52 protein-coding genes, 1 tRNA gene and 2 riboswitches (2 of these 55 cut by a window edge) are annotated in these 56146 nt (G+C 72.9%); of the genes, 27 read left to right on the top strand and 26 right to left on the bottom strand.

Translation table 11 applies throughout. The annotated features are described in order from the left end of the window. The 4 genes from BS80_RS26765 to BS80_RS26750 all read right to left on the bottom strand — a co-directional run. Positions 1 to 1638, bottom strand: partial view of a methylmalonyl-CoA mutase subunit beta gene (locus tag BS80_RS26765; RefSeq protein ID WP_035802980.1) — the 5' portion only. Its footprint begins 270 nt before the window's first position; the window shows 1638 of its 1908 coding nt (coding positions 1–1638); its start codon is at positions 1636 to 1638; its stop codon lies beyond the left edge, outside the window. Positions 1639 to 1774: 136 nt separating this feature from the next. Further along, complete coding sequence (locus BS80_RS26760; RefSeq protein WP_035802978.1) at positions 1775 to 2545, bottom strand: thioesterase II family protein; 771 nt, start codon at positions 2543 to 2545, stop codon at positions 1775 to 1777. Between the two features lie 214 nt (positions 2546 to 2759). After that, positions 2760 to 4442, bottom strand: a complete 1683-nt coding sequence (locus BS80_RS26755; protein WP_051967234.1) for an NRAMP family divalent metal transporter — start codon at positions 4440 to 4442, stop codon at positions 2760 to 2762. A 302-nt stretch (positions 4443 to 4744) separates the two neighbouring features. After that, positions 4745 to 4934, bottom strand: a riboswitch (M-box (ykoK) riboswitch). Between the two features lie 141 nt (positions 4935 to 5075). Continuing rightward, positions 5076 to 5540, bottom strand: coding sequence for a GNAT family N-acetyltransferase (locus tag BS80_RS26750; protein WP_035802975.1), 465 nt, complete (start codon positions 5538 to 5540; stop codon positions 5076 to 5078). A gap of 289 nt (positions 5541 to 5829) precedes the next feature. Here BS80_RS26750 and BS80_RS26745 point away from each other — a divergent pair, with 289 nt between their 5' ends. Next, positions 5830 to 6621: a maleylpyruvate isomerase family mycothiol-dependent enzyme gene (locus BS80_RS26745; RefSeq protein WP_035802973.1), complete on the top strand. Its 792-nt coding sequence runs from the start codon at positions 5830 to 5832 to the stop codon at positions 6619 to 6621. Between the two features lie 58 nt (positions 6622 to 6679). On the opposite strand, the gene BS80_RS26740 is transcribed toward BS80_RS26745, so the two are convergent. Then, a complete protein-coding gene (locus BS80_RS26740; RefSeq protein WP_035802971.1) occupies positions 6680 to 7519 on the bottom strand; it encodes an SDR family NAD(P)-dependent oxidoreductase in 840 nt (279 codons plus the stop codon). 118 nt (positions 7520 to 7637) lie between these two features. On the opposite strand from BS80_RS26740, the gene BS80_RS43625 reads away from it, so the two are divergent. Further along, entirely contained in the window at positions 7638 to 8090 is a 453-nt protein-coding gene (locus BS80_RS43625; protein ID WP_035802969.1) for a MarR family winged helix-turn-helix transcriptional regulator, read from the top strand. 53 nt (positions 8091 to 8143) lie between these two features. On the opposite strand, the gene lepB is transcribed toward BS80_RS43625, so the two are convergent. Then, positions 8144 to 9064, bottom strand: a complete 921-nt coding sequence (gene lepB, locus BS80_RS26730; RefSeq protein ID WP_083975410.1) for a signal peptidase I — start codon at positions 9062 to 9064, stop codon at positions 8144 to 8146. Positions 9065 to 9266: 202 nt separating this feature from the next. On the opposite strand from lepB, the gene BS80_RS26725 reads away from it, so the two are divergent. Continuing rightward, positions 9267 to 9929 carry a lysophospholipid acyltransferase family protein gene (locus BS80_RS26725; RefSeq protein WP_035802967.1) on the top strand — a complete coding sequence of 221 codons (663 nt, stop codon included), beginning with the start codon at positions 9267 to 9269 and terminating at the stop codon, positions 9927 to 9929. 338 nt (positions 9930 to 10267) lie between these two features. Beyond that, complete coding sequence (locus BS80_RS26720; protein ID WP_035802965.1) at positions 10268 to 12280, top strand: S53 family peptidase; 2013 nt, start codon at positions 10268 to 10270, stop codon at positions 12278 to 12280. Positions 12281 to 12321: 41 nt separating this feature from the next. Here BS80_RS26720 and BS80_RS26715 read toward each other — a convergent pair whose 3' ends face one another. Then, on the bottom strand, positions 12322 to 12747 hold the full coding sequence (locus BS80_RS26715) for a DUF6299 family protein (protein WP_035802963.1): 426 nt from the start codon (positions 12745 to 12747) through the stop codon (positions 12322 to 12324). Positions 12748 to 12929: 182 nt separating this feature from the next. On the opposite strand from BS80_RS26715, the gene BS80_RS26710 reads away from it, so the two are divergent. Further along, positions 12930 to 13112 (top strand): hypothetical protein, encoded by a 183-nt coding sequence (locus BS80_RS26710; protein ID WP_035802962.1) that lies wholly within the window; start codon positions 12930 to 12932, stop codon positions 13110 to 13112. Between the two features lie 78 nt (positions 13113 to 13190). Here BS80_RS26710 and BS80_RS26705 read toward each other — a convergent pair whose 3' ends face one another. Both BS80_RS26705 and BS80_RS26700 read right to left on the bottom strand, forming a co-directional pair. Then, positions 13191 to 14075, bottom strand: coding sequence for an MBL fold metallo-hydrolase (locus BS80_RS26705; protein WP_035802961.1), 885 nt, complete (start codon positions 14073 to 14075; stop codon positions 13191 to 13193). A gap of 95 nt (positions 14076 to 14170) precedes the next feature. Further along, entirely contained in the window at positions 14171 to 14689 is a 519-nt protein-coding gene (locus BS80_RS26700; RefSeq protein ID WP_198045634.1) for a flavin reductase family protein, read from the bottom strand. Positions 14690 to 15280: 591 nt separating this feature from the next. On the opposite strand from BS80_RS26700, the gene BS80_RS26695 reads away from it, so the two are divergent. Next, positions 15281 to 16987 (top strand): MFS transporter, encoded by a 1707-nt coding sequence (locus BS80_RS26695; RefSeq protein ID WP_051967393.1) that lies wholly within the window; start codon positions 15281 to 15283, stop codon positions 16985 to 16987. A gap of 45 nt (positions 16988 to 17032) precedes the next feature. Further along, a complete protein-coding gene (locus BS80_RS26690) occupies positions 17033 to 17509 on the top strand; it encodes a MarR family winged helix-turn-helix transcriptional regulator (protein WP_083975404.1) in 477 nt (158 codons plus the stop codon). Between the two features lie 49 nt (positions 17510 to 17558). Here BS80_RS26690 and BS80_RS26685 read toward each other — a convergent pair whose 3' ends face one another. The 3 genes from BS80_RS26685 to BS80_RS43895 form a co-directional block, all read right to left on the bottom strand. Further along, the gene (locus BS80_RS26685) at positions 17559 to 20468 is read right to left on the bottom strand and encodes an AfsR/SARP family transcriptional regulator (protein ID WP_051967233.1); all 2910 of its coding nucleotides are present in this window, start codon (positions 20466 to 20468) and stop codon (positions 17559 to 17561) included. A gap of 129 nt (positions 20469 to 20597) precedes the next feature. Continuing rightward, entirely contained in the window at positions 20598 to 21290 is a 693-nt protein-coding gene (locus BS80_RS38080) for a DUF4232 domain-containing protein (protein ID WP_051967232.1), read from the bottom strand. Between the two features lie 493 nt (positions 21291 to 21783). Further along, positions 21784 to 21927, bottom strand: coding sequence for a hypothetical protein (locus BS80_RS43895; protein WP_332262197.1), 144 nt, complete (start codon positions 21925 to 21927; stop codon positions 21784 to 21786). A 481-nt stretch (positions 21928 to 22408) separates the two neighbouring features. On the opposite strand from BS80_RS43895, the gene BS80_RS26675 reads away from it, so the two are divergent. From BS80_RS26675 to BS80_RS43890, 6 genes are all read left to right on the top strand, one after another. Then, entirely contained in the window at positions 22409 to 22612 is a 204-nt protein-coding gene (locus tag BS80_RS26675) for a cold-shock protein (protein ID WP_035802959.1), read from the top strand. 270 nt (positions 22613 to 22882) lie between these two features. Next, on the top strand, positions 22883 to 24259 hold the full coding sequence (locus tag BS80_RS26670; RefSeq protein ID WP_035802958.1) for a serine hydrolase domain-containing protein: 1377 nt from the start codon (positions 22883 to 22885) through the stop codon (positions 24257 to 24259). A 187-nt stretch (positions 24260 to 24446) separates the two neighbouring features. Then, complete coding sequence (locus tag BS80_RS26665; protein WP_051967231.1) at positions 24447 to 25445, top strand: heavy metal-binding domain-containing protein; 999 nt, start codon at positions 24447 to 24449, stop codon at positions 25443 to 25445. 14 nt (positions 25446 to 25459) lie between these two features. Beyond that, positions 25460 to 26290, top strand: a complete 831-nt coding sequence (locus BS80_RS26660) for a heavy metal-binding domain-containing protein (RefSeq protein WP_157536624.1) — start codon at positions 25460 to 25462, stop codon at positions 26288 to 26290. 70 nt (positions 26291 to 26360) lie between these two features. After that, positions 26361 to 26795: a hypothetical protein gene (locus BS80_RS26655; RefSeq protein WP_051967230.1), complete on the top strand. Its 435-nt coding sequence runs from the start codon at positions 26361 to 26363 to the stop codon at positions 26793 to 26795. Between the two features lie 212 nt (positions 26796 to 27007). After that, a riboswitch (cyclic di-AMP (ydaO/yuaA leader) is annotated at positions 27008 to 27131 on the top strand. Between the two features lie 289 nt (positions 27132 to 27420). Then, a complete protein-coding gene (locus BS80_RS43890) occupies positions 27421 to 27960 on the top strand; it encodes an aggregation-promoting factor C-terminal-like domain-containing protein (RefSeq protein WP_332262204.1) in 540 nt (179 codons plus the stop codon). Between the two features lie 176 nt (positions 27961 to 28136). Here the strand turns inward: BS80_RS43890 and BS80_RS26645 are convergent, their stop codons facing one another. Both BS80_RS26645 and BS80_RS26640 read right to left on the bottom strand, forming a co-directional pair. Continuing rightward, positions 28137 to 28649: a methylated-DNA--[protein]-cysteine S-methyltransferase gene (locus tag BS80_RS26645; RefSeq protein ID WP_035802957.1), complete on the bottom strand. Its 513-nt coding sequence runs from the start codon at positions 28647 to 28649 to the stop codon at positions 28137 to 28139. A 125-nt stretch (positions 28650 to 28774) separates the two neighbouring features. Next, complete coding sequence (locus BS80_RS26640; protein WP_035802956.1) at positions 28775 to 29758, bottom strand: adenosine deaminase; 984 nt, start codon at positions 29756 to 29758, stop codon at positions 28775 to 28777. Between the two features lie 1172 nt (positions 29759 to 30930). Here BS80_RS26640 and BS80_RS26635 point away from each other — a divergent pair. The 10 genes from BS80_RS26635 to BS80_RS26590 are packed head-to-tail and all read left to right on the top strand — an operon-like array spanning position 30931 to position 42651. Continuing rightward, a complete protein-coding gene (locus tag BS80_RS26635) occupies positions 30931 to 31827 on the top strand; it encodes a glycosyltransferase family 2 protein (protein WP_063772087.1) in 897 nt (298 codons plus the stop codon). Then, complete coding sequence (locus tag BS80_RS26630; RefSeq protein WP_035802952.1) at positions 31827 to 33098, top strand: GNAT family N-acetyltransferase; 1272 nt, start codon at positions 31827 to 31829, stop codon at positions 33096 to 33098. Before BS80_RS26635 ends, BS80_RS26630 begins: the two co-directional genes overlap by 1 nt. Further along, positions 33095 to 34267 carry a glycosyltransferase gene (locus BS80_RS26625; protein ID WP_051967229.1) on the top strand — a complete coding sequence of 391 codons (1173 nt, stop codon included), beginning with the start codon at positions 33095 to 33097 and terminating at the stop codon, positions 34265 to 34267. Before BS80_RS26630 ends, BS80_RS26625 begins: the two co-directional genes overlap by 4 nt. Further along, positions 34264 to 35385 carry a glycosyltransferase family 4 protein gene (locus tag BS80_RS26620; protein ID WP_051967228.1) on the top strand — a complete coding sequence of 374 codons (1122 nt, stop codon included), beginning with the start codon at positions 34264 to 34266 and terminating at the stop codon, positions 35383 to 35385. Before BS80_RS26625 ends, BS80_RS26620 begins: the two co-directional genes overlap by 4 nt. Then, the gene (locus tag BS80_RS26615) at positions 35382 to 37343 is read left to right on the top strand and encodes a hypothetical protein (RefSeq protein WP_051967227.1); all 1962 of its coding nucleotides are present in this window, start codon (positions 35382 to 35384) and stop codon (positions 37341 to 37343) included. Before BS80_RS26620 ends, BS80_RS26615 begins: the two co-directional genes overlap by 4 nt. Further along, positions 37340 to 38176, top strand: coding sequence for a hypothetical protein (locus BS80_RS26610; protein WP_035802951.1), 837 nt, complete (start codon positions 37340 to 37342; stop codon positions 38174 to 38176). Before BS80_RS26615 ends, BS80_RS26610 begins: the two co-directional genes overlap by 4 nt. Continuing rightward, positions 38163 to 39485, top strand: coding sequence for a lipopolysaccharide biosynthesis protein (locus BS80_RS26605; protein WP_051967226.1), 1323 nt, complete (start codon positions 38163 to 38165; stop codon positions 39483 to 39485). Before BS80_RS26610 ends, BS80_RS26605 begins: the two co-directional genes overlap by 14 nt. 13 nt (positions 39486 to 39498) lie before the next feature. Continuing rightward, the gene (locus BS80_RS26600) at positions 39499 to 40740 is read left to right on the top strand and encodes a glycosyltransferase family 4 protein (protein ID WP_035802950.1); all 1242 of its coding nucleotides are present in this window, start codon (positions 39499 to 39501) and stop codon (positions 40738 to 40740) included. 9 nt (positions 40741 to 40749) lie between these two features. Continuing rightward, a complete protein-coding gene (locus tag BS80_RS26595) occupies positions 40750 to 42303 on the top strand; it encodes a glycoside hydrolase 5 family protein (protein WP_157536622.1) in 1554 nt (517 codons plus the stop codon). 33 nt (positions 42304 to 42336) lie between these two features. Then, positions 42337 to 42651 carry a hypothetical protein gene (locus BS80_RS26590; RefSeq protein ID WP_035802948.1) on the top strand — a complete coding sequence of 105 codons (315 nt, stop codon included), beginning with the start codon at positions 42337 to 42339 and terminating at the stop codon, positions 42649 to 42651. 16 nt (positions 42652 to 42667) lie between these two features. Here the strand turns inward: BS80_RS26590 and BS80_RS26585 are convergent, their stop codons facing one another. The 5 genes from BS80_RS26585 to BS80_RS26565 form a co-directional block, all read right to left on the bottom strand. Further along, positions 42668 to 43090 carry a pyridoxamine 5'-phosphate oxidase family protein gene (locus tag BS80_RS26585; protein WP_051967224.1) on the bottom strand — a complete coding sequence of 141 codons (423 nt, stop codon included), beginning with the start codon at positions 43088 to 43090 and terminating at the stop codon, positions 42668 to 42670. Next, the gene (locus BS80_RS26580; protein ID WP_051967223.1) at positions 43087 to 44430 is read right to left on the bottom strand and encodes an MFS transporter; all 1344 of its coding nucleotides are present in this window, start codon (positions 44428 to 44430) and stop codon (positions 43087 to 43089) included. Before BS80_RS26580 ends, BS80_RS26585 begins: the two co-directional genes overlap by 4 nt. Beyond that, complete coding sequence (locus tag BS80_RS26575; protein ID WP_035802947.1) at positions 44427 to 45098, bottom strand: winged helix-turn-helix domain-containing protein; 672 nt, start codon at positions 45096 to 45098, stop codon at positions 44427 to 44429. The genes BS80_RS26580 and BS80_RS26575 overlap by 4 nt, the downstream gene beginning before the upstream one ends. 89 nt (positions 45099 to 45187) lie before the next feature. After that, positions 45188 to 46111, bottom strand: a complete 924-nt coding sequence (locus BS80_RS26570) for an LLM class F420-dependent oxidoreductase (RefSeq protein ID WP_035802945.1) — start codon at positions 46109 to 46111, stop codon at positions 45188 to 45190. A gap of 46 nt (positions 46112 to 46157) precedes the next feature. Next, positions 46158 to 47042, bottom strand: coding sequence for an amidohydrolase family protein (locus tag BS80_RS26565; protein ID WP_035802943.1), 885 nt, complete (start codon positions 47040 to 47042; stop codon positions 46158 to 46160). Positions 47043 to 47166: 124 nt separating this feature from the next. On the opposite strand from BS80_RS26565, the gene BS80_RS26560 reads away from it, so the two are divergent. Continuing rightward, positions 47167 to 48201 (top strand): hypothetical protein, encoded by a 1035-nt coding sequence (locus BS80_RS26560; RefSeq protein WP_035802942.1) that lies wholly within the window; start codon positions 47167 to 47169, stop codon positions 48199 to 48201. A gap of 108 nt (positions 48202 to 48309) precedes the next feature. After that, positions 48310 to 48453, top strand: a complete 144-nt coding sequence (locus BS80_RS41130; protein ID WP_157536621.1) for a hypothetical protein — start codon at positions 48310 to 48312, stop codon at positions 48451 to 48453. Positions 48454 to 48497: 44 nt separating this feature from the next. Here BS80_RS41130 and BS80_RS26555 read toward each other — a convergent pair whose 3' ends face one another. Continuing rightward, the gene (locus BS80_RS26555) at positions 48498 to 49016 is read right to left on the bottom strand and encodes an FBP domain-containing protein (RefSeq protein ID WP_035802941.1); all 519 of its coding nucleotides are present in this window, start codon (positions 49014 to 49016) and stop codon (positions 48498 to 48500) included. A gap of 198 nt (positions 49017 to 49214) precedes the next feature. On the opposite strand from BS80_RS26555, the gene BS80_RS26550 reads away from it, so the two are divergent. Beyond that, entirely contained in the window at positions 49215 to 50291 is a 1077-nt protein-coding gene (locus tag BS80_RS26550; RefSeq protein WP_232246661.1) for a glycoside hydrolase family 16 protein, read from the top strand. Between the two features lie 47 nt (positions 50292 to 50338). Beyond that, positions 50339 to 50803, top strand: a complete 465-nt coding sequence (locus tag BS80_RS26545; RefSeq protein ID WP_035802940.1) for a MarR family winged helix-turn-helix transcriptional regulator — start codon at positions 50339 to 50341, stop codon at positions 50801 to 50803. Positions 50804 to 50848: 45 nt separating this feature from the next. On the opposite strand, the gene BS80_RS26540 is transcribed toward BS80_RS26545, so the two are convergent. From BS80_RS26540 to BS80_RS26515, 6 genes are all read right to left on the bottom strand, one after another. Then, positions 50849 to 51544 carry a type 1 glutamine amidotransferase domain-containing protein gene (locus tag BS80_RS26540; RefSeq protein WP_035802939.1) on the bottom strand — a complete coding sequence of 232 codons (696 nt, stop codon included), beginning with the start codon at positions 51542 to 51544 and terminating at the stop codon, positions 50849 to 50851. A 63-nt stretch (positions 51545 to 51607) separates the two neighbouring features. Next, positions 51608 to 51678, bottom strand: a tRNA-Cys gene (locus BS80_RS26535). Positions 51679 to 51838: 160 nt separating this feature from the next. Continuing rightward, positions 51839 to 53545, bottom strand: coding sequence for an urease subunit alpha (locus BS80_RS26530; protein ID WP_035802937.1), 1707 nt, complete (start codon positions 53543 to 53545; stop codon positions 51839 to 51841). Further along, complete coding sequence (ureA, locus tag BS80_RS26525) at positions 53542 to 54285, bottom strand: urease subunit gamma (RefSeq protein WP_051967222.1); 744 nt, start codon at positions 54283 to 54285, stop codon at positions 53542 to 53544. Before ureA ends, BS80_RS26530 begins: the two co-directional genes overlap by 4 nt. Before the next feature lie 48 nt (positions 54286 to 54333). After that, positions 54334 to 55485 carry an agmatine deiminase family protein gene (locus BS80_RS26520; RefSeq protein WP_035802935.1) on the bottom strand — a complete coding sequence of 384 codons (1152 nt, stop codon included), beginning with the start codon at positions 55483 to 55485 and terminating at the stop codon, positions 54334 to 54336. A 93-nt stretch (positions 55486 to 55578) separates the two neighbouring features. Next, positions 55579 to 56146 carry the 3' portion of an agmatine deiminase family protein gene (locus BS80_RS26515; RefSeq protein ID WP_035802933.1) on the bottom strand. The gene runs 590 nt beyond the window's last position, so 568 of the gene's 1158 nt are visible here — the last part of the coding sequence; the start codon falls outside the window, past its right edge; it ends in the stop codon at positions 55579 to 55581.

The following is a 56146-nucleotide window of genomic DNA, read 5'->3' as shown; positions in this document are numbered from 1 at the left end:
CGGGTCGGTCGCCTGGCCGACGACGGTCTCCAGACCGCCGGCCTGGAAGAGGTTGGCGGCGAAGGAGGACCGGCCGGTGTGCACGGCGGCCGGTCCGAGTGCGGCCAGGAAGACCCGGGGGCGCTCACCCGTCGCGTTCAGCCGGGCGTCGGAGCGGCTGCGCAGTGCCTCGAAGGCCTGCGAGCGGCGCACCCGCGGCAGGCCGCCGCCGGGCGGCGCGGGCGCGGGGTCGCGGACCACGGGCAGCTCGGCGAGGTTCGGGAACTCGCTGACGCCGGTGATCGGCTCACGGCGGTGCGCGAGGTCGTCCGAGCGCTGCGCCCAGGTGGCGGCGATCCGCTCGCCGACCAGGCCCGAGCCGAGCGCGGCCTGCTGGCCGCCGGCCCGCTCGATCTCCTGGAACCAGGCCCAGGCGGACTGCGCGAGCTCGTCGGTGAGCTGCTCGACGTACCAGGAGCCGCCGGCCGGGTCGATCACCCGGGCCAGGTGCGACTCCTCCAGCAGGATCGACTGGGTGTTGCGGGCGACCCGCCGGGCGAAGGCGTCCGGCAGCCCGAAGGCGGTGTCGAACGGGAGGACGGTGACCGCGTCCGCGCCTCCGAGACCGGCCGCCAGGCAGGCGACCGTGGTGCGCAGCATGTTCACCCACGGGTCGCGCTCGGTCATCATCACCGAGGAGGTGACCGCGTGCTGGCGCTGGGCCGCGGCGCCCGGCGTCACGCCGCTGACCTGGGCCACCCGGGCCCAGAGCCGACGGGCGGCGCGTAGCTTGGCGATGGTGAGGAACTGGTCGGCGGTGGCCGCGTAGCGGAACTCCAGCTGACCGGCGGCCGCGTCGACGCTCAGGCCCGCCGCCGTCAGTTCGCGCAGGTAGGCGACGCCGGTGGCGAGCGAGCAGCCGAGCTCCTCGGCGGTCGAGGCGCCGGCGTCGTGGTAGGCGAGGGCGTCCACGGTCAGCGCGCGCACCGCGGGGAAGTCGCGGTGGCAGCGGGCGGCCAGCGCGGCCGCGTCGGCGAGCTGCGCGGCGGTGTCCTGCGCCCGTCCGGTGCGGGCGAGCAGGCCCAGCGGGTCGGCGCCGAGGTTGCCCGCGGCTGCCTCGGCCGGCACCTGCCGCTCGGCGTACACGGCGAACAGCTGCTCGGCGGCGGCGGCGAACTGCGGCCCGGCGTCCAGCACGACGGCGGCCAGGTCGAGGTAGACCCCGCGCAGCTCCTGCGGCAGGGCGGCGATCGGCAGTCCGGCCTCACCGACGGTCAGCCAGAGCGAGGAGACGCCGTTCTCCAGGTCGGCCAGGACCGCCTCGTTGGCGCGCTGGGGGTCCGGTGCGGCGTGCTGCTGGCGCACGTCCCAGCCGGCGACCGCGGAGCCCTGCGGGCGGCTGCCGCGCAGGAACGGCGGGAAGCCCGGATATCCGGAATCGATGGCCGAGTCCTCGGCGGTGTACAGCGGGCGGACGCGCAGTCCGTCCTCTACCTCGGTGGCGAGTGCGTCCTCGGCCTCCTGGCCGGAGGGGACGGGTGCGGCGGGGTTGGCCGCACCTGCCTTGCGCAGAACGCCTTCGACAAGCCGCTGCCATTGCTCACGGGTCGCATCCGGGAACTCGGCGGCCAGGGGGAGCCCTTCGGGCGGGACCGTCATGAGGGAAGGTTAGAGGTGACGGGCCCGTGACAGCAGATCAAACCGGTGTGACCTTTCCCTCTCTGCACTCCAGGGCGTGTGGAGTGCAGAGAGGGTGCGCCATGTGCCCACCCGTTCGGCCGAACGCGGGCAGCGCTCAGCCGACCTCGGCCAGCTCGGCGCAGACGGCCTCCAGGACGGCCGGCGCCGAGTCGGCGGTCAGGAAGAAGTGCCCACCGGGGAACATCCGCAGCGAGCTGTCACCGCGCGTGGTGTCGGCCCAGCGCTCCAGGGACGCCGGCGACATGCTGTCCTCGGTCCCGCCGAAGACCGCGACCGGGCACGCCAACTGCTCGTCCCGGGGGTGGCTGAAGGAGGCACAGATCCGGTAGTCCGCGCGCAGGGTGGGCAGCACCATCTCGACCAGAGCGGGTATCGCCAGTACCTCGGGCGGCGTGCCGCCCATCGTGCGCAGCTCCTCGACGAGGCGCTCGTCGTCCCACTCCAGGCGGTCGGGGCGGTCGGTCATGTGGCCCGGCGCGGCACAGCCGCTGACGAGCAGCCGGGCCGGCGCGCGGCGGCCCGCGCGCTGGGCGGCCAGGGCGACGCCGTAGGCGATCATCGCGCCCATGCTGTGGCCGAACAGCACGTACGGCCGGTCCAGGAAGGGCTGGATCGCGGCGTGCGCCTGTTCCACGGCGTCCTGGTAGTTCGTCAGGTGCGGTTCGGCGATCCGGGTCTCACGCCCCGGCAGCTGGACCGCCAGCACCTCGACGTCCAGCGGCAGGCTCTGCGGCCAGGTCCGGTACATCGCCGGGCCGCCGCCGGCCGGGTGGAAGCAGATCAGACGCAGCCTGGCCGCCGGCCTGGGCGCCGGGCGGCGGACCCAGGGGGTGGTGGTGGAGGCGTCGAGGTACTGAGAAAACATCGGAACAGCCCTTCGTGCGGCGGCACCGGTCGGCGACCGGAGCGGGCTCGGGGTCGAGCTGCACAGAATCTACGCGAGCCCGCGCCGCCGCACCCAGTGATCATCGGCTGACCGTCGGGGATTCGCGGGACGATCCGGGGCGGGTTGTCGGTGTACGGACGGGGTCGGCGGCGGCGGGGTCGCGCCGCCGCCCGGTCCGGGGTGGGCTCTGGGGTCAGCTGGTGAGGGCGACCTGGATGAGTTTGATGATGACCAGGATCATCGCGAGGAGGAGGTAGCTGCGCAGCGCGCCCATGCCGATCTTGTGGCCGGTGGCCAGGACGGGCTTGGTGAGGGTCTCCAGCGGGGGCATCCGCCAGGTGTCGCGCCCGGTGCGGTCCAGGGGGTCTTCGTTGGTGGCGGTGCGGCGGCGGGTGAAGGCGTAGCCGGCTGCCAGGACTCCGGTGACGCCGCAGACGGCCATGATCTGCAGGATGGCGTCGGCGGTGATGTGGGGGTAGAGGACGGAGGCGGTCAGGATGACGGAGAGGGTCACCAGGACGCCGACGACGGCGGCGGTGAAGGCGTTGGTGCGGGGGCCGTTGGCCCAGGGGCCCAGGACCTGCTTGTCGTTGCAGAGCAAGAGGAGGAAGACCGAGGCGGAGGGGAGCAGCACGCCGGCGAGGGTCTGGACGCCTTCGGTGAGCAGGCCCAGCGGGGAGCCGGGGATGAGGACGATGGTGGCGGCCAGGGCGACGAGTGCGGCGTAGAGGGCGTAGAAGCCCTTGGCGCCGCCGACGCCCCGGTGCAGCGAGTGCTTGATGCCGAAGACGTCGCCGATGGCGTAGGCGGTGGAGAGCGAGACGGCGAAGGCGCCGATGATGGAGGCGTCCAGCAGGGCGATGGCGAACAGGACCCCGGCGAGCTTCCCGGCGTGTGCCTCCAGGCCCTTGGCGACGCCGGCGGCGTCCGTGAACTGGCCGGCCTGGCCGGTGTGCGCGAAGGCCGCGGCGGAGGCGCCCATCAGGGCGGCGGCGCCCAGGACGACGATGCCGATGCCGATCCAGAGGTCGACCTTCTCGTACTTCATGAAGCGCGGGGTGATGCGCTTGTCGATGACGTAGGACTGCTGGAAGAAGAGCTGCCAGGGGGCGACGGTGGTGCCGACGATGCCGATGATCAGCAGCATGACGGTGGCGAGTTCACCGTGGCCGCCGGGCATGGTGGGGATGGCGAAGTCGTGGGCCATCTGGGAGGTGTGGGGGTGGGAGAGGAAGTAGATGGGGACGAGCAGCAGGGAGCCCGCGCACAGGGTGATGGCGATCCGCTCGAAGCGCTGGAAGGAGCCGGTGAAGGCGGAGGCGATGATGATCGCCGCGGCCAGCACGACGGAGGCGGTCCTGGGCAGGCCGAGGTAGCCGGCGGCCAGGGTGATGCCGATGAACTCGGTGACCAGCGTCAGCGCGTTGAGCAGGAAGAGGTCGATGACGCTGAAGGCGCCCCAGAACTTGCCGAAGCGCTCCAGGATGAGGCGGGCGTGGCCGACACCGGTGACCGCGCCCAGGCGCAGCACCATCTCCTGGTTGACGTAGAGGACGGGGATCAGCAACAGGAGGGTCCACAGCAGGTGGGTCCCGTAGTTCTGGCCGGCCTGGCCGTAGGTGGCGAAGGCGCCCGCGTCGTTGTCGCCGACCATCACGATCAGGCCCGGGCCCATGATCGCCAGCAGGGTCTTCAGCTTCGCGGACAATCCGGTCCGCGGCGCGGTGTCGTCCAGCCTGATGCTGCCCAACGCCCCCCGGATGTCGCCCACATGGGCGTCGTCGAGGACGGCGGCGCGAGGCGCGGCGGTGACGACGTCGACGTCGATGTCGGTCGAGGTGGCGTTGGAGCCGGTGGTCACGATGGTGTCGGTCATGGTGTGCCTCCCTGCGCCCCGGTTCGGGGACGGTCGGGGACGCGCGTCAGCCGTCCGGCCTGCGAGCGCGCAGTCGCCAGCGCCACGGCGGCCGTCATCGGCCGAGTGGTGCTGACAATGCGTCAGAAGCTTGAGCAGGAAGGGTGGTTACCGCGCGCCAAAAGAAAACGAGGACAGGCGGGTGGGGGGCCGTTTGTGGCCCGGACTACTGCAACTCGCATCCATGTCTCTCGCCTCCTTCCGGTCGGGGCGCACAGTTGTGCGCCGAATCGACACGGCAAGGAGCGGACCGGCCCGTGGCCGGTTCACCCCAACTCGTCAGAGCTTTGGCACTCCACGGCGTGATCCCGCTGCCGCGCCAGTGCGGCCGATCGGGAAGCCACTTGGGATCAACCCTTAGGTCGGGAAGATCTGTCCTGATCCGGAGCGTCTCTCGACGGGTGGGATCAGTGGCCTGTGTCCGTGAAGACGCCTCACCGAACGAGGTGCCTTTCTAAACCTCGACAAGCTTAGACCCTGCATGGAGAGACGGTTGCCATATTTACAGAACCTTGACCTGGTGACGCATCGTCAGCCCGGTGGGAGGGTCCGTCAACGTCCCACTCCCAGTCGCCGAGTGCCGCTCAGTGCCGCTCAGTGCCGCTCGAAGATGAGTTCCCGGCCGTCCTCCTCGTCCCACTGCTCTCCGGCCTCGACGAAGCCGAAGCCCGAAATCGTGGCCAGCGACGCGACGTTGTCGGGGCTGATCGACGCCCGCACGGTCCGCACCCCGGATTCGGCGCCCGCCCAGCGCAGCAACTCGGCCAGGATCGCCCGGGCATAGCCCCGCCGGCGGCGGTCGGGCGCGACGGAGTAGCCGACCTCCACCATGCCCGCGGCGTCCGGCGGTCCGTGGAATCCGGCGTAGCCGACCACCACGCCCTCCGGCTCGGCCACCGCCGCCCGGGCGACCCAGCGCGCGCTGCCGGGGTCGGCGGCTATCTGATCGAGCCGCAGGCGCCAGAGCCGGCGGGCCTCGTCGGCGACGAGGAAGTCGGTGAGCGCGACGCCGGCCTTGGCGCTCGCGCTCGCGAGGTCGCCGTCCAGCAGCGCGGTCATCGCGGCGGGCGGGAGTTGGACGAGGCGTACCGACCTGGGTCCGGCCGCCGACGGGTTTCGGTGATCGATCGGTTCAGTCACAGACCGGATGCTCCTGGAGCTCCCGGGCGCTGTCCAACGATTTCCGGCGGCGGGCCGACGTCCGGTCAGCGACCGACCGGCCACCACCCGTCCCGGTGAACCCCGCCCCACCTGGCCGGACGTCCTCCGACGGTGTGGCAGGCTGCGCAGCGAGGCCTGGCCCGGTACCTGCGGCCCGGCCGGCACCCTCAGGAAGGCACGCCGCACCATGAACGCATCGCAGCAGGCAGCACACCCGGCCGAGCGCATCGACCACGTCAAGGCCGTCGCGGAGGAGGCCGACCGGTTCGCCGGCCTGCTGAAGGGCGCCGACCTCGGCACGCAGGTCCCCGGCTGCCCCGGCTGGACGCTCACCGACCTCGTCCGGCACACCGGTAGCGTGCAGCGCTGGTTCTCCGTCCTGCTGAGCCAGCGCGTGCAGACGCCGCCGACCAGCCGCGACGTGGAGCTGCGGCTCCCGGCCACCGACGCCGGCTACCCCGACTGGCTGGTCGAGAGCGCCGCGGAGGCCGCGCGGACCTTCGCCGCCACGGACCTGGAAGCGCCGATGTGGGCGTGGGGCCTGGACCAGCACGCCCGGTTCTGGGTGCGCCGGATGCTCTTCGAGACCCTGGTGCACCGCGCCGACGCGGAGATCGCGCTGGGCATGCGCCCGGGGATCGACCGCGTGCTCGCGGTCGACGGCCTGGACGAGTTCCTGGTCAACCTGCCGTTCGCGGAGCGCTTCGCACCGAAGGTGGCGAACCTGCGCGGGGCGGACGAGACCATCCGCTTCCGCTGCACCGACGGCGCGGGCGACTGGGTGGTGCGACTGCGGGCCGACGGCTTCGGCCTGGTCGCGGACCCGTCGGCGGTGGCCACCGCCGACGCCACCCTCCAGGGCACCGCCGCCGAGCTGCTGCTGCTCGCCTACGGCCGCCTGGAGCGGACCGCGGGTTCGCTGCAGAGCTCGGGCGACCAGGAGCTGCTGACGCGCTGGTTCGCCAACTCGGAGTTCTGAGCCGCAGCGCAGAACTCCTAGCCGGTGTCCGGTCCTACCTCCGACCGGACACCGGCGCTCAGGCGATCCAGGCGCTGGTGAGGGCCTGGATGGCGGCGCCGTCCAGGTCGGCCAGCTTGACGCCGACGAAGCCGCGGGCGGCCTGCGAGGTCTGCAGCCGGAAGGCGGGGCGTTCGGCGGTCAGGGCCTCGACGATGGTCGCGGCGGCCTCGGCGGGTGTCTGCGCCGCGGAGGCGAACTGCGCCTGGGTCCGCGCGAGGTAGGCGCTCAGCGCCGGCGCGTACGCTCCGGCGCCGGCGACCGCCTGCGCCAGGTCCACACCGACGTTGGCGACGAACTCGCTGGCCACCGCGCCCGGCTCCACCACGCTCACGGTCACACCGACCGACGCCGCCACCGGCGCCAGGCTCTCCAGGTAGCCCTCGACGGCGAACTTGGCCGCGCAGTAGGCCTCGTTGAACGGCTGCCCGACCACCCCGCCGACGCTGGTGACCGTCACCAACCGCCCGCCGACGGCCCGCAGGTGCGGCAGCGCGGCCTTGGCGACCTGGACGACGCCGAAGAAGTTGACCTCCATGACCTGGCGGACGTCGTCCACGCTCTCGTTCTCCAGCGTGCCGAGGTGACCGGCGCCGGCGTTGTTGACCACGGCGTCCAGCCGGCCGTGGTCGGCGACGACCCCGGCGACGCAGGCGGCGACCGAAGCGGCGTCGGTGACGTCCAGCGGGCGGATATCGAGCTCCACGCCGGCCTGCTCGGCCGCCTTGCGCAGCGCGTCGGCGCGCCGCGGGTCGCGGAGGGTCGCGACGGTGGTGAAGCCGGCGCGGGCCGCGGCCACGGCGGCGGCGAGGCCGATGCCGGACGACGTACCGGTGATCAGGACGACCTTGGCGGACATGGCGAGGCCTTTCGAAGAGATGGTTGTCGAGCCCGGTAGTTATGAACGATAAGTACCTGGCTCGACAACTATGGGCTGGAATGTTTGCCAATGTCAAGCACCTCGCTAGAGTGTCCCCATGTCCTCCCCCTCAGACATGTCCACTCCCCCCGACGAGCTCTCGGCCCGCGCGATCGGGCTCTTCGTCGCGATCAACCGGCGTTACGCCGGGGAGGCGGAGGCCGCGGCCGCCGCGCAGGACCTGACCCCGCTCCAGGCCAAGGCCCTGCTCGCGACCATGGATCCGGTGCCGATGCGGGCGGTGGCGGACAAGCTGCACGCCGAGCCCTCCAACATCACCGCGGTGGTCGACCGGCTGGAGGAGCGCGGCCTGGTCGAACGGCGGGCGGCTCCGGGCGACCGCCGGGTCAAGCTGGTCGCGGCCACCGATCGCGGACGGACGGCGATCGCCGAGCTGCGCGCGGCGATGCCGTTCGCCGGCGACCCCCTGGGGGCGCTGGGGACCGAACAGCGCGAGGCGCTGTGCCGGCTGCTCGAACTGGTCGTCGGGCCGCAGGAGCGGCAAGCCTGACGGCCCGGCGCGACCGAGCGCGGACCGGGCCGTCAGGGGCCGTCAGGAAGGCGTCAGACCTGCCCGTCCCGGCGGCGGCGCCGGTTCCACAGGGTCAGCGGGACGGCTCCGGCCAGCGCGCCCAGCGCGCTCGGGGCGGCGGAGAGCGCCGCCCCCGCGGAGAGCCCCTTCTGACCGAACGTCGACGGCACCGACAGCACCGACCAGCGGTCCAACGGCCAGGCCACCACGAACGCCCGGCCGACCACGTCGCTCACCGGCACGAAGCCGCCGCCGTTGCCCTGGAGCCGCTGGTGGCGGGAGTCCCAGGAGTCGTTGCGGTGGTCGCCCATCACCCAGAGCTTGCCCTTGGGCACCGTCACCGTGCCGACCGAGTCGTCGTCACAGGGGGTCGCGCCGGGGTAGAGGTACGGCTCGTTCAGCGCGACGCCGTTGACCTTGACCGGCGCGCCGGCGTCGCACTGCACGGTGTCGCCGCCCACCGCGATGACCCGCTTGATCAGGTCCTTCTCGCTGGCGGACGGCATCAGCCCGATCGTGCTCAGGGCCGACTGCAGATCGCGCAGCACGGGATTGCTGGTCGTCGGCGGGGTGTCCGCCGCGGTCAGCCAGCCGCCCGGGTCGTGGAAGACCACCACCTCACCGCGCTCGGGCGTGCTGCCGAACCAGGGCGTCAGCTTGTCGACCAGCACCCGGTCCCCCTGCTGCAGCGTGTTCTGCATGGAGTCCGAGGGGATGGAGAACGCCTGCACGAGGAAGGTCTTGATCAGCAGCGCCAGCACCAGCGCGATCACGACCAGGACCGGGATCTCCTTCCAGAGCGGGCGGCGCGGCCGGGGCTCGGCCACCGGCTCCGCCACTGGCTCGGTCACCGGCTCGGTCACCGGATGGCCGGGGCCGGTCAGCCCGTCGACCAGCGGCTGCCCCTCGGACCCCGTCCGCTCCCGTGCCGCACCCTCTGCCGGGCTGTCCATCGCGATCTCCCTCTCCACCACACCGACCGAACCACCACCCCCAACGAACGGGAGTTCCCCAGCGTGCGGAGACTACATCCCGTCAGTCTTTGAGTACCTGTACTCAGTCGCCCGTCGGTCGGCGGCACGAGGATATGACCGCGCCTCGGACCGAGACCACAGCCCGGCACGGCAGCCCGCTCGAAGGAACAAGGTAGACCAGATGATCAGCAGGATCGCCACCACGCTCGTGCCCGCCCTCGGCGGCCTGACGATCAGCACCGACCCGGACGCCGAGCTGGCGCCCGGCAGCATCATCGCCGCCAACCACACCTCGCTCCTCGACCCGGCGATCGTCGTGGCGGCCCTGCACCGGCTCGGCGTGCAGCCGGTCATCATGGCCACCGCCGGGCTCTGGCGGGTCCCCGTCCTCGGTCGCGCGCTGGAGCGCGAGGGGCACATAGCCGTGCACCGCGGCACCGCGCGGGCGGCCGCCGCGCTGGACAGCGCCGCCGCCGCACTCGCCGCCGGACGCCTCGTCCTGATCTACGGGGAGGGCGGACTCCCCCGCCGCCGGGACTCGGGGGAGACCGCCCCCGGCGCGTTCCGCAGCGGCGTCTCCCGTCTCGCCCGGGAGACCGGCGCCCCCGTGGTACCGCTGGGCCAGGCCGGTGCGCGCCGGCTGAGCTCGGGCAGCGCGAGCAAGCAGCTCGCGGGGTTCCTCACCGCGCCGCTGCGCCGACCCGGGTTCCACGTGCACGTCGGCGCGCCGGTCCGGCCGACCGGCGAGGCGGCGGCGGCGACCGCGCAGGCCCACCAGGCGGTCAGTGCCGCCTGGGAGGTCGCCGTCCAACGCCTCGGCGAGCGGACCGGCGCCGGGCGCTGACGAGCGGCCCGCGCACCGCCGCCGGAACGCGGAGTGGCTGAGATGAAGGAGTTCCCCGCTCCGTTCACCTCAGCCATCACCACAGTGACCGACCGCCTGACGCGCTGTCAACCAGCCCTGGTGCGCACTGCCCGAGAGGGCACACCGGCCTCCCGCCGGCGAACCCGCTCGAGAAACTCCGCGGTCCGGTGCGACCGAAACGGTGGGCCGGTACGTCCCTAAGGCCTGAGCGGCCGCGGCGCCGACGCAGCCGCGCCCTGTCGGCTGCGCCGGCGCCGCGGGACCGCCGGTCCGCGGCACCGTGCGCGGGCCGCTGCCCACTGACGGAGTGTGACACCTTGCCCCAGCAGCACCCCTCCCTCCCAGGCGCCCGGCGAGCCGGCGCGCTGACAGCCGCCCTGGCCTCCGCCGCGCTCGTCGTGGCCGGAGCCGTGGCACCGGCCGCAGGCGCGGCGACCGCGAGCCGCACCACTCTGCCGTCCGCCGTCCCCGGCTGGACCTCGGGGCAGCACGCGGCCAAGGACGTCGGGACGGCGCCGGGCAGCCGGAGCCTGTCGCTGCGGGTGTACCTGGCAGGGAACAACCCGGTCGGCATGCTCACCGCCGCGAAGAACGTGTCCAACCCGGCCGGCCCGGGCTATGCCCACTACCTGACGCCTGCCCAGTTCACCCAGCGCTACGGCACCACCGCGGCGCAGACCGCCAAGGTGAGCGGCTGGCTGACCGGGTTCGGGATGACCGTCACCGGCATCGACGCCCACTACCTGAGCGTCACCGCCACCGTGGCCGAGGTGCAGCAGGCCTTCTCGACCTCGCTGCACAGCTTCCAGTGGTCGGCCGGGGCGTCCTCGCCCGGCGTCGCTCCGGTGAGTGCCATCTCGGTACCGGCCGCGTTCGGCCACGACATCGCCACCGTGATCGGGCTGGACGTCCAGCCGGGCGCGGCAATGCCGGCACCGAAGGCCAGAACGACAGCCACGGCCGGCAAGGCCGCGGCGGCCAAGACCGACCCCGCCGCGCAGCCGTGCTCGCAGTGGTGGGGCCAGAACAGCTCGGCGATCCCGCCCGTCAACGGCGTCGCCTCCGCCATCGACCAGGTCTGCGGCTACACCCCGCAGCAGATGCGCGACGCCTACGGCGTGACGAACAGCCCCTACACCGGCAAGGGCCGCACGGTCGCCGTCGTCCTGGACGGCGCGCTGCCGACCATGGAAGCCGACGCCGACCACTTCTTCGCCGCCCACGGCGTACCGGGCTTCACCCCGGGCCAGTACAGCGAGAACCGCAGCGCGACCTTCGCGGACACCTGCGGGGGTGACGGCTCCCCCGACCTCCCGGAGGAGCCGCTGGACGTCGAGTCCATCCACCTCACCGCGCCGGACGCGAAGGTGGTCTACGTCGCCGCCGACTGCGACCAGCGCGGCGGCTACGGCGGCGGCAGCCTGAACTTCCTGGATGCCGAGACCCGGATCGTCGACCAGCACCTCGCGGACGTCTCGACCGACTCGTTCAGCACCCTGGAGTCGATGACCACCCCGGCCACGGCCGCCGCCTGGGAGCTGATGTTCCAGCAGGGCGCCCTGGAGGGAATCGGCTTCAACTTCGACTCCGGCGACGCCGGTGACGGCTCGTCCGGCGTCTGGCAGGGCAACCCGTCCTCCGTGCTCTTTCCCGCCTCGGACCCGTGGGCGACCGGCGTCGGCGGCACCACGCTGGAGATCGGTAAGGACGGCAGCGTCACCGACGAGCTGGGCTGGGGCTTCGACCAGGCACAGCTCAACCCGCAGGGCACCGGCTACCTGACCCCGCCGCCCGGCCAGTTCCAGGAGGGCTCGACGGGCGGCCGCAGCGCCTCCTTCGCCCAACCCTGGTACCAGAAGGCCTCGGTGCCCGCCGCGCTGGCGACGGACCACGGCACCGCTCCCGCCCACCGCGAGGTGCCGGACGTCGCCGCCGACGGCGACGGCGCCAGCGGCTGGCTGATCGGCTTCACCACCCCCGGCAGCCCGTACCAGGAGGTCACCGAGGCCGGCACGAGTGGCGCCGCGCCGCTGGTCGCCGGGCTGGAGGCGGACGCCGCGCAGGCCTCGGGCCACGCTGTCGGCTTCGCCAACCCGCTGCTGTACTCGCTCGCCGGCACCCCGGCGATCCACGACATCGTGCCGGCCGCGGCCGGCCGGGCCCCGTCGGTCTTCGAGTACCAGTACGACCCGTACGCGCCGAACGGCGTCGTCAGCTACCTGGACCTGCTCGACCAGGACGGCACCCTGAAGACCGCGCCCGGCTACGACGACGTGACCGGCGTCGGCTCGGTGACGTCGGGCTTCGTCCGCTCGTTCGCCCGGAGGTGACGGCGGGCGGCTCCCCGCACAGCCGGGGAGCCGCCCGGGGGTCAGCCGTTGGCGAGGGTGACCATCTGGGGCTGGTCCGCCAGGAAGGAGATGTTCGGGATGATCGAGGAACCAGGGCTCAGATGCACCATCGAGGCCCGGACCTGGGCCGGGCCGGGCACCGCCGCCTGGTAGGGCCGGCCGCTGGCGGCCCAGTTGTGTTCGAGGCCGTCGCAGACGGTCGGCACGCCGTTGCCGATGTTGCTCGTGACCGAGCCGGTCGTGAGCGACGTGTCGATGACGGTGCCGTGCGCCATGGACGGTGAACAGTGGTACGTGCCGGACAGGGTGACCGTCCCGTCGGCGGCGATCACCCCGGTGGGGGCGACGGTGACGGCGTTGCCGCCGCCCGTCGCGCCGAACGCCGGTCCGGCGACCGAGACGGCCAGGGCACCGATGACCCCGGCAACTGCAAGACGACCCCGCATGACTACCTCCGATAGACGCTGTACGCGGGATACAACTACCGTGCGCCGGGCGGCGCGTCCGGCATCCTCACCCGTCCGGTGGCGAGTCGTCGCCCGGCGGGGCGGACCGGTAATTCTCATGATCGTAAGCTGAAACCGTGCGGAACGACGCACACCAACGAGGAATCAAGGGAGTCACGTTCATGACGCAGACCCAGCGGGCCGGCACCCCGATATCGCGCGTGCGGGCAGCGGTCGCCGCCGTGGGCCTCGGCGCGGCACTGGTCGTCGCCGCCGCCTGTGCGAGCGCGGCGCCGGCGCAGCAGACGAGCGCGTTCAACCCGCCGCCGAAGTCGGTGGGCAGTTGGAACACCACGGGCGCGTGAGCCTGCGGGTGGACGGGCGGGAAGGACCGCCCGTCCACCCGCCCGGCCGTGCCGGCCGTTTCAGCGGTGCCGGCCGTTTCAGTCGGCGTCCTGCTTGCAGATGACGAAGTCGGCGAACGCGTGGCGTCCGGGCCGGTCACCGACCTCCTCGATCGCCCGGCGCAGGTCGTGCAGTTGGCCGACCGTCATCTCCAGCGCGGGCTCCTGCGGCTGGTAGCTGGTGCGCACCGGATAGTCCACCCCCGGCTCGCGGGTCATCTCGATGTGGCAGCCCAGCACATGGGCGACCGGGTGGGTGGCCGCGAAGGCGAGCAGGCGGTCGACCGTACGCCGGAAGGCGGCCCAGTCCTCCACGTACAGGCGGCCCGGGTAGACCGTGTCGCCGGTGAACAGGAGCCCGGTGGAACGGTCGTAGAAGGTGACGGCCGCCGCATGGTGGCCCGGGGTGGCCAGGCAGTCGACCACCCGGCCGCCGAGGTCGACCTCGGCGATCCGGTCCGCGTCCTCGTCGAACCCGAAGTAGGCCCAGGCCGTGGGCAGATCGGCGCCCACCACGGTGGTGTCCGGCCGGTCGGCGAACTGCGCGTCGCCCGCGACATGGTCGCCGTGCGCGTGGGTGTGGAGCACCAGCAGCGGACAACCGCGCTGCGCGGCAACGGGATCGGCGTGCAGCCGGGCCGCGATCAGCTCGTCGACGACCCGGCGCAGCGGGAAGAACGCGGCGGACTCGGTCGCGCCGGTGTCCAGCAGCAGCGCCCGGTCCGCGCCGAAGAGCAGGTAGAGGAACGGCGCCTCGTAGTCGACCGCCATGTTCTGCCGCAGGACGAAGGTGTGCTCGTCGTAGGCATGGACCTGGATGTCGGGGTCGGTGTTGTGCTTGGCCGACGGCGAGCCGTGGATCCAGTCGACGCCGAGCGGCACCGCCGTGGCGGCGAGGTCGACCGGCTGTGTACGTCCACTCATGGCATCTCCCGTGCGCGCGGCCCCCGGGGCGGCGGGGCGGCGCGGCTGTCGTCCGGCGGGCCGCGGCGAGTCCGGGGCAGGTCCGCGCGGGGACCCTAGCAGGCGAAGCCGCCGAACGCGCCGTCGTGGTACACCAGGGGCGCGCCGCCCTCCCCCGCGCCGGCGGCTGCCACCTCGCCGACCACCAGCAGGTGGTCCCCGATCTCCTGGAAGAGCACCGGACGGGCGGTCAGCCAGGCCGCCGCGCCGTGCAGGAGGGGCACGCCGTGCTCGTCCGGCGTCCAGTCGGTGCCCTCGAAGCGGTCGATGCCGCTGCGCGCGAAACGGCCCGCCAGCTGCTCCTGGCGGCGGTCCAGCAGGTGCACCGCGAACAGTTCGGCGGCGCGGACGGCGGGAGCGGCCGAGGCGGTGGCGGAGAGATAGAAGGAGACCAGGGCCGGCTGGAGGCTGACCGAGGTGAACGAGGTCGCCGTGAAGCCCGCCGGGCCGGGCACCGTGACGACGGTGACGCCGGCGGCGTGCCGGCGCAGCGTGCGGCGCAGCAGCTCGGCCGACGGCGGGACGGCGGCGGGCGGGAGGGGGCGGGCATGGGAGAGGTCCTGCAGGGTCGTCACGGACGGCTTCCTTCCAACAGGCTGGCGGGGAGGGGAAGATGGGGACAACGGCCCCCTGTCGCACGGGCGCTCCGGATGCCGGACGCGCGCGGGCCGTACAGGTGGGCGACCGACCGGCGGCGTGCTGGGGAGGCGCCGGGCGGTGGGGATCGGCCCCGCGGAGCGGGTGGCCGGGCTCGTCGACGGGAGACGGGAGACAGGAGACGCGGGCTGCGGTGGACGGCGCTCGGAGCGTCAGGCGCTCAGGCGGCCGGGGACCGGTACACCGCTACTCCGCTGCCCCGCGCATGCGACGGCCGGGAGGGCGCTGGGTCAGCGACAGAGACAGCTGCTGGTGCGCCGGAGGTCCACGAAGCGGCACACCACGGCGGGGTGCGTCGTAAGCATGCGCTCATCCTGATCGCGGCGGGCCGCCCGTGTCAATGGACGCCAAAAGCTGTCTCACCGCAGGCCCCACCCGGCGGTTCCCGCCAATCCCATGCCGGTGAACCGATGATCGGACTATCGTTAGCTGATGTGAGCTATCCAACAGGCTCCTCCGACCGAGAGCCGTCCGACCGAGACCCGGCGCAGCGAGCGGAACGGCGCTGGATCGGCCCCGACCATCCGCGCTACCCGTGGGTGGCGCTCTCCAACACCACGCTCGGCACCCTGATCGCGACCATCAACAGTTCGATCGTGCTGATCTCGCTGCCGGCCATCTTCAACGGGATCGACCTCGACCCGCTGCAGCCGGGAAACGTCAGCTACCTGCTCTGGATGCTGATGGGCTACATGCTGGTCACCGCCGTCCTGGTGGTCACCCTCGGGCGGCTCGGCGACATCTACGGCCGGGTCCGGATCTACAACGCCGGCTTCCTGATCTTCACCGTCACCTCGGTGGCGCTCTCGCTGGACCCGCTGCACGGCGGTGGCGGCGCGCTCTGGTTGATCGGCTGGCGGGTGGCCCAGGCCGTCGGCGGGTCGATGCTGATGGCGAACTCGGCGGCGATCATCACCGACGTCTTCCCGGCCGAACGCCGGGGCATGGCGCTCGGCGTGAACATCGTGGCGGGCATCGCCGGATCGTTCATCGGCCTGGTCCTCGGCGGCCTGCTCGCCGAGTGGAACTGGCGGTCCATCTTCTGGGTGAACGTGCCGATCGGCATCCTCGGCACGGTCTGGGCCTACCGCTCGCTGCACGACACCGGCAGCCGCCGGCCGGCCCGGATCGACTGGTGGGGCAATGTCACCTTCGCGCTCGGACTGACCGCGCTGCTCGCCGCGATCACCTACGGGATCCAGCCGTACGGCGGCCACACCATGGGGTGGACGAACCCGTGGGTGCTCGGTGGCCTGTTCGGCGGGATCGTGGTGCTGGTCGCCTTCTGCCTGATCGAGTCCAGGGTCGCCGAACCGATGTTCCCGCTCGCGCTCTTCCGGGACCCGATCTTCGCCGGAGGGAACGCGGCCACGCTGCTCGGCTCGATCGCGCGCGGTGGGCTGCAGTTCATGCTGATCATCTGGCTGCAGGGCATCTGGCTGCCGCTGCACGGCTACGACTACGCCGACACCCCGCTCTGGGCCGGCATCTACCTGGTGCCGCTGACCGTCGGCTTCCTGGCCGCCGGACCGATCGCCGGCTATCTCTCGGACCGGTACGGCGCCCGGCTGTTCGCCTCCGGCGGGCTGCTGGTGATGGCCGTCTCGTTCGGCGGACTGCTCGTGCTGCCGACCGACTTCGGCTACCCCGCCTTCGCCTTCCTGGTCTTCCTGAACGGCCTGGGCGGCGGGCTGTTCGCGGCACCGAACACCTCGCTGATCATGTCGAGCGTGCCGGCCGAGGCGCGCGGCGCCGCCTCCGGGATGCGCGCCACCTTCCAGAACGCCGGGATGGTGCTGTCGATCGGCGTCTTCTTCTCGCTGATGGTCGCCGGTCTCGCCTCCTCACTGCCCGGCACGCTCAGCTCCGGTCTGACCGCACAGGGCGTGCCGGCGGCCGACGCGCACGCGATCGCCGCGCTGCCCCCGGTCGGCACGCTCTTCGCCGCCTTCCTGGGCTACAACCCGATCCAGAACCTGCTGGGCCCGCACGTCCTCTCGCAGCTTCCGCCCTCCAGCGCACACACTCTGACGGGACGTCAGTTCTTTCCGCAGCTGATCTCCGGCCCGTTCCACGACGGCCTGGTGGTGGTCTTCTGGCTCGCGATCGCGATGTCCGTGGTGGCCGCCGCCGCCTCGCTGGTCCGCGACCGCCCCGGGGTCGCGGACCGAGCCGCTACGGTGGAACGCGGAACGGGGCCGGTACCGCGGACCTGATACGCGGACCTGAGCCGCATCCGATCCGAGGAGGCCCACCGCACCATGAGCGACACCGACCCGGCCGACGCGGACGTGCCCGAGCCGAGCAGCACCCGGGGGCTGGCCCCGGACTCGATCGCCCGGCTCCGGCTGGTGATCGCCAGGCTCAACCGGCAGATGGCGCAGGCCTCCAGCGGTCAGGACCTGACCTCCGCCCAGCTCTCCGCGCTGGCCCGGATCGAGCAGCACGGCCCGCTGCGGCTGGGCGAACTCGCCGCGCGCGAGCGGGTGGCGGCGCCCTCGATGATCAGGACCCTCGGACCGCTCAGCAGCGCCGGACTGATCGCCAAGAGCCCCGACCCGCAGGACGGGCGCTCCCAGCTTCTGGAGCTCAGCGAGCCCGGGCGCCAAGCCATCGCGCAGATCCGGCGCGAGCGCTCCGCCCTGCTCTCGCACCGGGTGGAGCGGCTGGACGCGCGGCAGTGCCAGGCTCTGGAGGCGGCCCTCCCGGTGCTGGAGCTGCTGCTGGAGGAGACCTGAGGCCCCCACAGCGCGCGTCGGTCCCAGCGAGGCCGTGGCGACGATGCGGTCACAGCTCGGCCGGCATGCCCAGCCGGGTGAAGAGCTGCCGCGCCTCGGTGCGACAGAGCTCGGCCCGGTCCGGCTCGCCGAGCCTGGCCAGCGCCTCCCCCAGTGCCCGGGTCGCGACCGCCAGGCTGAGGTTGTCACCGGTCTCCCGGCAGCGACTGCGGGCCGCCTCGGCGCAGGACACCGCCTGGGCCGCGGCCCCGGCGCCGAGGTGGTCCTCGGCGAGCCGCGCGAGGCTGGCACCCTCCCAGCGCACATAGCCGCGCTCGCGGGCGAGCTCCAGCGCCAGCCGATGTTCCGTCAGCGCCTCGTCGTACCGCCCGAGTTGATTGAACGCCACACCACGGACGTAGGTCGCCCACATCTGCCAGCGCGGGGTCCGCAGCCGGAGGGCGAGGTCCCGCGCCCGGGTGGCGAACTCCAGGGACTGCGCCGACTTCTGCTGCTGGAGGCAGCCGCGGGCCAGCCCGACCAGCATCACCACCTCCAGCACCGGGTCCTGGAGGTACTCGGCGTTGATCTCCAGCCCGAGTTCGTGGCAGCGGGCGGCCTCCTCGTGCCGGCCCGCCCAGCTCAACCGCACGCCCAGCACCGTCCGGGTGATCGCCGTGGTGTAGTGGTCACGGTGCGCCGTGCTCAGTTCGAGCGCGCCGCGCAGCAGGTGCTCGGCCTCCTCGAACTGGAAGCGGTCCAGCAGGACGTTGCCGAGCGCGGAGCCGATCCGCCCCCGGGCCCAGTCGTCACCGGCGCGGTCGGCGGCCAGCGCCAGAGCGCGGCCGACGGCCTCCGGCAGCGCGGGGCTGCGCACGTCGGCGTCGGGGCTGTAGCGGATCGCGAGAAAGTACAGGTCGGCGGCGGGGCGCAGCGGCACGTCCGGGAGGGCCGCCAGCATCCGCAGCACGTTGAACAGGCCCACCCGCTCGACCTCCACCCAGACCCGGGCCGCCCCGGCGTCCGGCCAGTCGAGGCCCTGCGCGTGGGTCCTGGCCAGCGTCCGGTGCAGACCGGCGGCCGGGTCGGTGAGCCGGTTGGCGTTCTTCAACGAGGCCAACAGGAAGTCGACCAACCGGCAGAGTGCGGCGGTCCGTTCACGCGCCGGGTCCTCCTGCTCGGCACGGCCGCGGGCGAACAGCCGCCACAGGTCGTGGTAGCCGTACCGGCCCGGCGCCCGGGTGTCCAGCAGGCTCAGGTCGACCAGGCCCTCCAACAGGCTCTCGGCCCGAGCCTCGTCGAGGTCCAGCAGGGCGGCGGCCGCGGGCAGCGAGACGTCCGGCATGTCGGGCAGCGCGAGCAGCCGGAACGCCCGGGCCCACTGGCCGTCCAGCTGGCCGTAGCTGAGCTCGAAGACGGCGGCGACCGCCGGGTCGGCGGCCGCCAGTTCCGCCAATCGGCGCTCCTCGTCCTGCAGTCGTTGCGCCAGGTGCGCGACGGTCCAGGCCGGACGGACCGCGAGACGGGCCCCGGCGGCCCGCACCGCGAGCGGCAACAACCCGCAGGCGTGCACGAGTTGGGCGGCGGCCAGCGGCTCGGCGGCGACCCGTTCGGCGCCCGCCAGCCCCGCCAGCAGCTCCAGCGCCTCCGCCGGATCGAGCACCTCCAAGGGGATGCACTCGCCCTCGGGCAGGTGGAGCGCGCTGCGGGCGGTGATCAGCACGGCACAGCCCGGTCCGCCCGGCAGCAGGGGCCCGAGCTGGGCGGCGTCCCGCGCGTTGTCCAGCAGGACGAGCAGCCGCCGCCCGGCCGCCGCCGTGCGGAACAGGGTGGCGCGCTCGGTGGTGTCCTCGGGGATCGATTCGTCGGGCACCCCCAGCGCCCGGAGGAATCCGGCCAGCACCGCCCCCGGCTCGGCCGCGTGCTCGCTCGCGCCCGCCAGGTTCGCGTACAGCTGTCCGTCGGGGAAGAGACCGCGGAGCAGGTGACCGAGGTGCACCGCGAGTGTGGTCTTGCCGACGCCGCCGCGCCCGGTGATCAGCGAAACGGTGAGCCGGCGGTCCGCCGCGCCGCTCACCACCCGGCCGAGCAGCTCCTGCAGCAGTTCCGCGCGTCCGGCGAACCGCGCCACGTCGGGCGGGAGTTGACCTGGGACGGCCTGCCGCGCGGACGGCTCCGCCGACGTGGCCGACGTGGCCGAAGAGGTCGACGCCGCCGGATCGGGCCGGGGCGCTGTCGTCCGGTCCAGCAGGACGGCGTGCAGCTCCTGCATCCGCCGGCTCGGGGCGATCCCCAGTTCGGCGGCGAGCCGGTCGGTGAACCGCCGGTAGACGTCCAGCGCGTCGCCGCGCCGACCGCCGTGGTGCAGTGCGCGGGCCAGGTTCTCAACGAACAGGTCGTGCAGCGGATCCTCGACGACCTGTGCCTGGAGCTCGGCGATCACCTCGCGATCCCGCCCCAACTCCCGGGTGAGGGAGAGCCAGCGCTCCAGCACGTCGAGTCGTTCGGCCTCCAGCGCCGCCGTCCCGGACGCCAGCACCCGGCTCCCGGGCTCCGGCGGCAGCGGCCCGCGCCACAGCGCCAGCGCCGAGCGCAGCAGCCGCGCCGCACTCTCGGCGTCGCCGCGCTCGACCGCCTGGCAGGCCTCCTCGACCCTCGCGGTGAAGGCCAGCGCGTCGATCAACTGCTCGTCGGCCACCAGGCGGTAGCCCGGCTCGACGGTGAGGATCCGGGGCGCAGGCCCCAGGGCGGCCGCCTCGGCCAGCCGGCGGCCGAGCGAGTGCGCAATGCCGCGCACCTGGTGGACGGCAGTCTCGGGCGGACGGCCGTCCCAGAGGGCCTCGACCAGCCGGGGCAGCGGGACCGTCCGGTTGGCGTTCAGGGCCAGCGAGGCGAGCATGCGCTCCTCGTACGGTCCGGCCAGCCGCACACGCCGCTCCTGGTGCCAGACCTCCAGCGGCCCCAGAATCCTGATCTCCACGGCATCTCCCCCCGTTCACCTGCGGCCGGCCCGCACGGCGTCCACGCTCTCACCACACTCCCGCGCGGCGGTCACGATTCCGCCACCGTAACCACTGCGGGCGAATCGCTCCAAGGAGCAGGAGCCGTTTCAGGAGAAGACGACACCCTGGTTGGACGGCTGGAGCGAGCCCTCGGTGAAGCCGGCCGAGGAGACCAGCAGCTGCGGCACCACCCCGCCGTCGACGCTGAGCACATTGGCGGTGAGCTGGGTGGTCTCGTCCGGCGGGGTCACCACGACCCCGGCCAGCACCTCGCAGCTCGCGTCGGCCTTGTCACAGGACGACCACTTCAGGCCGGAAAAGGCGGTGGTGCCGGGCTTGAGCGTCACCTGCGTCGGCGCTCCCGGGTGGGCCGAGCGGATGGTCGGCACGGTGACCCTGCTGTTGTCGGCCAGCAGGCCGCCGTAGCCGAGGTAGCCGTCGACCGTGCAGGTCCGCGTGCTCTTGTTCACCAGCATGACCATCGCCGAACCGGCCCCGCCGGGCTGCAACTGGACGTCGGCCCGCAGGTCACCGGTGTGACAACGGTCCGACGCCTTGACCGGGGCCGCGGACGAACCGGCACCCGTCCTGGCTCCGCCGCCGGTGGACGAACCGGCGCCCGCCGTGGTCGCGGCCGTCGCGCCGGACGCCGCGGACTGGCCGCCGGTGGCGGCCGTGACGGATGCGGCAGGCCCGGCCGACGTCGCGTCGTCGTTGCAGGCGACGGCGCCGAGGGCGAGGGCCGCGCCGGTCATCGCCAAGGCAGCGTTGCGGGTCAGCCTGGCCAAACGCGGGTTCATGAGCTCTCCTGGGGTACCGGGCAGCGATCCGCTGGGCGTCCGCCTGCCGCACACGATCTTCGAGCGCTATCACGCACCCGGCCAGGAGGTCAGTTCTCCACTCTCCGTATCGGAGCGATGACAAGTGTCACGGAACTGTCACCGGTGTCGCGGCACGCGCGGTCACAGCACGCGCGTGGCAAGCGGCCCCGGAGACGGCACGGGACGCACGGTGAGGCGGGACGGGACGGGGTCAGCCCTACCGGGTCCCGGGGGTGACACGGGACCGGACCGCGGGCAGCCCTGAACTCGGCGCCGTACGGAGGGCGGCGCGCGAGAACAGTCCGCCGGTGTCGGCGGACGGGCACGATCGACAGGGGGCATCCTGCTGACCGACACCGTGCGGGGTGGGCTCGTCACCGCCCACACCACACACCGGCCCGAGACCACCACGGCCCGAACCGGCTTTCGGCAGGGCGCAGTTGGCAGCAGTCTCAGGGCTGGAAAGACCTGCTCAGAGCTTGAAGAGCTTGGCGAACGGCTTCGTGATCCGCACCTGACGGGACCCGAAGTCGACGAGCACGGCGATCTCACCGTCGCCCTCGACGGCGATGGTGCGACCGAGGCCGTACTGGTCGTGCGAAACCCGGTCACCCACGGCGAACACCTTGATGGGTGGCGGGACTGGGGCAGCGAAGGGGCTGGTGGGCAGAGGACGCCGGACCGCGGCTGATTTCGTCATCACCACCAGTATGCGCCCCACGAGGGGTGATCGGACCATCCCGGCAGGCATCGAAATGGTGTACTTGCTCCGTCCACCCCTGACCGCACCATCCATGCGACCCGGAGCGGGCACCCCGCCGACCGGCCCCGCGGCCGCGCGCGTCGGCCGCCGCGGTGCAGCCGTCCGAGGGAGACGGCGGACTGCGGCAGAGGCAATTCCCCCGTTTCGGCTCTCACCCTGCTACAGTCGAAGAAGTTGCAGTTGTGGTTCCCATGAACTTTTGTGTGCGCCTGCTGATTGTGATGATCATCAGGCGCATTTTTGTTTCCCCGGATTCATTCGGGCGGGCCTCATCGCGGCGACGCGGAACTCGTGAATCGCGAGTTTCGGACAGCCCCCTTAAGGAGATATCTCTATGGCTACTGGCACCGTGAAGTGGTTCAACGCGGAAAAGGGCTTCGGCTTCATCGAGCAGGACGGTGGCGGCGCTGACGTCTTCGCCCACTACTCGAACATCCAGGCCAACGGCTTCCGTGAGCTGCTCGAGGGCCAGAAGGTCGAGTTCGACGTCACGCAGGGCCAGAAGGGCCCGCAGGCGGAGAACATTCGCCCGCTCTGATAAGTCACAAGCTCGGCTTTTCGCCTTGCTGAGCCTGAGGGCCGGTACCGTGCAGTCGCACGGTACCGGCCCTCAGGTCGTTTGTGGCGGGCGCGCGGAAATCCGCGGCCGCCACCGTGTGATTCCGGTCGTTCGCGCGCATGTGCGGCCACCCGTTGCGCGACCTTGAACGGCACGGCGCAGGCCGGCGGAAAAGGCGGATGACCCGATCCGGCCCCCCGGGTAGGGTCGGGCCTGACCGCCGGAACGCCTGCAGAAACGAGAGCTCAGATGCCCGACCTGTCCCAGGAGTTGCTCCCCGGAACCAGCCGCGCGCTGCTGCACCGACTGGCCGTCGGCCAGGCCGAGGGGCGCACGCCGTCCATGGTGGGAGCCGTGGTCCGGGGCGGACAGGTGGTCTGGACGGGTGCCCGGAGCATGATCGAGGACCATGCGCCGACCGACGACGTGCAGTACCGGATCGGTTCGATCTCCAAGACCTTCGCCGCCGTGCTGGTCCTGCGCCTGCGCGACGAGGGTCTGCTCGACCTGTCCGACCCGCTGGAGCGCCACCTCCCCGGCACGGCGGCGGGCGAACTGACGATCCATCAACTGCTGACCCACACCTCGGGGCTGTCCTCCGAGACACCAGCCCCCTGGTGGGAGCGGACCGACGGCGCGCTGCGGCCCGAACTCGCCGACGTGCTCGGCGAGCAGCCGATCCGCCACCCGGCCGGCCGGCTCCACCACTACTCCAACCCCGGCTACGCGCTGCTCGGCGCGCTGGTGGAGCGGCTGCGCGGCGAGCCCTGGGGGGAGGTGCTGCGGCGCGAGGTGCTGGAGCCGCTGGGCATGACCCGGACCTCGCTGCTGCCGCAGGCGCCGCACGCGGGCGGTTTCGCGGTGCACCCGTGGGCGGACGTCATGCTGCCCGAACCGCTCACCGACACCGCGCTGATGGCGCCGGCCGGTCAACTGTGGTCCACCGCGGCCGACCTGTGCCGCTGGGCCGCCTTCCTCGCCGCGGGCAACGAGAAAGTACTCGCCCCGGCGACCGTCGCCGAGATGCGCCGGCCGACGACCGAGCCCGAGGGTGAGGAGTGGGCCGGCTGCTACGGCCTCGGTCTCCAGGTGATCCGGCGCGGCGGCCGGGTGCTCTTCGGGCACAGCGGCTCGATGCCCGGGTTCCTCGCCTGGATCTGGGTGAGCGAGGCGGACGACGTCGCGGCGGTCGTCCTGACCAACGCGACCTCCGGCCCTGGGCTCGGTTCCGTCGCCGGAGACCTGGTCCGGATCGTCGCCGAGCACGAGCCGAGGATCCCGCAGCCGTGGCGTCCGCTGGCGGCGGCCGATCCGGAGCTGCTGGCGCTGACCGGTCCCTGGTACTGGGGTCCGAGCGCCTTGGCGCTGCACCTGCGGGCGGATCGGACGCTCGAACTGACCGCGCTGGGCGGGCAGGGACGTGCCTCGCGCTTCCGCCCGGAGGCGGACGGCAGTTGGACCGGCCTGGACGGCTACTACACGGGCGAGACGCTGCGCGTCGTCCGCACGGCGGAGGGCGCGGTCAGCCACCTCGACATCGGCAGCTTCGTCCTGACCCGCGCACCGTACGGTCCGGCCGAGGCGATCCCCGGCGGCGTCGACCCGCAGGGCTGGCACGCGGGGTAGGGCCGGTACGCCGGGCATCCACCCACCCACCCGGGCACCGACCCACCCGGCCGCGGATCCGGAGGGCGCGTTACGGTTCCGTCCTGGTTTGCGCCTGGCCGACAGGTCTGCTGGGCATCGCTGGATCTTCGGCTTAGGGTGCCTTGTCGGACCTCGCCGGGGGCCCAGGAGAGGATTGGGTGGACGCATGACGGAGTCGTGGAGCGGAGCCGGGCTACCCCCCGCCGCCGCGGCGCGGGTCGCCGAGGTGCGGGCGAGCGGGACCTGGTCGTCGGCGCTGACGACCGGTGAGTTCGCGGCGATCAGATCGGTCGGGTTCGAGCCGGTCGGCCAGGTGATGGGGTCGGCGGTCTACCACGTCGGACGCAGCGGCCGGTACTGGGGCTACCACGCCTGCCTCTACCCGGGCGCCGGCCTGGGCATCGGCTTCGGGGGCGCGAGGGGCTACGGCCCCGCCGGGATCGCGCTGTCCGGCAACGGCGCGCCGTCCGCCGCGCTGGTCGAGGTGATGGACTCCGCGCGGCGCACGGCGCTGGGCCGGATGACGGCCGAGTGCGCGGCGCTCGGCGGCGACGGTGTGGTGGCGGCTCAGCTGACCATGGCTCCGTTCGTCGCCGCTCCGGGCTGCCTGGAGTTCAAGGTGATCGGGACGGCGGTGCGGGCGGCCGGGACGGTGCGTCCCCGACGCCCGTTCACCTCGCACCTGGACGGCCAGGGGTTCGCCAAGCTGATCTCGGCGGGCTGGGTGCCGGTGGACCTGCTGGTGGCGATGTCGATCGGGGTCCGCCACGACGACTACACCACCCGGCGGCAGGGCTTCTCCTACCGCAACCAGGAGATGGACGGCTGGAGCGCACTGGTGCACCACGTCCGCTCCGACGCCCGTACCCAACTCGCCCGCCAGGGTGCGCAGCAGGGCGGCGACGGCGTCGTCCTGGCCAGTGGGAACCTGCGGATCTGGGAGGAGCCCTGCATCCAGAGCGGCGGCAACTCCGAGCAGAAGGACCACGTCGCGGAGTCGACGCTCGTCGGGACCGCGATCGCCCGCTTCGCCACCGGGCCGGTCAAGCCCTCGACGCTGACCGTCGTCCCGCTCAACAACAGTGGCGACCGCCTGCGCCGCCGCCTCGCCCAGGCGAGCCGCACCGGCCGCGCGTCCACCCGTCCGTCCACCGCACAGTCATAGGGGAGAGCGACACCATGAGCACCTTCGATCCGACCGCCCAGGGCGTCCCCGCCGACGCGATGCGACGCCTGGCCGAGCTGCAGCCCGGCAAGCCCGGCTCGATCTTCACCAGCGACCTCTCGGTGAACGAGTTCCTGCTGGTCCGCGAGGCCGGCTTCCAGCCGATCGGGCTGGTGCTGGGCAGCTCGATCTACCACGTCGGGATCCAGCTGGGCCGCTGGGGCAAGAACCAGGAGCTCGAAACGCTCAGCCAGGCCATGTACCACGCACGCGAGCTGGCGATGACCCGGATGGAGGCCGAGGCGGCCCAGCTGGGTGCGGACGGCATCGTGGGCGTCCGACTGACCGTCGAGGCACGGGAGTTCGGCTCCGACATCGCCGAGTTCATCGCGATCGGCACCGCCGTCAAGGCGGACCACCCCGCGCCCGGCGGCACCAGCTGGCGCAACAACAAGGGCCAGCCGTTCACCTCCGATCTGTCCGGGCAGGACTTCTGGACGCTGATCCGGGCCGGCTACGCCCCGCTGGGCATGACGATGGGGACGTGCGTCTACCACATCGCGCACCAGAAGATGGGCTCGGTCTTCAACAACATCGGCAAGAACATCGAGATCGAGAGCTACACCCAGGCGCTGTACGACGCACGGGAGTTGGCGATGGCCCGGATGCAGGCCGAGGCCGAGGAGCTGCACGCGGAGGGCATCGTGGGCGTCCAGCTGAACGCCCACAACCACCGCTGGGGCGGCCACACCACCGAATTCTTCGCGATCGGCACGGCGGTCCGCCCGCTGCGTGAGGACCACGAGATCGAGCGGCCCACCATGGTGCTCAGCCTGGACGGCTGAGCGCTTAGGGTGAGCTCGAGTGACGGGTGAGGGAACGACCGGTCGCCAACCGACCGCACCGAGGAGCGACATGACCGACCATGGGCAGATCGAGCCGGCCCCCGAGGAGCCCGCCGACTCGATCGACCTGATCGCCGCCGCCCTGCGGCGCGACGCCTCCGACCTGGAGGTGTACGCGCAGGTGCTGACCGGCTCGTTGGCGGAGGCGCTGCCGTCCGACGCGGTGGCGGTCGAGCGCAGGCGCAGCATGGCCGACCGGGTGGCCGGGCGGCCCGGGCGGATCGAGAAGCTCGAAGTCGACATGAGCGAGCGGCGGTTGACCCTGAGCCTGACCCACGGTCGGCCGGTCTGCGAGATCTGCACGGTGGTCCGTGGCGTGGTGCTCTCCCGCAAGTCGGTCCCGCTCGACGAGTGGACCCGCGAGCTGGCCGCCGCCGTGACGGCCCGCGCCAAGTCGGACGCCAAGGCGCGGGCCGCGCTGGAGCGGCTGGTGCTGGGCGACTGACGCGGGCGCTGCGGGACGCCCTCGGAGCGGCTCGCGAGCGATCTTCGGGCGAACATGAGACACCTCACATCGCCTTGTGATTGCGCCATCCGTCTGCGTACGGTGCATCTCGTTCGTCTTCACACGAACCCCGCTCTCCGGAACGCCGAATCCTGCCACCGGACCGAGCGGGCACGCGCCTGAACACGCACCACGGCAGGAGCGGGGGACCCACAGGTAAGTCGCCCCACCCGGACTCGGTCCGGGCGGGGCTTGGGGTGAAGCCGCGCTCAGCGCGGCCGGGCAACTCCAGCCCGAACCCGACAGCTCACCTCGTAGGCGTAGGAGAGGAACCTCACTTCATGATGTCTGCGAACGGCTTCAGCCTGCCCAGCCGCACCACCCTCCAGCGCGCCATCGCCGCCACCGTAGTGGCCGGCGTCGGCGCCGGTCTGACCCTGGCCGCCGCCGGTGGCGCCAGCGCCCAGCCGCTGCACCACGGCCACCACTACGCCGGCAAGCCGGCCGCGATCTCCATCGCCGCCGTCAAGACCGCGCCGCAGGCCGCGCACACCGCCCCGGTCGCCCAGGCCCCGGCCGCCGCCCCGCAGGCCGCGCCGGCCGGCTACACCGTGGTCAGCGGTGACTGGCTGTCCAAGATCGCCACCACCCACAACGTCCAGGGCGGCTGGCAGAAGCTGTACGACCTGAACAAGTCCGCCCTGACGCACGGCCCGGACTCGATCTACCCCGGTCAGCACCTCACGCTGTCGGGCTCCGCCCCGGCCGCCGCGCCGCAGCAGAGCGCCCCGCCCAGCAGGCCCCGGCCCCGGCCGCTCCCGCTGCCCCCGCCGCCTCTGCCGCTCCGGCCGCCGTCGCCGCCCCGGCGGACAACAGCGCCTCCTCGCTCCAGGCGCTCGCCGCCTCGATCGTCCCGGCCGACCAGCTGGCCTCGTTCGACCAGATCATCACGCACGAGAGCGGCTGGGACGTCACCGCGACCAACCCGTCCTCCGGTGCCTACGGCCTGCCGCAGGCCCTGCCCGGCAACAAGATGGCCTCGGCCGGTTCCGACTGGCAGACCAACCCGGCCACCCAGATCAAGTGGGCGCTGTCCTACATGAACGCCACCTACGGCAGCCCGAACCAGGCGTGGGCCTTCTGGCAGACCCACAACGCCTACTGATCACCCCCTGGGGCGGCCGCCGGGCCGACCTGGTGGACCTGGTCAGGGGTTGTGTGATGGCGGCCCACTGACCAGCCGATCAGCCGTGCAGGGCCCGGTTCGCGAACGCGGACCGGGCCCTGCGGCGTTCCCTGCCACGTCTCCTGATGGTCCGTCACGTCTACGACGGCTTGGGACTACAGCAGCGTCGCCGGGCGGGCGCCCTCCAGGCCCAGCAGGTACTCCTTGCGCTCCAGGCCGCCCGCGTAGCCGGTCAGCGCGCCGGTCGAGCCCACCACCCGGTGGCAGGGGCGAAGGATCAGCAGCGGGTTGGCGCCGATCGCGGATCCGACCGCGCGCACACCGGCGCGCGGGACGCCGATCTGCTCGGCGAGCCGACCGTAACTGGTGGTGCTGCCGTACGGGATGGTGTCGATCGCGTGCCAGACCCGCTCCTGGAACTCGGAGCCGTGGGTGCTGAACCGTACGTCGAACTCCTTCAGGTCCCCCGCGAAGTACGCCGCCAACTGCCGGGCGATCCCGGCGAACGCCGCCGGGTCGTGCCGCCAGCCGTCCAGCACCCGCGCGGCGCCCTTCTGGCCGGTCATCGAGAGCGAGGCCAGCCGGAGGCCGTCGGCGGGCTCCGGGGATTCCTCCCCGACCAGCAGCAGCTCGCCCAGGGGGCTGTCGATCGTGGTGTGGACGGTCATCGGTGTTCCCTCTCCTTCACGCTGTCCTACACCAGCTACTCTGCCGTCTCCGGGCGGCCCGCACTGGCGGATTTCGGACTTCGCAACCCCGCCTCCGGCCACCGCCCGTTCGCCGCGCACCGGCGTCAGAACGCGTAGGCGTCGACCTCGGCCAGGTAGCGGGCGCGGGTGGGCTCGTCCAGGAAGGCGGCCTCGAACGAGTTGCGGGCCAGCGTGCGCAGATGACCGTCCGTCAGGTCCAGCGCGTCGGCGACGGCGCTCAGGTTCTCGTGCACGTGACCGCCGAAGTAGGTCGGGTCGTCGGAGTTGACGGTGGCGACCAGCCCCGCGTCCAGCATCGCGCGCAGCGGGTGGTCGGCCAGCGTGTCGACGCAGCGCAGCCGGACGTTGGAGAACGGGCAGACCGTGAGCGGGATCCGCTCCTCGACCAGGCGGGCGACCAGAACGGGGTCCTCCAGCGAGCGGATGCCGTGGTCGATCCGCTCCACCCGCAGGTGGTCCAGCGCCTCCCAGACGTAGGACGGCGGCCCCTCCTCACCCGCGTGCGCCACCGCGCGCAGTCCCAGTTCGCGGGCGCGCTCGAAGACGGCGGCGAACTTGACCGGCGGGTGGCCGACTTCGGCGGAGTCCAGTCCGACGGCGGTGATCCGGTCCAGGTACGGCCGGGCCGACTCCAGGGTGGCGAGCGCGGATTCGGCGGACTCGTCGCGCAGGAAGCAGAGGATCAGGCGGGTGGTGATGCCGAACCGCTCCTCGGCGCGGGCCAGCGAGGCGCTCAGGCCCTCCACGACCGTCCCGATCGGCACCCCGCGGGCGGTGTGCGCCTGCGGGTCGAAGAAGATCTCGGCGTGCCGCACGCCCTGTTCGCCGGCCCGCGCGAGGTAGGCGTCGGCCAGCTCGGTGAAGTCCGCCTCGGTGCGCAGCACGTCCATCAGCCGGTAGTACAGGGTCAGGAACGACTGCAGGTCATCGAAGCGGTACGCGGATCGCAGCTCCTCGACCGAGTCGAACGGGAGCGCGACGGCATTGCGTTCGGCGAGGGCGAACGCGAGCTCGGGCTCCAGCGTCCCTTCGATGTGCAGGTGCAGCTCTGCTTTGGGAATGGACATCACCCCATCGTACCGGCTCGACCCAGAGAATCATCGGCACGGCACGAGGGTGGTGCGCAGTCGACCATTCTCGTCACACGCACCGAATCCACACCGCGACCCGACTGGACGCCGGGTGGGAGGATCCTGTGAAAACCCGGAGAATGCAGGACTGCGGCTAACCCGACTGGAAGGATCCATTCCCGGGGGATCCGCAAGGCCGATGCCCGGGGGTGGAGCACGACTCGACACCGCCGCGCGGGGCGGGTGCGGAAAATCGACGGAATACGCCGGGGCGACAGCTCGGCCGGCAGCACACCGACCATCAGCAGCCGTCGGCCGACCGCCGACACATTGCACGCGAAATGTCGTGTGGAGGAACAGACCGTGGACCCGTTCTTACCCTGCCGTGTCGTGGGGAGATTGATTCGCCGCCTGGCGGCGACGACGGGGACGGCCGCCGTCGGCCGCGTCACCGGACCATCGTCGCGAGGGAGCGTCGAACGGTTCGGCCACGGTGGCGCGCGGCTTCACCGGTCGGTTCCGGGGGGATGCGCGGGGGCGGTCGTCGACGGACGACCCGGCCGGCCGCGTGCCGACGGGACGCGACGATCGGCCCTGAACGCCGCTGACCTGCTGCTTCGCAGCGGACGAAGACACGCTCACGGTGCGCCGGGGGGCCCGCGCCGACTCCCGCACATCTGACCCGGCGCCGCCCCAGCTCCCCCGCTCCCCCTCGCGGCGGCCGACCCGGCGCAGCCCGTCCGCCTGTGGTCGGCCCTGCCCTCCCCTGCCTTCCAGCACCGCACCCACCGACTCGATCACGAGTGTCGGGCCGACATCGGCTGGCCACGGAAAACCCCTGCCACGCTCCCGGTGACATCGCCCCACGCCATGCCACCGCACACTCGAACGCCCATTTCAGCCTGCCCGAAATCGGGTGGCGAATCCCCCTTTATTCGTCCCGCCGAGTGGCTGGTCAGCCATTCACCGGCAGGCCGTCGAATATCCCCTGCCTTACCCGCCGGACGTGCGGTCGATCCGGCACGGAAATCCACCGGTCAGTAGACCGAGCTGTCCCACGAGCAGCAGAGCACACCGGGCAGCACGTACAGCACATCGTCGAACCACATGAAAGGACGGTGAAGGCCCTCATGAAGCCGATGCACGTAGCCGACTCACATCGAGCGGGAATGCTGCCGGGCCAGGTCGAGGAGACCGGCCCACAGCCGACCACCCCCACCGAGCACGGCCGCCTGTCACGGGTGGGACGGCCATGGTCCGGCGAGGACCCGGTGAAGCTCTCCATTCTGATGCCGGTCTACAACGAGGAGCGGACGGTCGCCTCGGTGGCCCGGGCCCTGCTCGCGTGCGACTACCCGTGCGAGATCGAGCTGATCATCGTCGACGACGGCAGCGTGGACCGAACGCCGCTGCTGATCGCCCAGCTCTCCGACCCCCGGGTGAAGTCCTACCGGCACCCCCGGAACTTCGGCAAGGGCAGCGCCCTGCTCACCGCCGCGCAGCTGGCCGGCGGGACCCATATCCTGCCGTTCGACGCCGACTTGGAGTATCTGGCGAGCGACATCCCGCGTCTGCTGGCGCCCGTGCTGGAGGGCCGCTGCGACGTGGTCTACGGGTCGCGGCTGTTCGGCGTGAACACCGTCTACCAGTCCTACCGGTATGCGATGGGGAACAAGCTCACCACGCTCGCGGCGAACCTGCTCTTCGACGCCCACCTCTCCGACATGCACACCTGCCTCAAGCTGGTCCCCCTGCGGCTGTTCCGCTCGCTGCACCTGCGTTCGGCCGGCTTCGGCCTGGACACCGAGATGACGGCCGGCCTGCTGCGGCTCGGCATCCGCCCGTTCGAGATACCGGTGACCTATCACAGCCGCTCGCACGCCGAGGGCAAGAAGCTCACTTGGCACGACGGCGTGGGCTGCCTGGCGATCCTGAGCCGGGTCCGGTTCGCCCGGGCGCCCCGGCTGCCCGCCGAACTCGCCGCCGCCGCAGGCACCTTGCGCGAGGCCCGGAGTGTCACGCTGGGCGGCCACCCCGGTGAGCCGGCCTCCACCGGGGCCGCCTGATGCGTATCGGCCCCGGCGTCAGCCTCGGCAGCGCCGGCCCGGCGCCGGGCCCCGAGGTGCGCCGAGCCGAGCCGGACGGCGCTCAGCGCACCGTCCATCCTGGCAGTCAGGGCGAATTGACGATTCGTCACGTCCGCACCTTCGCCGAGCTGGAGGAGCTGCTCGTCCCCTGGCGGCAGCTCTACGAGCGCTCCGGCTCGCGCAACCCCTACGCCGCCCCGGAGTGGCTGCTGGAGTGGGCCCGGCACTTCGTCGCGGAGCCGGAGCTGGACGTGCTGGCGGTCTCCCGGCGCGAGCGCCTGGTGGGCGTCGCGCCCGGCTACCGGCGCCGGCTCGGTGCCGGTCTGCGGACCGTGCAGCTGCTCGGCGCGGGCCGGCACGACGAGCTGACCGAACTGCCGGGCGTACTCGCCGAACCGGCCGACGGCCGGGCCGTGTTGCGGGCGGTGGTCGGCGACTGGTGCGCGCGGCAGTCCGGGTGGGACTGGCTCGACCTGCCGCTCTCCGCCGAGCAGGGCTGGTTCGAACCGGAGTGGCTCACCGGCGAGGTCGCCCGGCACGGGCTGGTACGGCACAAGACCACCCGCCCCTCGGTGGTCCTGCCGCTGCCCGCCGCGCCCGAGGACCTGCGCCACGCGCTCAAGCGCAACGTACGGGAGAGCCTGCGCAGCGCGCGCAGCCGGCTGGACCGCAGCGGCCGCCGGTGGGCCGTCACCGCGCACCAGAGCGAGCCACAGGTCCGGCTGGTCCTGCCGGAGTTGGCCCGGCTGCACGCGGCCCGCGCAGCACTGCCGGGCCGCCGTCGGCACACCGACGTCCTGGCCTCGGCGGCCCAACGGGCCTTCCTCGGCGAGGTGTTACCCAGGATGGCCCGGGCCGGCCGCGCCACGATCCTCACCCTGGACGTGGAGGACCGGCCGGTGGCCGCGCAGGTCGTGCTCAGCGCGCCACAGGCCGACTACCTGGGCATCAGCGGCGTCGATCCCGACTGGTGGCACAGCAGCCCGGTGACCCTACTGCAGCTGGCCGCCGCCGAGCGCGCGGCCGAACGCGGCCAGGGCGAGCTCAACCTCTCGCTGGGTCCGGACGTGGCCAAGCTGCGCTGGAGCGAACAGGTCGTCCAGCAACCGGAGTTCACCGTCTGCGGGCCGCGTCTGCGGTCCCGCGGCGGCTACACCGCGTACGCGGCCGCCGCGGCAGTGGCGGGGGTGCGCCGGGAGGCGGTCCGGCACCGGATCCGCAAGGACGCGACGGGCGGAGGAACCCCGTGACCGAGTTCGAGACGACCGGGCCGCAGCGACGCCCGCGGGTCTGCGTGGTTGGCTCCGGCTGGCGCTTCACCGGCGGTCTCAGCCACTACACCTGCCGCCTCGCCGGCGCACTGGCCGACCGGTCCGAGGTCTCCGCGGTGCTGATGCGCCGGCTGCTGCCGCGCACGCTCTACCCGGGCCGCGCCCGGGTGGGCGTGAAGGTGGCCGCGCTGGACTACGACGAGCGGGTGGACGTCTACGACGGCGTCGACTGGTACTGGCTGCCCAGCCTGGCCGGCGCGCTGCGCCGACTGCGTCGCAACCGCCCTGACACCGTGGTCTTCCAGTGGTGGACCGGCACCGTCGCGCACACCTACCTGGTGCTGGCGGCGGCGGCCCGCGCGCTCGGGGCCCGGGTGGTGGTGGAGTTCCACGAGGTCCAGGACACCGGCGAGATCCGGATCCCGTTCGTCGCCGCCTACACCCGCCGGGTGCTGGGCGCGCTGCTGCGCCGCTCCGACGCCTTCCTGGTGCACTCGGCGCACGACCGCCAGCTGCTCTCCGAGCTGTTCGACCTGTCCGGCCGACCCGTCACGGTCGTGCCGCACGGGCCCTTCGACCATTACGCAGTCACCCACCGCCCGTCCCCGGACGGCGTGTTCAGGCTGCTCTTCTTCGGCCTGATCCGGCCGTACAAGGGGTTGGACGTGCTGATCGACGCTTTCCACCGACTCGCTCCCGAGGAGGTGTCCTCGTTCCACCTCACCGTGGTGGGCGAGACCTGGGAGGGGTGCACCGAACCGATCGCGAAGATCGAGGCATCGCCCTACCGGGACCGGATCACCCTGGTCAACCGGTACGTGACCGACGAGGAGGCCAAGGCGCACTTCGCCGAGGCCGACGCACTGGTGCTGCCCTACCGGCGCTCCTCCGCCAGCGGCCCGCTGCACATCGCCATGAGCAACGGGCTGCCGGTGGTGCTCAGCGCGGTCGGCGGCCTGGTCGAGGCCGTCGGCGACTACGCCGGTGCGGTCCTGGTGGAGCCCGAGGACGTCGAGGGCCTGACCGACGGGCTGCGCAAGGCGCGGGCCACCGGCGGCACCCGCCACCCGGATCCGCACACCTGGGAGCGGAACGTCGAGGCGATCATCGGCCGCGCCGGGGCGGCGGCGGAAGGCGGGGCCCGGTGAGGCTCGCCCTGGTCAGTCCCGGCTACCCGCCCACGCCCGGCGGGGTCGAGACCGTCGTCGCGCAGACCGCCCGGGCGCTGGTGCGCGCCGGCCTCGCCGTCGAGGTGCTCGCCCAGCAGCGGCGGCCGCTGCGGCCCGAACTCAGCTGGGACGAAGGCGTTTTGGTGCGCCGCTTCACCAGCAACAGCGCCGAGAACTACCGCCTGGCACCAGGTCTCTACCGCTACCTGACCCGGCACGCCGGGGACTTCGACGTGGTGCACGGGCACAGCTACCACGCGCTCACCGGCGTCGGCGCCGCGCTGGCGCTGCGGCTGCGCGGCCGCACCGTCCCGTACGTGCTGACGCCGCACTACCACGGCACCGGGCACACCACGGCCCGCGCGCTGCTGCACCGGGCGTTCGTCCCGGCCGGGCGGGCGGCGGCCGGCGCGGCGCGCGCGGTGCTCTGCGTGTCACGGCCCGAGGCCGAGCTCTTCGCGGCCGACTTCCCGGTCGCGGCCGGGAAGGTCACCGTGGTGCCCAACGCCGTGGACCGGTCCGCGCTGCGGGCCGCCACCGCGTTCCCCGGCGAGCCACCGACCGTGCTCAGCGTCGGCCGGCTGGAGCGCTACAAACGTGTCGACCGGCTGATCGAGGCCTTCGCGCGGCTCGGCACCGGCACCGACACGGGCGGCGCGCAGCTGGTCGTGATCGGCAGCGGGCCGGACCGCGAGCGACTGGAGGCCGTGGCCGAGCACTGCGGCGCCGCACCGCGCGTCCGGTTCCTGGGCCGGGTGAGCGACCAGGAGCTGCGGCGCTGGCTGCGCACCGCCGCCGTCCTGGGCAGCCTCTCCGAGCACGAGGCGTACGGGCTTGCGCCCGCCGAGGCGCTGGCCGCCGGGGCCTGGGCAATGCTCTCCGACATCCCCGCGCACGCCGACCTGCCGGCCCCGCGGGCCGTCCGCCTGGTGCCCGCGAGCGCGGGCGCCGACGCCGTCGCGCGGGAGCTGGCCGCCTGCCTGGACACCGCCGGGCCCCCCGGACCGGAGCACATCCCGGACTGGGACTCGGTCGCGGCCCAGCTGGTCGACGTCTACCGCACGGCCCGGCGCGCACCGTCGGGAGGTGCCCGGTGACCACCTTCGCCACCGACCGCGGCCCGGTCACCTCCTGGGGAGTCCCGCGGCCGCCGGACCACGACGGCCGCGACGCCCCGCGGTTCGGCTCTCCGGCCGCCTGGGCCGTGCTGTGGCTGACCGCCGCGGCGGGCGCCCTGCTGATCGCCTACGCCTTCTCGCTGGCCGCCACCGACGGCACGGACGTGGTGCACTACGCCGTCTTCTGGTTCGGCATGCTGGTCTTCTTCTGCCCGGCCGCCGTCGTCCTGACGGCCCGCCGGGTTGACGACCGGGTCCGGCTCGGCTGGCTGCTCGGCTACGGGCTCTTCAGCTACCTGCCCAAACTGCTGCGCAACCCCACCCAGCCGCTCTTCCACGACGAGATCGCGCACTGGCGCCAGACCACCGACCTGGCCGCGGGCGGGCAGCTGTTCCAGCCGAACTACCTGATCGGGATCGTCGCCCGGTTCCCCGGCCTGCACATCGTCACCGCCTCGATCTCCGACGCCACCGGGCTGACGGTCTGGCAGAGCGCGCTGGTCGTCATGGTGGCCGCGCACGTGCTGGCGCTCTTCGGGGCCTGTGCGCTCGGCGACGCGCTCTTCGGGTCACTGCGGGCGGGCGTGCTGGTCGGCCTGCTGTACAGCCTCAACTCCAGCTTCGTCTACTTCGACACCGAGTTCGCCTACGAGTCGCTGGCGATGCCGCTCTTCCTGTGGTGCCTGGCCTGCCTGGCCCGCGCGCACCGGGCGGACGGCGCGAATGAGCGCCGCCGGCGCGTCGGTTGGGCGCTCGGCGCGGTCACCGCCGGTGCGGGGGCGGTGGCCACCCACCACCTGACCACCGTGGTGATGACCGCGCTGCTGCTCCTGCTCGCCGTGGTGACGGGTGCCGGTGCCGTCCGTGGGGCGGTCCCCCGGGGGACCGCCGCGCTCACCGGGTGGGTGGCGCTGGCGGTCGGCGGCTGCGGCGCGGCCTGGCTGATCCTGGTCGCCCCGGCCACCTTCGGCTACCTCTCGCCCTATCTCGGCGGCGGCGCCGGGCAGTTGCTGCACATGTTCTCCGGCAGCGGCGGCACCCGCTCGCTCTTCCAGGCGAGTACCGAGCCGGTCTACGAGCGGTACGCGGCGTTCACCGTCCCGCTGCTGTCGGCCGCCCTGGCCCTGGTCGCGCTGCTGCGCCGACGGCGGATCCCGGCCGCCGAGCGGCGCGGCGAGCCGCTGGTGCGCGGCCTGGGACTGTTCGGGCTGATGTACTTCCCCTCGCTGCCCTTCATCCTGGTGGAGTTCGGCGCCGAAGGAGCCCGGCGCAGCTGGGGGTTCAGCTACATCGGACTCGCCGTCCTGGTCACCCCCGTGCTGCTGGCCGGACTGGACCGGATCGCCGCCCTGCGCGGACGGGTCTGGGCGGCGGCGGCGCTGATCGCCGTGCTGACCGCCGGTGACGCCCTGGTCGGCAACGTGGCGGCCGGGCTGGACGAGGACTACCGGTTCCCCGGTCCGTTCGTCTTCGGCTCGGACACCCGCTCGGTCAGCGCCGAACTGGTCGCCACCTCGGCCTGGTTCAAGGACCACCTGGGCGCCCGGCTGCACGTCGTCTCCGACCGCTACACCGGGCTGATCCTGGTCCGCGACGCCGACGCGCTGCCGGCCTCGCCCAGCAACGGATTCCCCACCTACGACCTGTACTTCAACGCCACGCCGCCATCGTCCTTCCTGGTCCACGAGTTGAGCAGCTCCGACTACAGCTACCTGGTCGTCGACAAGCGGATGGCCACCGAACTGCCGGAGATCGGCGTCTTCTTCGAGCCCGACGAGCCGTTCGCGTTCGGCGGCAAGAACCCCATCACGCCGGGCGACCTGTCCCGCTACAACGCGCTGCCGTGGACCACCAAGGTCTACGAGAGCGACTCCTACGCGATCTACCGCTTCGACTTCAGCGCGATCCACAGCACCGTCCCCGGGGGGGCACCGTGACCGGCACCATCGACCGGCGCTCCGCGCTCACCGCTCGGCTCGCGCCACCGGCCCTGTTCACCGTGCTGGCCGTGGCCGGGCAGCTGGCCGCACCGGCCGGCCCGGCACGGGCGGTGCTGGTGCTGCCCGCGATCCTCTGGGTGCCCGGGCAGAGCCTGCTCACCGGGCTCGGACTGTCCCGTGCCGCAGGGCGGTTCAGGCCGGCGCTGGCCGCCGTCCTGAGCATCGTCGCGCTGATCGCCGCCGGGCTGCTGTCCTACGCGGTGACCGGGCACGTGCCGCTGGCCGTGCTACCGCTCTGGGTCAGCGCCGCGCTGCTGCCGCTGAACCTGCTGGACCTGCCGAGTCACCAGGACCCCGGGCCGGGACTGCCGCAGCTGCTGGAGCGCACCCGCTGGGGGACGCTCTACGGCGCGGGCGTGCTCGCCGCCGGGGCGCTGCTCTGGGGGGTCGCGGCCCAGCTGCCGACCACCCCGCAGCAGCCCTACCTGTCCTTCTCGCTCGGCGCGCCCTACACCCAGGTCAAGGGCGTGCTGCCGGCCCGGGCCGGTCAGCTGCTGACCGTGCCCACCGTCGTCCAGACCTCGCAGACACGGGACCTGAGCGGCCTGACGGTCGGCGTCCTGGTGGACGGCGCCGAGCCGGCCGGGCAGCTTCCGGCCGCCGTCCAGCCCGCCGCGGACGCGACGGCCGGCACCGCCCAGGTCCAGGTCACCGTGCCGGCGGGCTGCCTGCACCGGGTGGAGTTGGTGCTGCAACGCGGCAGCACGCCGATCCGCTCGGTGGATCTGTACCTGCGCACGGGCAAGGGCACGGCCTGTGGCGGCGGCTGACGCCCCGCCGGCCGCTCCCGCCGCCGCCCGGGCGGGCGACGCGGCCCGCTCGCTGACCGTCAACAGCCTGGGCATCATGGCCACCACCGTGGTCAACGCGGGCCTGGGCTACGGCTACTGGACACTGGCGGCGCGGATCATGCCCGCCTCCCAGGTCGGACTCGGTTCGGCGGCCACCTCCGCCCTGGTGGTCATCTCGCTGGTCGTGCACCTGGGTTCGGGCACCGGCCTGATCGCCCGGCTGCCGCTGCGCGACTCGCCCGCGCAGTGGCGGTTGACCGTCACCGCCACGCTGCTGGCCACCATGGCCGCCACCCTGCTGGTGGCGGCGGCGACCGTGCTGCCGCTGGGCCACGCGGTAGCGCCGCTGCGGGTGTTGACGGCCGACCCGGTCTTCGCGCTCTGGTTCGTGTTCGGTGCGGTGGGCTGGACCGGGTCGGGGGTGCTGGACTACGTCTTCATCGCCGAGCGGCGCACCTCGCTGATGCTGCTGCGCAACACCGCGACGGCCGTGGTCAAGCTCGTCGGCCTGGTGCTGGCGGCGCTGGTCCAGCCGAGCGCCGGCGCGGGCACCGTCGTGGCGACCTGGGCGCTCAGCGGCCTGCTGGGCACCCTCGCCGGGCTGGCGCTGTGCCGGCGCTGCCTGCCCGGCGTGGGACGGGTTCCGCTGCGCGCTGCGGCGCGTGAACTGGCGCTGCTGGCCCGGCCGTCGGTCGGGCACCACGCGGTCAGCGTGGCCGGTCTGGTGCCCACCTACCTGCTGCCGGTGGTGGTCACCGCACGGCTCGGCGCGCGGGCCAACGCCACGTTCTTCATCACCTGGATGATCGGCAGCGCGATCTTCATGATCAGCCCGGCGGTCTCCTCGGCCCTGTTCGCCGAGGGCAGCCACCGGCGCGCGGGCCTGCGGCGGATGTCGCTGCGCTCGCTGGGCGTGACGGTCGCCGCCGTCGCGGCGCCGGCCGCCGTGCTCTGCGCGGTCGGCACCCTGGTGCTCTCGCTGTTCGGTGCCGGCTACCGGGCCGGCTATCCGCTGCTGGTCGCACTGGTGCTGTCCGCGTTCCCCGACGCGGTCAGCAACGTGGCCGTGGCCACCCTGCGGGTGCGCGGGCTGCTCGCCCGGGCCGCCGCGCTGAACACCACCATCGCGGTGACCGCCGTCGCGGGCGCCTGGTTCACCACCCCGCACCTGGGGATCCTCGGGGCCGGACTGTCCTGGCTGGGCGCCCAACTGCTGGGCGCGCTCGTCGTCCTGCTGCTGCGCGCAGTGCTGCTGCCACCCCCCGACCACCCGACTCCTGTGTCCTGAAAGGTTGTTGCCCGTGCGGATCGTCCAGCTGACCGACTTCTACCGTCCCACCATCGGGGGGCTCGAACGCCATGTCGACTCGCTGTCCCAGGAGTTCGTGCGGCTGGGGCACGAGACCACCGTGCTGACCCTGCAGATCGGCGACCGGCCCGCGCGGGAGACGATCGACGGGGTGCGGATCGAGCGGATCCAGGCCTGGAGCGGCCGGATGCCACAGCTCTACGAGGACCCCGAGCGTCCGTTCCACCCCACCGTCCCCGACCCCGGCGCGCTGATGGCGCTGCGCGCGGCGGTGCGCCGGATCCGTCCCGACATCGTGCACAGCCACAGCTGGCTGCAGTACTCCTACTTCCCGCTGCACCGGATGCGCCGCCCGGCGCCGGACGCCCCCGGACACATCGTCACGTTGCACGACTACGGCCTCGGCTGCGCGAAGAAGACCAACGAGCACGGCGGCAAGCCGTGCAGCGGACCGGCCCCGGTCAAGTGCCTGCGCTGCGCCTCGGGCGAGTACGGCGCGCTGAAGGGCGCCGCGCTGGCCGGCGGCCTGCGCGCCTCCCGGCCGCTGCACCGCCGGGCCGACGCCTACCTGGCGATCAGCGGCGCCGTCGCGGAGGCGGCCCGCAAGGTGCTGCCGCCCGAGGCGGACCTGCGGATCGTCCCGAGCATGGTCCCGCGCGGCATCGCCGACCTCGCCCGTACCGAGCCACGCCCCGGCTTCCTGCCCGCCGAGGACGGGTACCTGCTGTTCGTCGGGGCGCTCGGCCCGCACAAGGGCGTGGACGTGCTGCTGGAGGCGCACCGGCGGCTGCGCAACCGGGTGCCCCTGGTGCTGATCGGCACCCCGCGCCCCGACACCCCCGAGGTGCGCGACCCCTTGGTCACCGTCGTCCACGACGTTCCCTCGGCGCAGGTGATGGCGGCCTGGCAGCGGGCCTCGGTCGCCGTGGTGCCGTCGGTCTGGCAGGAACCGCTGGGCCAGGTCGCGGTGGAGGCGATGCTGGCCGGACGCCCGGTGGTGGCCTCCGACGTCGGCGGGCTGCGGGAGGTGGTCGAGGACGGCGTCACCGGCCTGCGGGTCGAGCCCGGCGACCCGGGTGTGCTGGCGCAGGCCCTGGACAAGCTGCTCGGCGACCCGGCACTGCGCCGGCAGATGGGGCAGCGGGGTCGCGAGCGGGCGGCGCGCTACACCGTGGAGGTGGTGGCCCCGCAGGTGGTCGAGGCCTTCGACCGGGTCCTCCAGCGGCGGCGCTGAGGGCGCGCGGTGACCCGTGGACGGCGCTGGGCGGCCGCGCTGACGGCGTTCCTGGCCGTGGCGGCGGCCCTGCTGACGCCGAACGGCGGCGGCCGACCGGCACCGGGCGCCGCCTGCGAGCCGTGGTCGACTGCACTGACAGTTCGTCAGAGTGCTGTGCAGAAGCGACTTTTGGGACTGCGCCTGCTCAACTACTATCCCTCGACGGCTCCCTGGACCGCCCTGTGGACCGCCTGGGATCCGGGCCGGCTCGACACCGACTTCGCGACGATCGCCGCCCTGGGTGCCAACGCGATGCGGCTCGTCGTCCAGCCCGCGGCCTTCGGCTACCCGACGCCCGCCGCCGACCGGCTCGCGCAGTTGCGCCAGGCCGTCCAACTCGCCGCGCTGCACGGGCTGTCCGTGCAGCTGACGCTCTTCGACTGGTGGAACGGCTACCGGGACACCGCCGGCAGCGACCGGTGGGCCCGGGCCGTCCTGGCGCCCTACCGCGACGACCCGCGGATCGCCTTCGTCGAGCTCAAGAACGAGGTCGACCCGGCGGACCCGGCCACCGCGGCATGGCTTCGGCACGAACTGCCGGTGGTCCGGACGGCCGCCGGCGGCACCCCGGTGACGGTCTCGGTCACCGGCCCCGACCCGGTGGCCCGGCTCCGCACCCTGCGGACGGTGCTGGCCGCCGACCCGCCCGACTTCTACGACCTGCACTACTACGAGAGCCCCGGAGCGGCGCGCGCCACCTTCGAGGCGGCCGAGGCCGCCGTCGCACCGGCCGCGCTCTTCATCGGCGAGACCGGCGCCGCCACCGGCCCGCCGCTCTCCGAGGCCGCCCAGGACCTCTACCTGCGCACGGTGGAGTGGGCGGCCGGCTCGGCCGGCCTGCCCGACGCCGCGCCGTGGATCTTCCAGGACCTCACGGCCGCCGACGTCCCGGCGGGCGCCGAGCAGGGCGCGGCGGCGCTGTCGTACGGGCTGCTGCGCACCGACGGGACGGCCAAGCCCGCGGCGGCCGCCGTCCGCGCGCTCTTCCAGGGGCACGGCGACGACCCCGCGTTCGACGCCTTCGACGGGGACTTCGGCCAGGGCTCCGGCGCCTCCCCCGCCGACTGGTCGCCGCACGCCGTCGGCGGGGCCGAGGCCGCCTGGGACCCGGCGGACGGGCACCACGCCCCGGGTTCGGTCGTGCTGGCCCGGACGAGCGCCGGCAGCACCTTCACCGTCACGCCGGTGCTCCAACCGACCGCCGCGGGCGAACCGGTCCGCCTGACCGCCTGGGCCCGGGGCGTGCGCTCCACCGGGCAGAACCGGATCGCGATCGTCTGGCACGACCGGCTGAGCCACTACCTCGGCGAGGACGACTCGCCCGTGCTGGCCGCCGGAACCACGCCCTGGCACCCGCTGGCGGTGGACTCCACCGCGCCGCGCTGTGCGGCCTTCGCGACGCTGGCCCTCAAGTCCCAACACGACACGGGCCAGGCCCGCTTCGACGACGTGGCGTTCACGGCGGCGCCCCGGGGTGCCGATCGGCACCGGGTTGTCGCCGCGCGGTCGTCCGCCGGCTGACCGGTTGTCAGTCGCGAGCCGTACGGTGCGTCTGTGTCCACCACTCTCGCGCTCGCGCTCCCCGAGGATCTGATCGCGCTCCAGCGCGCCGTGCTCACCGCCGACCGTGCGCTGGGCGACTACGCGCTCGCGGTGCGGGACCGCCGGCAGGCGGCGTTCCCGCACCCCGACCAGGCCGTCGAACGCTGCACCTGGGCGGCGGGCGAACAGGCCGGGTTCGACCACCACTGGGAGGCGTACGTCCGGGCCGGTGAGGCCGTGCGCAACCACCCGGTGCTTGTCCGGGCCCGGATCCTGCGCGTCGAGCCCTCGGTCCTGCGCGCGCTGCGCGAGGCGGCCGTGCGGTAGGCCGCCTCCGGCGGCGTCAGTGCGCGGGGCGGGGGACGTGGCCCAGGGTGCGGGTCACGCTGATCTCGATCACCACGCGCTCGGGGTTGGGGCGCGGGGTGCGGTAGCGCGCGGTGTACCTGGCCTCGGCGTCGGCGACCTGTTCGGGGGCGCGGCGGATGACGGCGACACCCTCCAGGGTCGACCAGCGGCCACCGTCCACCTGGCAGAGCGCCACCCGGGCACCGGCCTCGCCCGCCGCCTCGACGTTGCGGGCCTTGCGGCTGCCGACCGAGGTGATCACCCGGGCGACGCCGGCCTGCGGGTCGTAGGTGGCCCCGACCGGGACCACGTGCGGCGTGCCGTCCGGACGCAGCGTGGTGAGAGTGCAGAGGTGGCGCTCGGTCCAGAAGGCGAGCGTGGCCTCGTCCAGGACGGGCGCGACAGTGGTGGCGGTCATCCCGCCAGCCTACGGGCCGCCGGCTCGCGCCTGGGCTCGGACCCCGATTCCACCGTGCGCCCGATCAGCCGGTCAGCCGTCCGCTCAGCCCTGCGGTCCATCGCGCGCCACTCCGGCCGCAGTCCGGTCAGGTTCGTGGTGACGAAGTAGGCCACGCCGCCCGCCAGCAGCACCGGCACCAGCCCGAACGAGGCCACCGCCAGCCCCGCGAGCAGTCCGCCGACGGGGATCCCGGCCCAGGCCAGCGAATCACCCAGCGCCCCGACCCGGCCGAGCAGTCGGCGCGGCACCCGCTCGTAGGCCACCGCACCGATGATCGGGTTGAGGAACCCGCCGCCGAGCCCGCCGACCAGGAAGACCGCCACCACCGCCCAGAGCGGCGCGTGCAGGGCCAGCACCAGGAACCGGGGCGCGCCCGCCAGCAGGAACCCGATGAAGAACACCGGGCGTCGGCGCAGCCGGTGGGCCATTCCCGCCGCGATCAGACTCCCGCACACCGCGGAGATCCCGCCCACACTGCCCAACAGGCCGATCAGCTCCGGGCCGTGGCCGTGACTGCGCACCCAGAACGGCAGCAGCACCGCACTGAAGGCCGCGTCCAGCAGGTTGGTGACGCCGACCATGACGGTGATCGCCAGCAGCAGCGGTTCACCCCGCAGGAAGGCGAAGCCCTCGCCGAAACGACGCCAGTAGCCCTGCTCGGGCCCGCCGGCCGACTCGTCCGAAGCCGGGACCGCCGTACGTCCCATGCCGCGTGGCAGCGCCAGCGCGATGATCACCGAACCCAGCGCGAACGAGACCGCGTTGATCAGCAGTCCGGTCATCGGACCGGCCACTGCCACCAGCGAGCCGCCGGCCAGCGGCCCGAGAGTCGAGGCGAGCCGCTCGGTCACCCCGGCCAGTCCGGTGGCCCGCTCCAGCGGCACCCCGCTGCGCTCGGACGCCTCCGGCACCATCACGTGCTTGGCCAGATCGCCGGGCCCGCGCACCGCGCCCACCACCGCGACCAGCAGCAACAACGACCAGAACGACAGCAGGTGCAACGCGTACAGCAGGGGCACCAGTCCGGCGGCGACGGCGCTGACCGAGTCGGTGCTCCAGGAGATCACCCGCGGCCCGATCCGGTCGACCAGCGGGCCGGCGAGGGCCTTGACCAGCACATAGGGGGCCATCTCGCAGAAGGCCACCAGACCGGTCCGGGTGGCACTGCCGGTGGTGACCAGGACGAACCAGGGCAGCGCGACGGCCGACACCCTGGTCCCGGTCAGCGAGACCGCTTCGGCCGTCAGGAGGCCCAGCAGCGGCCTTCTGCCGACTGCCTCCGAGACCGCCCCGCTCACGGCGTGCTCCGCGTTTCGTCCACGGGCGCGCCCGCCGGTGCGGTCATCGGGTCGCTCGCGGGTTCGGGCAGCAGGTGGGTGATCAGTTCGACCCGCTCCGCACCTGCGGGCGCCTGAGCGGCCCCCTCGGCGTTGTCACGGCGATAGCGGGAGACCAGGGCGTGCAGTTCCTCCCCCAGCGCGCCCGCCTCCTCCGGGGTGAGCAGCAGGGCCCAGTCGCTCATGTCGAAAACCTCCCGCCACGGGCGCGGCATGGTCTGGAACTCGCCGAGCGCCCGCTGGGTGCGCATGGTGTAGACGGCGGTGACCGACTGCAGGTAGGCCAACGCCGCCTCCGGCTCCTGCTCGACGAGCTCGATGTCGCTGAGCGAGGTCATCGCGTGCACCGCCCGCCACCAGCGCTCGCGCGCGTTGCCGCGCTCGGTGTCCTCCGCCACGAACCCGGCCGCGCCGAGCTGGCGCAGGTGGTAGCTGGTCGCCCCGGAGTTCAGTCCCATCCGTTCGGCCAACAGCGTCGCGGTGGAGGGACCGTGACGGCGCAACAGGCCGACCAGCTGGACCCGCACCGGGTGTGCCAGGGCACGCAGGCCCTTGGCATCCAGGACGATCGCGTCTGGTTCGGAACCGGGCACGGCGGGACCGGTGGGGTCCGGATGGGTGTCTGCCATGCCGGAACTCTAAACCGCAAAGAGTTCTTTGCGAAAGACTCTTCGCAAAGAACTCTTTGCGGTTTGCGGTTCCGACCGAGGCGACGCCGTCAGTCGAGCTGGGGCTTGACCTGAGTGGCGATCAACTCCAGGTGGTCCAGGTCGTCGAGGTCAAGGATCTGGAAGTAGATCCGCCGGCTGCCCGCCTCCCGGTAGCGGCCGATCCGGTCCGCCACCTCGGCCGGGGTGCCGGCCAGGCCGTTGGCCTTCAGCTCCTCGACCTCGCGGCCGATCGCCGCCGCGCGCCGCGCGACCTCCGCGTCGTCCCGGCCCACGCAGGCGACCAGCGCGTTGGAGTAGACGAGGTCGTCGGCCGGGCGTCCGCGCTCCTCGGCGGCGGCCCGGACCCGGCCGATCTGCTCGCGGGTCTGCTCGACCGAGACGAACGGCAGGTTGAACTCGGCGGCGTAGCGGGCCGCGAGCGCGGGCGTCCGCTTGGCGCCCATGCCGCCGATCAGCACCGGGATCCGCTGCTGGACGGGCTTGGGCAGCGCCGGGCAGTCCGTCAGCTGGTAGTGCGTGCCGGCGAAGTCGAAGGTCTCGCCGAGCTTGGTCTCCCACAGGCCGGTGATGATGGCGAGTTGCTCCTCCAGCCGGTCGATCCGCCGGTCGGGGAACGGGATTCCGTAGGCGCTGTGCTCCTTCTCGAACCAACCGGCACCCAGGCCCAGTTCGACCCGGCCGCCGCTCATCGCGTCGACCTGGGCGACCTGGATGGCCAGCACACCGGGCAGCCGGAAGGTCCCGGCGGTCATCAGCGTGCCCAGCCGGATCCGCTCGGTCTCACGCGCCAGGCCGGCGAGGGTGATCCAGGCGTCGGTGGGGCCGGGCAGGCCGTCGCCGTCTCCCATCCGGAGGTAGTGGTCGGAACGGAAGAAGCCGTCGTAGTCGAGCTGTTCGGCGGTACGGGCGACGCGCAGCAGCGTGTCGTAGGAGGCGCCCTGCTGGGGTTCGGTGAAGATACGGAGATCCATGCCGTCCATCATGCCGGGACCGGAAGTCTCAGAGCACCCGGAAGTCTCAGAGCGCGAAGAGTCGCGCCGCATTGCCGTGGCAGACCGCCCGGAGCCAGTCGTCACCCAGGTCGAGGCGGGCCAGCGCCTCCAGCGCGTGGAGGTACGGGTAGGGGATGTTGGGGAAGTCGGTGCCGAGCAGGATCCGGTCCTGGAGCTCGACCAGACGCGGGCGCAGCTCGCGGGGGAACGGCGCGGTCCGCTCGGTGAAGTCGGTGAACGCCATCGTGGTGTCCAACTGGACGTACCGGTGTGCGGCGGCCAGGTCGAGGAACTCGGCGTAGTCCGGCAGTCCCAGATGCGCGACGACCAGCCGCAGCCGCGGATGCCGGGCCAGCACCTCCCGGATCGGCCCCGGCCCGGTGTGCTTGCCGGGCACCGGACCGGACCCGCAGTGCGTGACCACCGGGACGCCGCTCTCCGCGAGCAGCCCCCAGACTCCGTCGAGGAGCGGGTCGTTGGGGTCGTAGGCACCCACCTGGAGGTGCGCCTTGAAGACCCGGGCGCCCGCCTCGACGGCCTGCGCCACGTACCGCTCGGCACCGGGCTCCGGGAAGAACGTCGCGGTGTGCAGGCAGTCCGGCGTACGGGCGGCGAAGGCGGACGCCCAGTCGTTCAGCCAGGCCGCCATGCCGGGCTTGTGCGGATAGAGCATCGCGGTGAACGCCTGGACGCCGAACTCGCGCAGGGTGGCCAGCCGTTCGGCCTCGTCGTCGCGGTAGGTGATGGCCCACTCGCGACCGGTCAGCGGGCCCGCGGCGTCGAAGTAGGCCCAGACCTTGGCCAGAACGTTCTCCGGCATGAAGTGGGTGTGCACGTCGATCAGACCGGGCAGTCCGAGCCCGCGCCAGAATGCCGTGATCTGCTCGGTTTCCGCCCGTACGTTCGACATCGGGCCAGCCTATCGGTCACTCACCAAGTGCGGTGAGCCCGCTGTTGAGCTGATCCGGTGTCGGTGGCCGGGGCGCGCGGTGGGGGTGCTCGCGAACCGGGGCGGCAGGTGCCCATAGTGGGTCATGGAGCACGAAGCACCGGGGGATGCGCGGCAGATCGGGGGCGGCGTGGACCGGCGCGGTGCGCTGGCGGGCGCGCTCGGCCTGGCGCTGGCGGCGGGCTGCGGCACCGGCAGCAGCAGCACCGGAAACGGCCACGGCAGCCCCACCCCGACCGTGCCGACCTCGCCGACCACCACGAGCGCCTCCCCCAACCCGCCCGCGCTGCCCGCCACGTCGCCCTGGCTGCCGGGCCCCGGCGAGATCCAACCGGACGTCAAGCTGCGCGCCGTCCAACTCGTCGAGGCGCTCGGCAGCTGGCCCACGGGCGGCCAGGGAGTGTCCGCCGCCGGCGCGCGGGTCGCCCCGCTGGGCCTGGACCCCGCACTGGCCGACCAGGCCGGCCCGCTGCTCTCCGCCGCCGACCGCGCCGCGCTCCAGGTGATCGACGCCCAGTACGGCGGTATCCTCACCGACTCGGCCAGCGTGCTGGTGGTCTGCGACCAGTGGACCCAGAGCGGCGCCGACGCCGTGGCCGCGGGCGGTACCACGGTGGACGTCCGGCTGAGCGCCGCCACCCCGCGCTGGACCGTCACGGCCCTGCACCCGGCCGAGCCCGGACCGGCCGCGGCCACCCCGGCCCCCGACGCCGCGCGCATCCTCTCCGACGACCGGATCCAGCTCCCCCCGGCGGCCGCGGCCGACCTGCGCAGCGGCGCCGTCCACCCGAGCGTCCTCACCGCGATGCTGACGCTGGCCCAGGTCTACACGTTCCGGGTCAGCGTGGTCCGCTCCGGCCATCCGCTGGACGTCTTCGGCACCACCCGCCCCAGCGACCACCCGCTCGGACGCGCCTTCGACGTCTGGGAGATCAACGGCCGCACGGTGGTCGACCCGACCACCGCCCACGACCTGGTGGACGGTTTCATGCGCGCCGCGGCGGCCGCCGGGTCGTACAACGTCGGCGGACCGCGCCAGCTGTCAGGCGGCTCGACGCCCAACCAGTTCTTCACCGACGACACCCACCACGACCACGTCCACGTCGGCTTCGACAGCTGAACCTCCACCGCCGCGCCCGCTGCCGACGGTAGGTTCGTACAGATGCTCCATGTACATGACTGGTGACGGAAGGTAGTGTCAGCCTCTGACAAACCAGGAGGGGTTCCCATGGAGCAACACCCGACGATCATCGCCGGGACGGACACGTTCGTCACCGATCCGGAGGACGAGCCCGACTGCACGCAGCCGTGCTGCCGCAGCACGGCGGCGGAGGCACCGACCCACTGGGGGCAGTGGCTCCGGCCGAGCTGACGGCAGCCGCGCGACACCCCACCACGCAGGCGGGGTGTCGCGCGTCAGTACCCCTCGCCCTCGCCCTGCAGGTGCACCCGGTCGAGGAAGAGGCCGACGTTCGCGACCATGCGCTCGACCTGTTCCTCCACCGTCAGATTCTCGACGTAGCGCTCGATCAGCTGTGACTTCTTCCGGCCCCGCACATAGAGCGAACAGGCCAGATCGGCACAGACATAGGCACCGACCGAGTTGCCCTGACGACCCGCCGGACCGGACTTCCGCGCGGTCAGCAGCGCGACGCCGGAACCCGCGTGCGAGGTGGCGCAGAACGAGCAGATATTCGTCCTCGTCAGGCTCCGCCGGATACCCGTCGGCACCCGCAGCGTGATGCCGGTCAGCACGCCCTGATAGCCGGTGACCAGGTAGCTTCGGTCCGGGGCGCCCGGATCGCGCCAGCCCAGGAAATCCAGCTCGTCCCAGGGTGTCTCCGGCAGGCTTCTGGGCAGGTTGATCCGCCCCGCCTCCCCCTTCGAGCAATTCACGAAGGACGCACGGATCTCTTTCTCGGCCAGCTGTTCCATGCTGCGGAAACTAGCATCCGACGACGGATCCGTCGCACGATTTTTCGACGGTGCACGACCGACACCCCATTGCCACCCCCTGGCGTGAAGCGGAATCCGCGCGCCCGGTTGTGCACCCCGTGCTCCCGGCGCGCCGCCAGCGCACGTATACACACCGACCGCACCGGGCACCCACCAGTCACGCACAGGAGGTACCACATGGCCCACGTGACACAGGACGTCCTCACCCCGACCTACTCGGCATCCGGCACGGAGGTCTCGGTCACACTGACGGTCCACTCCGATGTCGCCTTCGTCGCGGACGTCCTGACGGTGGCCGTGCGCGACGCCGGCGGATCCGTCCTGGACTTCCCCGGGGTGTACGAGGTCGTCATCCCGCCGGCCGGCTACACCCTCACCACCGCGCCGAAGAGCTTCCCGGCCGGCACCTACACGATCTTCGGCGCCTACGCGGTGAACGGCAGCTGGTACGACCTGCCGTCCACCACGATGCCGGTCGGGGTGGCCGGCCCGGCCACCCCCAGCGCCCCGCCCGGACCCCCGGGTCCGCCGGTGCCGATCGGCACGGTCTCGGGCGCGGCCTTCGGACCCACCGTCGGCCGGACCCTCAGCTGGGCCGAGGAGTTCAGCGCCCCGATCTCCGCCCACCGCTGGAACAGCTCGACCACCAGCGCCTACCAGTACGGGACGCACAATCCGGCCGACGACAAACTGGACTGGCTCCAACCCGCCAACGTCACGGTCGCCGGCAGCGTGGTGACGTTCACCGCCCGCCCCGGCGCCGAGCTGCTGGAGAACGGCCGGCAGGCCTGGGACACCGGGCTGTTGACGACCGAGGGCACCCCCGAGGGATTCCAGGTCCGCCCCGGCGACTACCTGGAGACGGCGGTCCTGCTGCCGTCCGGGATCGGGGCCTGGCCCGCGCTGTGGACGTGGCGCGACGGCGGCAACGAGATCGACACCTTCGAGTACCACCCGGACCACCCGGCGCTCCTGGAGCTCACCAACCAGATCCGGCGCAGACAGCACGCCTACACCAACCCGTCCACCGTCGCGCCGCTCGGTTGGATCACCGTCGGAACGGCGTACGGCCTGCGGTCGGTCAACTGGTACGTCAACGGCACCCTGGTGTACGCCGACCGGGCCGGCGTCCCGGCGAGCTGGTCGGCCTACCTGATCCTCAACCTGTCGGTGGACGCGGGCCGCTACCACCCGGCACCGCACCCGCCCGGCCCGCTGACCTTCTCCGCGGACTACCTGCGGGTGTGGCACTGACCGCGCGCGTCCCAAGATGCGTGCACAGCGCACGCTAAACTGAGGACATGGAGAACGGGAACGCGGACGACCGGATCGGGCACGACATCGCCGACGCGCTGGGCACGCTGCTCAAACGCAGCGTGCGGGCGAGTCTCTACCAGGAGCTGACCGAACACCTCGGCGAGGCCGTGGACGCGGTCAGCTACCCGGTGCTCAGCGCGCTGGCCAGGACCGGACCGTGCAGCGCGGCCGAGCTGGCCGGCGAGGTGGGCCTGGACCGCTCCGGCGTCAGCCGGCGCGCCTCGCGGCTGGAGGCGGCCGGGCTGGTCCGGCGCGAGCCCGACCCGGCCGACGGGCGCTCGGTGCTGCTGACCCTCACCGAGCGCGGCACCGAGACCGTGGCGGTGATGCGCCGGCGCTTGGCGGCCCGGATCGCCGCCTCGCTGGAATCCTGGCCGCCCGACGAGGCGCGGGCCTTCGCCCGTGGCCTGCGCCGGTTCACCGAGGAGGGTCCCTTCGGCGAACCCTGAGCGCCCCGCGCCCGCCTTGCTTGTGTCAGGCCGTCAGCCCGGCGGTCAGCTCAGCGACTTGACCAGCTCGGCGGCCAACGGCCCTGAGGATGCCGGGTTCTGGCCGGTGAACAGGTTGCGGTCGACGATCACGTGCGGGGCCCAGGCCGGACCCTCCTGGTAGTCCGCCCCGAGCTCGGCCAACCGGTCCTGGAGCAGCCACTTGGCCCGGTCCGCGAAGCCCGCCTGGGCCTCCTCGGCGTTACTGAAACCGGTCAGCCGGTAGCCGGCGAACGGCGAGCTGCCGTCGGCGCGCCGGGCGGCCAGCAGCGCGGCGGGGGCGTGGCAGACGACGCCGAGCGGCCGGCCCGAGTCGAGGGCGGCGGTGAGCAGCCGCCCGGACTCGGCATCGACCGCCAGGTCCTCCATCGGGCCGTGCCCGCCGGGGTAGAAGACCGCCACGTAGTCGTCGAGCCGCACGTCCGCGAGCTTGATCGGCCGCCGTACCTCCGCGATCGCGGCCAGCTCCGCGGCCATCTCGTCCGCCGCCTGCTGCCCGCCGTTGAACTCCGGTGCCAGACTCGCCCGGTCCAGCGTGGGCACCACACCGCCGGGCGTCGCCACCACGACCTCGTGGCCCGCCGCGGTGAACACGCGGTAGGGGGCGACCATCTCCTCGGCCCAGAAGCCGGTGGGGTGCTCGGTGCCGTCGGCAAGCGTCCAGTGGTCGGCGCCGGTCAGCACAACGAGGATCTTCGCCATCGTGGGTCTCCCAGATCGGGCACGGCCCGCAGGTGGTGACCACCGGCTGCCGCACGGAAGTTGAGGTGGAGATAGGAATCGAACCCATGTGCGCGGCTCTGCGGGCCGCTGCCTCGCCTCTCGGCCACTCCACCGGCCCCTGCGCCGTGATCGTATCCACACCACCCCGTGATCACCGCGCACAACGCGCCGCGTTCCCCCGCGCGCCGCAACGCGCCGCCGGCTCGCTCAGGCGCTGGCTCAGGCGCTGGCTCAGGCGCTGGCTCCGGCTCGGCGACCACCCGGCGGCGGGCCCTACAGGAAGTAGAGCCGGCTGAGCGGGACCTCCTGCGCCGCCTCCGAGTGGACGGGCGCGCCGTCCAGGGTCACCAGACCGTTGCGCGGGTCGACCAGCACCTGTCCCAGGCGGGCGTTGTGCACCAGGTCGGCCGGGCCGATGCCACGGGTGTCGCGGACGGCGACCCGGCGGCGGCGGGTCGTCATCGCGTCGTGCGGGCTGCCGGGCGAGCCGGACTCCGCGGCCGCCCGGCTGACGAAGGCCACCGACAGGTCGGCCGGTGTCGCGCCGTGTCCGCCGAACAGCGGTCCCAGGACCAGCGGTTGGCAGTGGTCGGTGGCGGCGTTCGGGTCGCCGGTCACGCCGTAGGCCGGGAAGCCGGCCTTGAGCACCATCTGCGGCTTGGCGCCGAAGTGGTCGGGGCGCCAGAGCACGATGTCGGCCAGCTTGCCGACCTCGATGGACCCGACCTCGTGGGCGAGTCCGTGCGCGATGGCCGGGTTGACGGTGAGCTTGGCGATGTAGCGCAGCACCCGCGCGTTGTCGTCGCCCGGGCCGTCCCCTTCCAGCGGGCCGAGCTCGGCCTTCATCTTGGCCGCCACCGCGAAGGTGCGGCGCACGGTCTCGCCGGCCCGGCCCATGCCCTGGGCGTCGGAGGAGGTGATGCCGATGACCCCGAGGTCGTGCAACACGTCCTCGGCGCCCATCGTGCCGGCCCGGATCCGGTCGCGGGCCATCGCCGCGTCGCCGGGCAGGTCGGTCTTCAGGCCGTGCACGGAGACGATCATGCCGTAGTGCTCGGCGAGGGCGTCGCGGCCGAACGGGAGGGTCGGGTTGGTGGAGGAGCCGATGACGTTGGCGACGCCGGCCATCTTGAGCACGTTGGGGACGTGCCCGCCGCCGCAGCCCTCGATGTGGAAGGCGTGGATGGTGCGCCCCTCCAGCACCGCAAGGGTGTCCTCGACCGACAGGCACTCGTTCAACCCGTCGGTGTGCAGCGCCACTTGGACGTCATGGTCCTCGGCGACCCGCAGCGCGGTGTCCAGCGCGCGGGTGTGCGCGCCCAGGTCCTCGTGGACCTTGAAGCCGCAGGCGCCCCCCTCGGCCAGCGCCTCCACCAGCGGACCGGCGTCGGAGGACGAACCCCGGCCCAGGAAGCCGATGTTGACCGGCCAGGCGTCGAAGGCGTTGAAGGCGTGCCGCAGCGCCCAGGGCGAGTTGACGCCGACGCCCCACATCGGGCCGCACTCCTGGCCGATGATGGTGGTGACGCCGGAGGCGATCGAGGCCTCCATGATCCGCGGCGAGAGCAGGTGGACGTGGGTGTCGATCGCACCGGCGGTGGCGATCAGGCCCTCGCCGGAGACGATGGACGTCCCGGTGCCCACCACCACCTCCACGCCGTCCAGGGTGTCCGGGTTGCCGGCCCGCCCGATGGCGCTGATCCGGCCCTCCCTGATGCCGATGGAGGTCTTGCGGATGCCCTGCACGGCGTCGATCACCAGTACGTTGCTGATCACCACGTCGCAGGTGTCACGGACGGCCGCGGCCTTCAGGTGCATCCCGTCCCGGCCGGTCTTGCCGAAGCCGACCAGGAACTCGTCACCGGGCGCCTGCGAGTCCGACTCGACCCGGACGACGAGCCCGCTGTCGCCGAGCCGCACCCGGTCGCCGGCCCGCGGGCCGTGGACGGCGATGTAGTCCTGCGGGCCGATGCCGGTCATTGCGCGACCTCCGGGTCGTCGAAAGTGTTCAGGTGGCCGGTCGAGTGGCTGGTCGAGTGGCTGGTCAGGTAGCCGGTCGCGCGGGCCTTCGCGAGCGCCGCTTCCCGGGCGCCGGGCGCGTCCAGCGGGCCGTCCACCAGGCCCGCGAAGCCGATCGCGACGCGGGCGCCGCCGATCGGGACGAGCCCGACCTCGACGACCGCGCCCGGGTCGAAGCGCACGGACGAGCCGGCCGGCACCGCCAGCCGGGTGCCGTAGGCGGCGGCCCGGTCGAAGGCGAGCCGGGGATTGGTCTCGAAGAAGTGGAAGTGCGAGGTGACCGAGATCGGCACCGAGGAGGTGTTGCGCACCGGGAGGCGGACCGCCGGCTCCGGGTCGGACAGCGGCTCGGGGCCGGGCAGCACCGCACCCGGCGCCTCCTCCCCCAGCCCGCCACCACCCCCGAAGGGATCGGTGATCACGGCGAGCCTGGTCCCGTCGTCGAAGACCGCCTCGACCTGGATCTCGGTGACCACGTCGGCCACTCCCGGCAGCACGTCCTCCGGTCCGAGCACTCCGCGAGCGGCCGCGATCGCCTGCGCCAGCCGGGCGCCGTCCCGGGCCGCCTCGCAGGCCGTGTCCGCGATCAGCGCGGTCGCCTCCGGCACGTTCAACCGCAACCCGCGGGCCCGGCGCGCCCGGGCCAGCTGCGCGGCGCCGAAGAGCAGCAGCCGATCACGCTCCGTCGGGGTCAACTGCACGTTTCCTCCTGGGGACTGGAATGGACGGGCCCGACGACTGATGGGCCGTCAGATTGTTGGTGTGGCCGGCTGGTCGTGGGTGGAACAGTGGATTCCGCCGCCGCCGGAGGCGATCGTGTCGATCTTCACGGGGACGATGTCGCGGCCGGGGAAGTGGTCGCGCAGGATCTGCTGCGCCCGGTCGTCGGCCCGGTCGTCACCGAAGCGGGGGACGAACACCGCCTTGTTGGCGACGTAGAAGTTGACGTAGGACGAGACGAAGGCGTCGCCGCGCCCGGTGACCCGGTCGGGGTCGGGCTGGGGCAGGTCGATGATCTGCAGCTTGCCGCCGCGGGCGTCGGTGGCGTTCTGGAGCACACCCCGCGCCTGGTCCGCCGCGCGCGACCAGATGTCCGGCGGGTTGCCGGGGAAGGCCTGGTCCAGCAGGACGACGCCCGGGGCCACGAAGCGGGTCAGGCAGTCGACATGGGCGTCGGTGATGTCCTTGCCGCGCACGCCGGCCAGCCAGATGACCTTCCGGACGCCCAGCGCCCGCACGAGTTCGGCCTCGATCTGGTCTCTGGACCGACCGGGGTTGCGGTTGTCGTTGACCACCGCGCTCTCGGTGATCAACAGCGTGCCCTGGCCGTCCGTCTCGAACGAGCCGCCCTCGGCGACCACCGGCGTCTCGACGCGTCCGATGCCGTAGTGCTCCAGGGCCGTGCGGGCGACCTTGGCGTCGTTGCCGTGCTGCTGCTTCCCGCCCCAGCCGTTGAAGTTGAAGTCGACGCCCATCAGCTTGCCCGACTGCTCGACGAAGACCGGCAGCGTGTCGCGGGCCCACGAGTCGTCCACCGGGATCGCGACGACCTCGACGTCGTTGCCGCAGGCCTGCTGCGCCTGGTCCTGCTGTCCGGGGCGGGCCAGCAGGACCACCGGTTCGTAGCCGGCGATCGCCTTGGCCAGGCCCGCGATGTCCTGTCGTACGGCGGGGAGTTGCTCGCCCCAGATGCCGTCCGAGGCCGGCCAGGCCATGAAGGTGCGCGCGTGGTTCTCCCACTCCGCGCCGAACCGGCGACCCGCCGGCGCACTGGCCGCCGGTGCGCTCGCACCCGGCGCGGGCGGCCCGGAGGGACCGGGCGCCGCGGGTTCGGGCTCGTCCGGCGCGCAGGCGGCGGCCCCGAGGGCGACCACCCCGGCTCCGGCCAGCGAGCGCAGCATCGTTCGACGGGACAGGGGAAACGGGGGCACGGAACACTCCAGCGGGTGGATGTACGGGGTTCTTCGCGAGAGGTCGCGGACGAAAGAGCGGGCCTACGGCAGCGGCTGGTGCATGGTGGAGCAGTGGATGCCGCCGCCTCCGCCCATCAGGCGGTCGACGTCGAGCTGGACGACCTCGCGCCCGGGGAACGCCGCCGCGAGGGTGGCCCGCGCCGCGGCGTCCTTCACCCGGTCCCCGAACTGGGCGGTGATGACCGCACCGTTGACGACGTGGAAGTTCAGGTAGGAGTCGACGAACTTGGGGTCCTTCGACCGCACGGAGTCGGGGCCGTCCACCCGGATCACCTGCAGCCGGCGCCCGCGCGCGTCGGTGGCACCGGCCAGGATCGCGAACTGCTCGCGCGCGTCCTTGGCCCAGACGTCGGTACGGTCCTCCGGCGGCAGCTGCACCATCACCACGCCCGGACGGATGAACCGGGAGGTGACGTCGACGTGGTCGTCGGTGATGTCCTTCCCCTTGATGCCGGGGAGCCAGATCATCCGGTCCGCGCCGTAGGCGTCGAGCACGGCCGCCTCGACCTCGTCCCGGCTCATGCCGCGGTTGCGGTTCTTGTTGACGAGGCTGCTCTCGGTGGCCATCACCGTGCCGTCACCGTCGGTC

Source organism: Kitasatospora mediocidica KCTC 9733, from assembly GCF_000744225.1.
Taxonomy (GTDB): Bacteria; Actinomycetota; Actinomycetes; order Streptomycetales; family Streptomycetaceae; genus Kitasatospora; species Kitasatospora mediocidica.
Note: the sequence above shows the minus strand (reverse complement) of the source record. Positions and strands in the feature narration are given on the sequence as shown.

Excerpts from the sequence above, each read along its gene's own strand:
- BS80_RS26760 (WP_035802978.1), bottom strand. The coding sequence starts at position 2,545 with ATGTTTTCTCAGTACCTCGACGCCTCCACCACCACCCCCTGGGTCCGC.
- BS80_RS26755 (WP_051967234.1), bottom strand. The coding sequence starts at position 4,442 with ATGACCGACACCATCGTGACCACCGGCTCCAACGCCACCTCGACCGAC.
- BS80_RS26750 (WP_035802975.1), bottom strand. The coding sequence starts at position 5,540 with ATGACCGCGCTGCTGGACGGCGACCTCGCGAGCGCGAGCGCCAAGGCC.
- BS80_RS26745 (WP_035802973.1), top strand. The coding sequence starts at position 5,830 with ATGAACGCATCGCAGCAGGCAGCACACCCGGCCGAGCGCATCGACCAC.
- BS80_RS26740 (WP_035802971.1), bottom strand. The coding sequence starts at position 7,519 with ATGTCCGCCAAGGTCGTCCTGATCACCGGTACGTCGTCCGGCATCGGC.
- BS80_RS43625 (WP_035802969.1), top strand. The coding sequence starts at position 7,638 with ATGTCCTCCCCCTCAGACATGTCCACTCCCCCCGACGAGCTCTCGGCC.
- lepB (WP_083975410.1), bottom strand. The coding sequence starts at position 9,064 with ATGGACAGCCCGGCAGAGGGTGCGGCACGGGAGCGGACGGGGTCCGAG.
- BS80_RS26725 (WP_035802967.1), top strand. The coding sequence starts at position 9,267 with ATGATCAGCAGGATCGCCACCACGCTCGTGCCCGCCCTCGGCGGCCTG.
- BS80_RS26715 (WP_035802963.1), bottom strand. The coding sequence starts at position 12,747 with ATGCGGGGTCGTCTTGCAGTTGCCGGGGTCATCGGTGCCCTGGCCGTC.
- BS80_RS26710 (WP_035802962.1), top strand. The coding sequence starts at position 12,930 with ATGACGCAGACCCAGCGGGCCGGCACCCCGATATCGCGCGTGCGGGCA.
- BS80_RS26705 (WP_035802961.1), bottom strand. The coding sequence starts at position 14,075 with ATGAGTGGACGTACACAGCCGGTCGACCTCGCCGCCACGGCGGTGCCG.
- BS80_RS26690 (WP_083975404.1), top strand. The coding sequence starts at position 17,033 with ATGAGCGACACCGACCCGGCCGACGCGGACGTGCCCGAGCCGAGCAGC.
- BS80_RS38080 (WP_051967232.1), bottom strand. The coding sequence starts at position 21,290 with ATGAACCCGCGTTTGGCCAGGCTGACCCGCAACGCTGCCTTGGCGATG.
- BS80_RS26675 (WP_035802959.1), top strand. The coding sequence starts at position 22,409 with ATGGCTACTGGCACCGTGAAGTGGTTCAACGCGGAAAAGGGCTTCGGC.
- BS80_RS26670 (WP_035802958.1), top strand. The coding sequence starts at position 22,883 with ATGCCCGACCTGTCCCAGGAGTTGCTCCCCGGAACCAGCCGCGCGCTG.
- BS80_RS26665 (WP_051967231.1), top strand. The coding sequence starts at position 24,447 with ATGACGGAGTCGTGGAGCGGAGCCGGGCTACCCCCCGCCGCCGCGGCG.
- BS80_RS26660 (WP_157536624.1), top strand. The coding sequence starts at position 25,460 with ATGAGCACCTTCGATCCGACCGCCCAGGGCGTCCCCGCCGACGCGATG.
- BS80_RS26655 (WP_051967230.1), top strand. The coding sequence starts at position 26,361 with ATGACCGACCATGGGCAGATCGAGCCGGCCCCCGAGGAGCCCGCCGAC.
- BS80_RS26645 (WP_035802957.1), bottom strand. The coding sequence starts at position 28,649 with ATGACCGTCCACACCACGATCGACAGCCCCCTGGGCGAGCTGCTGCTG.
- BS80_RS26640 (WP_035802956.1), bottom strand. The coding sequence starts at position 29,758 with ATGTCCATTCCCAAAGCAGAGCTGCACCTGCACATCGAAGGGACGCTG.
- BS80_RS26635 (WP_063772087.1), top strand. The coding sequence starts at position 30,931 with ATGCTGCCGGGCCAGGTCGAGGAGACCGGCCCACAGCCGACCACCCCC.
- BS80_RS26630 (WP_035802952.1), top strand. The coding sequence starts at position 31,827 with ATGCGTATCGGCCCCGGCGTCAGCCTCGGCAGCGCCGGCCCGGCGCCG.
- BS80_RS26585 (WP_051967224.1), bottom strand. The coding sequence starts at position 43,090 with ATGACCGCCACCACTGTCGCGCCCGTCCTGGACGAGGCCACGCTCGCC.
- BS80_RS26575 (WP_035802947.1), bottom strand. The coding sequence starts at position 45,098 with ATGGCAGACACCCATCCGGACCCCACCGGTCCCGCCGTGCCCGGTTCC.
- BS80_RS26570 (WP_035802945.1), bottom strand. The coding sequence starts at position 46,111 with ATGGATCTCCGTATCTTCACCGAACCCCAGCAGGGCGCCTCCTACGAC.
- BS80_RS26565 (WP_035802943.1), bottom strand. The coding sequence starts at position 47,042 with ATGTCGAACGTACGGGCGGAAACCGAGCAGATCACGGCATTCTGGCGC.
- BS80_RS26560 (WP_035802942.1), top strand. The coding sequence starts at position 47,167 with ATGGAGCACGAAGCACCGGGGGATGCGCGGCAGATCGGGGGCGGCGTG.
- BS80_RS41130 (WP_157536621.1), top strand. The coding sequence starts at position 48,310 with ATGGAGCAACACCCGACGATCATCGCCGGGACGGACACGTTCGTCACC.
- BS80_RS26555 (WP_035802941.1), bottom strand. The coding sequence starts at position 49,016 with ATGGAACAGCTGGCCGAGAAAGAGATCCGTGCGTCCTTCGTGAATTGC.
- BS80_RS26550 (WP_232246661.1), top strand. The coding sequence starts at position 49,215 with ATGGCCCACGTGACACAGGACGTCCTCACCCCGACCTACTCGGCATCC.
- BS80_RS26545 (WP_035802940.1), top strand. The coding sequence starts at position 50,339 with ATGGAGAACGGGAACGCGGACGACCGGATCGGGCACGACATCGCCGAC.
- BS80_RS26540 (WP_035802939.1), bottom strand. The coding sequence starts at position 51,544 with ATGGCGAAGATCCTCGTTGTGCTGACCGGCGCCGACCACTGGACGCTT.
- BS80_RS26530 (WP_035802937.1), bottom strand. The coding sequence starts at position 53,545 with ATGACCGGCATCGGCCCGCAGGACTACATCGCCGTCCACGGCCCGCGG.
- BS80_RS26520 (WP_035802935.1), bottom strand. The coding sequence starts at position 55,485 with ATGCTGCGCTCGCTGGCCGGAGCCGGGGTGGTCGCCCTCGGGGCCGCC.